The sequence below is a fragment of the Methanomassiliicoccales archaeon genome, assembly GCA_026394395.1.
Taxonomy (GTDB): domain Archaea; phylum Thermoplasmatota; class Thermoplasmata; order Methanomassiliicoccales; family UBA472; genus UBA472.
This window is the reverse complement of the sequence record JAPKYK010000005.1, coordinates 57,434-114,195: the sequence shown is the minus strand read 5'-3', so window position 1 is coordinate 114,195 and position 56,762 is coordinate 57,434. Positions and strand designations below refer to the sequence as shown.

Sequence of the window (56,762 nt, the reverse complement as noted above, 5' to 3'; positions counted from 1 at the left end):
TTACTGCCGAAGGAGGCTCCACCATTAGCTTCAGCCTCATCGACCTGGACATACCCCCGACGGTGCAGAACCGTTTCGACGGGACGCTCATGAACCGCGGTGAGCTGATTGTGCACGTCATCGTTCACGGCATGTGGGACCCGCAGGTACGAGCGGCGTCACTGGACGTGACCAAGATCTTCATGTCAGAGCGCAAGATCGACTACGAGATCATCAACGACTTCTACGAGAAGGAAAAGAGGATCAAGGACTGAGGCTCAGAAAACAATATGAGTGGCTCCAGTGTATCAAGGCCCCCCATGACCCCCAGGGAGAGGTTCGAAGAAGCGCTGGCATTGAGACCGGTCGACCGCCCGCCCATTATGTACCAGCATCTGGGGGCGGCCCGCACCGTGCTCAACGCCGCCGGGCTGACCATGCGCCAGGGCTTTCACGACCCTGAGACCTTCGCTCGCATCGCCATAATGGCCCAGAGGATTACCGGCTTCGACAACGTCATGGCCGGCTGGGGCGACATACTGGTGGAGGCCAGGGCCCATGGCACGCAATGGGTGTGGCCGGAGCGGGACTTCTACCCTCGGGTGGAACGATACGCGGTGCAGTCACCGACGGACATCGACCGCATCCAACCTGTGGACCCCATGAAGGACGAGTTCTGGTCCGTGTCCCTCAGGGCGGCGGGGCTCATGAACGAAAGGGTGGGAAACGAGGTGGCGGTGCTCGGTTGCCTCGATTCGCCCATGGTCATCGCCAGCGAGGTGATGGGGTTGGAGAACCTGCTAATGGCCACCGTCACCGACGCAGGCATGGTCGAGCAGCTGCTGAACGTCCTAGTGGAATCGTCCAAAGCCTACGTCGAGCACCTTTCAGGGATGGGTATAGAGATGGCCTTCATGGAGAACGGGACCTCGGGGCTGGAGATGAGCTCGCTCGAGTGTATCGAGCGCTTCGACCTCAAGAACATGAAGAAGGTAGTGGACTGCTTCCATTCCCATGGTTTGAAGGTGATAGCGCACAACTGCGCTGCCATTCCTTACCTCGACGGATACCCGGATATAGGCGCGGACGCCGTGCATTTCCATCTAACGGCGGTGGACCGCGAGGCGACCTTCACCAAATTGAAGGGAAGAACGGCCGTCATGGTCGGTATAGACCACATGTTCCTGCTGTTCAAGGGGACGCCGGAGGAGGTTGACAAGGAAGTGCAAGGGATCATCGGTTCTTGGGGAAAGGGACCCGGCCTGATGATAGGACCGGGCTGCGAGATGCCGTTTAAGACGCCGATGGAGAACATCATTGCTCTTAGGGAGGCCGTCGCCCGTTACGGTTCGTCAGGGAACGTATAAGTCGATTGGTTGAACACTTGTTAAATTATTTACAATTGTTTCGATAGGGCCTCACCGAGCCAGATGGAAAATATTAACCAATGTTAAAGGATGGTTTGAATACATAAAGCCCCGATAGCTTAATGTACGGTAAACTAGATACTTAAACTAGGTTAGATTCCTACTGGATAATAGGGGGAATAAATTTGTCTAAAAACATAACTCCAAGGGAGAGAGTACTGGATGCATTGAAGGGCAAGCAGCATGAAAGGCCGCCGGTCGCGGTTTTCACACAGAGCGCCACTATGGGACAGATGGACGCATTAGGTGTCAGCTGGCCCGACGCCCACTACAACGCCGACCTGATGGTCAAGCTGGGTGCCGGACAGGCCAAGGTCTTCGGGTTCGAGGCCGTCAGGTGCCCGTTCTGCCTGACCGTTGAGATTGACAGCTTGGGAGTGACCAAGGTGGATCCAGGCCGCAAGGACAGGACCCCCATGGTTAAGGGGCATCCCTACCAGATGGAGGACACGCCCAATCTGATGGACGTTACCACGTTCCTCAAGAGCGGCCGCGCCGCCATCTGCCAGGAAGCCGTAAAGAAGATGAAGGCCCAGTATGGCCACGAGTACCCGATCATCGCCGGTAACACCGGACCGTTCACCTTGGCCGGTCATCTGGTCAGCACCGAGAACCTCGTGCTGTACATCATGGTGGACCCACCCCTGGTGCACAATTGGGTCAAGGCCGCTAACGTCATCTGCAAGGGATACAGCCAAGCCCTGGCCGATGCCGGTGCCGATGTCGTGCAGATGTCCGAGCCGTCCGCCAGCACCGACCTACTGTCCCCGGACATGTTCAACGAGTACGCGGGCATTTACATGGCCGATAGCCTGGCCCCGGTCAAGGGAGCCACTGGTTGCCTGCACATATGCGGCAATACAACCGACATCCTGAACAACATGATCAACACCGGATGCAAGGCCCTGTCCATCGAGGAGAAGGTCGTTCCGGAAGACGCGGTCAAGATCGTCAACCACCGCGCCGCCCTGATCGGTAACGTCGGTGTCGTCAACCCGCTGCTGCAGGGAACCCCTGCGGACGTCCTGGCCCACGGAAAGCGCTGCGCTGCCGCCGGCTTCGATGTGGTCTCTCCGGGATGCGGGCTTTCCGCCCTGATCTCGAACGACAATCTGGCCGCACTGGTCAAGTCCGTAAAGGGCTAAACGCCCTCAAATCCCTTTTTTTCCTTTTTCTTTATTTTTCTTAAATTCGTGAAATTGTAATTCTGCATTCATGGCCTTAGTTTGACCGAATCGATACAAATGGATCGAGGTATCGGAGCTGGGCGTGTAGACAGTCTAGTTCGGAAAATAGGATATGGGGAAGAAACTGAACTGATCCCCGTGTAAGAACGAGCGGTCACTCGATTTGCGTTATGTCATTTTTTCGGGGTTTAAGGCGGTCGAAGGCCTCGCTGATCGCACTAACCTCATCTCCCTTCCATCGTTGCCCCATGACCTTGGTCAGACCCAGATCGGTAGCTACGATATGGATCATGGGAACGACGTCATTGTGCTCAAGAACCTTTCTGGCACATTGTACCGCACACCCATCTAACGTGATGACCTGATCGGCGCTCCGCGCGGACATGACCATGTTCGGCACGTGCCCTCCCACCCCGGCCAGGCATCCCATCCTGGCCCTTCCTTGCTCCACCAGCCTCAAGGCCATCTCGTTGCAGGCCTGTCCCAGGTTGGCCGCGCCGGCGCAGGCGTAGACGATGGTCGTCCCGCCGCACGAACACTTGGCTTTCTCCAAGACCATCACCCCTTGATCAACCTGACCAGTTCCTCTACGGATGGGACCTTTCCCATCAGTTTGACGTCACCGTCGATGGCCAGGGCAGGGGTCACCATGATGCCCTGCTCCATTATGGCGTCAATGTCCTCGATCTTGACCACCTGGGCGTCGATTCCAGCGGTAGCGACCGCCTCGTGCACGTTCTTCTCCAGTCTCTTGCATTTGGCGCAACCCGTACCGAATATTTCTATCTTCATCGATCTCACCTCCAACGCGAATTCCTTGATGACGGTTTGGTCTTCATTGTTGTATCTGACATCAGCCCACCAGCGCTCCGAAAATTAGGCCGGCCATTGTCGACATTAATATCACCAGCAGAGCATAGGCCAGGGTCTTCTTCCACCCCATGATCCCTCCTAATACGAATAGGGATGGGGCGCTCACGGTAGGACCGGACATCAGGAGCGCCAGCGCCGGACCGGCCCCGATGACCCCAGTCGTGTAACCGAAGGTGGTCCCGATGATCGGAACCTCCAGCAGCGTGGGCATGTACAAGATGGCTCCGAGGAGCGAGGCCAGCAGGTTGGCGAGCACGGAGTTGCCTCCGAGATAGGGTCGGAACGTCTCCGGGGGCAGGAAGTACGCCAGCACGCCGACGAAGAAAGTGCCTATCAGCAGGATGGGAAATATCTTCTTGGTCAAGTCCCAGGTCTCCATTCCCCAATCGGTCACCTCGTCCCTTTCGAAGTGGTAGATGAGCAGGTAGGCGACCAATAATGTCAGCACGTATACGACGGCCAGCCTTATGGTCCAGTCCAGCTGCGAAGCCCCGGTCACTAATATAAGTATCAGCAGGACGAAGAAGCTGAAAGTTACCCATCTTGGCTTGTCCTTACCACTGGAGATGATCTTCAGCTCCCCCTTGGGCTGCTCCTTCCTGAATATCCAGGCCATGATGGCGCCGACTATAACTGACATCCCGATAGCCGCCACAGCCCTGGCCAGACCGATGTCGTATCCGAGCACCTGGGCGGTATAGATTATCGCCAGCACGTTGATGCCCGGCCCGGCGAACAGAAATGTTATTGCTGGGCCTAGTCCGCTTCCTTTCTTGTATATGCCGGTGAAGAGCGGTAATATTGTACAGCTGCAGACGGCCAGGACCAGGCCGGAGATCGAGGCTATCGGATAGGAGATGTATTTCTTGGTCTGAGGTCCGAAATATTTCAGTATAGCCTCTTTCTTGACGAACGCAGCAATGGCCCCGGCGATGAAGAAGGCCGGGACCAGGCAGGTCAAGGTATGTTGGGAAATGTATTCGATAAGACCGTCTAAGCCGCTCTGCAGCGCCACGAACAATATGTCCGCCGTTAGTTCACCTTCTATTTCAACTATTATTGAAACAGATATCATGGACGATTATAAGAAAGTATCCGTCAGCCCCTTGCTTTCACAGATGTGTTCTTAGAGATAATATATAGTATTTAAAATATACTAATAATAGTCGCGCCAACTGCCTGGTGCCTTCAGGCATTCTAAGCGCCGCTTGGGTGGGGGCTGGGCTTATTGCACGATCCCGCGCCCTGAGCCTGGGGTCCGACGAAGTACGGTCCTTAGAGTGAGCTCTTCTTCTTTTCCGGGGGCTTGGGGTCACCAGTGGCCCGGGCCACGACGTCCACCCAGGCAGTCTGCTCCCCTTCCACGTTGTCCCCACCGAAGAACTTGTTCGCGTTTACGTCGCTGCGGACCCGGATGTTCTCAGCCCCGGCCTCGTAGACACGGTTCCTCACGAACTCCTCGGCCTGACAGCGGGCGCTGCTGATGGCCTGTTCCAAGTGGCTGTAGGTGACCGGAGAACCGAACGGCCCGAGCACGAAGAAGACGTTGTCCATGTTCGGGTACACCTGAACGGTAACGGTCTCAGATATCTGGCTGCAGACCGCTCCCACGGCGTTGCCGACGTCGTGTTCTTTGGGTATTATCACCTTGACGTCCATGCGCTTCTCCAGGGGCGGCATGTAGATGTGCGCCGGGGCTCCGATGCCTACCAGAGGACGTCCGATATTGGTCCTCATCACCAAGTTACTCCCCCTGTTCCCGTTGACCGACGCTCTCAGAAGGTAGTTGAAACCGGGGGAATCGGGCATCTCGCTCGATCCGTCCAGTACGACCTTCCTCATGATCTCCTCGCCCATCCGGGTGATCATTTCTTGGTGGAAGGACTCGACGTACTCGTCGAAGTTCATCTTGGCCCAGTTGGCCATGAACTGCACGCCCATCCTGGCCGCCTCGATGTCGAAACGGTCAAAGAAACCCTGGACGTGCATAAAGTCCGTGGGCGTCAGCCCACACATCTGCAGGAACCCGCGGTTCTTGAGCCGCTTCACCACGTCTCGGTACGTGTACACCTCTGGCGCTCCCACCCTGATCTCCTCCAAGGTGCATATCGGATGGGTTTTGACGAACTCGTAGACCTCTTTTTCCTTGGAGCTTAGTTTTTCGGTGCTCCGTTCCACATGAATGAAGTAATTGGTCTCACTGGTGGCCTTCATCTTTTCCTTTATTTCTGGAAATTCGGATGCGGCGATGGCCAACGGCACCACCCTCTCTGGACCGATCTTGAACTCTCCCTTCTGGTCGGAGATCACGTGCGAATCTCCCCCCAGCCCCACGGTCCAGATGTCGATGGCCTTGACCCGGGTGCGCCAGTTGCCCACGGTGGCCCCTTCTTTGGATATGCGGGGGAAACCGTCGTCCAGATAGGCGATATCGGTGGACGTCCCTCCGATGTCCACCATGATAAAGTCCTTCTCGTCGCAGAGGACCTTACCCCCCATGAGACTGGCCGCCGGACCAGAGAGTATGGTCTCCACCGGTCGCTCCTTAGCCGTTTCGATGTTCATCAGGGTGCCGTCCCCCTTAAAGACCAGTATGGCCGCGGTTATTCCACGTTCGTGTAGGGAACGCTCTACGCCGTCCAGGAATTCGGACAACACCGGTAGCAGCCGGGCGTTCAGTATAGCGGTCACGCTCCTTTCCGGCACACCCAGCTCGGAGGCTAGTTGGTGCCCCATCACCACGGGCATCCCGGTCATTTCCTTGATCATGCGGGCGGCTTCCTTCTCATGGTCGGGATTGTAGACGCTGAAATGGGCTGATACTACGAATGAATCAACGTTCGGTTGCATTTCCGTGATGGCCTTCTTGAGCGCCTCGGTATCCAGGGGTTCCTGCTGCTGGGCCCATACACCATGGCCACCTTTTATGTAAGCGTCCATGTCCGCTCCGGACCTGTATTCCTGCATTGGGGTCCACCCGATGGCGATGTGACCGACCCTGCCCCCCTTACCAGTCAAAATGGAGTTCGTGGCCAAGGTTGTGGAAAGGCCAACGAACATTATGTCGGCTGGATCGAAGCTGCCTGATTTCAGGACGCCGTCGATCGCTCCCAGGACCCCAATGGACAGGTCGTGGTAGGTGGTGGGTGACTTCGCTTTGGCCAGCACCTCAAAGGTGGACATGTCCACAACTGCCGCGTCCGTGTACGTGCCGCCCGTGTCTAGACCCAACCCAAGTTTCCTTTCGGCCATGGTTATCGCTCAATGAAAAAAAATACAGAATATAAAAGTTTCCTTTGATTGTTCATATCAGAATGGCTATGGGAAGCATCAGGACCACGAAGGCCGCCGCCCCTGTGGCGGTGGCCTTGAACTTAAAGGTCATCCCTTCGGAACGAGCCCAGGATGCCAGGGCTATCACGGAGATTATAGCCATTTGTAATCCGACAAGCAGGACGTACTGCTCCCTCACGCTGCTGAAGTCCGTGATCCACATTTGTGCAGCTAAAACGGTCGCTGCGATCCCCTCTAACCCTACGATGCCTAAGGATATTATCGGTAAAGATATCACTATGCGCCTGGACCTTTTTCTTAGAATAGAGCTGTCCTTCAATAGGAATGCTAATAGGCCGATTAGTGACAATATCAATAGCTGCTCTCCGGCGAGGAAGAATGTGCTCTCCTTGATACCGCCAATACCATCGATCCGAGTGCTGGCGGCTAGTCCCATGGCGACAACCCCCTCGGTAGCCAATACCACCATGGCCAATGGACTGAATAGTTCTGGCAAGAAGTTCAAATTCAGCTTGCGTAATCGGAGCTTCCACAGAAGAGGTGTAAGTGCGCCTAATGCAAAGAGCTGGGCACATCCGGCAACGATGAACATCTTGCGTATGCCCCCGACGTCCTCGATGGTTATATCCCCTGACCATGTCGAGGCTAAGACCCCTTCGATGGCAATAATACAGCTAAGTACAACAACTATAAGGAAAACCTTCCTTTCGGCTAGTATTTTACTTATCCTCTGACCGAACCATGGGTCTTGAACAATGATCCAAAGAATGAATATGAGCGCACCGATCAAGAAAAGCTGGACCCCAGCATTATAGACCGTTTGCTCGAGCACCCCTCCCAATCCTTTGATTTTCGTGTACGCGGCCATGCCAATAATGATCAAACCCTCGGCCATGAGCAATGAGGCAACGAACGAGCCCAGGGAATCCATCAGCCAGTTGGTTGGTTGGACGTTTCGCAGCCGCCACAGCCGTAGGGAGAGTCCGCCCAAGGCGAATAGCTGCGCCCCAGTTAGCACGATGTATATCTTGGAGACTTTCCCGAAATTGGTTACTACCACATCCCCGGCATTGAATACGATAATCAAACCTTCGAGGATTATTAGGGCCATCCCCAGGTAGGTGAGGAGGCTCAATAGCTTTCCCCATATCCTTTTGTCGATTTCGGGAAGTGCCGCCTTAATAACCCAGACGATGGAGATGAACGCACCCAACAAGACGAGCTGGGTGGCGGCCAATGAGAACGTCGAGGCTTTGATGCCACCAATGCCTTCTATGGTGGCCGAATTGGCGATAGAAAGGGCGAAGAACCCTTCGAAGGCCAGGGCCCATCCCAACAACATCCCAAGGATCGCCCGGCTGGAAAAGACCTTCGTCGCCCTCACCCTATTGCCGATGATGACCATTTTCCTGATAAATAGAATTTGCGCAGGCTGGAAGGCCTTTCGTCCATAATATCGGGGTTTTCCATCGTCGCAGTTCTGATAGGATGCCTCTGAAGGGCATACTTACGGTCGGTTCATTCTCCTTTGGTCCCGTTACCGGACGTCGTGGTCCGCTGGTAAAGGTCGTTCACCATCTCTAACGCCCTCATCCCCTTTTCCGAGAGGGCGTATTCACCGCGCCCACTTCTCTGAGATATCAGCTCCGAGGCTGTCAGACGCTGCAGATGGAACAACAAGTTACCTCCGCGAAGATGGGTCAGCGAGGATAGCTCCGTGAAGGAGCGTGGTGTCTTGAGCAGGGATTTGAGTATTATTAGCCTCTGGACGTTGGACAATGGTTCGAGAAGGTCTTTGACCACCTCAGCCTCCGGCAGGATGTCGATGCTGTTACGCACGTCCTCTTGGCTCTGGTACAGTTTCAGGGCACGCATGAGCTGCATCTGCTGTTGAAAGAGAGCGCCCACCTCGTTGAAGCATCCGTCGCATCTCCCGGGTACCGCATTTTCCTTCAAAGATTCCAAGGCCTCCGTCCTATTATGTATGTCTGCCTCGGAGATCCGGGGGCGGTCCAGGAGTTCCAGGTTCTCGTCCAGGAAACCGGCGAACTTCCCCCGGCACTCCTTACGCATGTCGCAACGCTTGGCCATGCCGGCGTCGAGCCGGGTCAGGGCCTTTTCCCGCGCTTCCTCGCGCAACAGATCGAATAGTTCGTTATTGGCCGAAAGGGAACCTTGAGAGGATTGTAATAGAGCAACAACGTGCCTGAGCTCCAAGCTCATCTCCTCGACCCTTTTCTTAAGATGGACGATCTCGTTCTCTATGGAAACGGTCTCGTTGGATATGTTTCCGGTCATGATATACCGATGACCTTATGGTATAATAAAATGCACTTACTATTTTTATAATTAAATATTAATAATTATAAAATAAAATAAAAAAAATTGGGGGGCGTTAGCCCCGTTTACTTCGCGAGCAGCTTGATGGCGACTTGGACCGCCTCGTTGGCGTCGTAGCCCCATCCGTCTGCGCCGATGCTCTTGGCAAAGTCCGAGGAGGTAGCGCCGCCACCAACCATGGTCTTTATCTTGCCCTTCAGGCCGGCTTCCTTAAGCATCTTCTCGATCTCCTTCATGCCCGCCAGGGTGGGGGTCATGAGGGTTGAGGTGGCGATGATCTGGGCGCTCTCGTCCTTAGCCTTCTGCACGATGTCCTTCAGGGGCACGTCGCGTCCCAGGTCGAACATGGTGTTGCCGGCGCCGGTCAGCAGGGCCTTGCAGATGTTCTTACCGATGTCGTGCACATCTCCCTCGACCACGCAGATGACTATCTTTCCGGCGGCTGCAGCGGAGGTAGCATCGAGCTTAGGCAGGGCCACGTTCAATCCCTGGTACAGGGTCTGAGCGGACAGAAGAACCTGCGGCAGGAAGTACTCCTTCTTCTCGTACTTGTCACCGACGATCTTCATGGCCTCGCTCAAGCCCTTGAAAATGATCTCTTTAGCGGTCACTCCTTGGTCCAAGAGCGCCTGGGTGGCTCCCTTGGCCTCTTTAATCTTCCCCTTGACAACAATCTCGATCAATGCATCCATGTTTGCCATTTTTAATTTCCTCCTAAATAGTTTGCTGCCTCCAAATTTCAATTTAGACTAATAAACCCTTGGATGGATGGATGAGATATCCATACCGGTTTCATTGGATGGATTATATATCCATATGGGGGAGGCCATGCACTATCGTTAAGGCCGTTTATTTTGCTTTTATTCATTCCGTCCGGTAAATAATTTCCCCGCACTCGGGGCACGCCCCTCTTTTTGTTCGGTCGATTATCTCGGAATATGATGGACAGAACTTGCTGACCCGCCCATGGTCACACACGACCTTTTCCGATTCGGCCTTGGCCGCCCGGTCGATCACCAAGTGACCGCATCTCGGGCACAGGGTCCGGTGCTCATCGCCTTCTACCATCCCACTAAGATAGACGAAATCGAGCCCGGCCCTTTCGGCCATTTCCTTGGCCGACCTCATGACCGACATGTCCGTCGGAGGCAGATGGGACAATCGATGCGCGGGCATGAAACGATATAGGTGCACCGGCACCCGGCGCCCCAGGACGTTCCTGGCCCAATCGAAGAACCCGGTCAGCTCCGTTTTTCTGTCGTTCAGTCCGGGGATGATCAGATAGGCTATCTCGAGATGGTTCCCGTTCCTTTGTATCATCTCACAGCTCTTCAGCACCGGGGACAGCGATCCGCCACAATGCCGTCGGTAGAACCCCTCGCTGAACCCCTTGACGTCGACCTTGAAGACGTCCACAGCAGATGCCAGTTCGGCCAGCGGTTCGCTTTCCACGAACCCATTGCTGTTCATCATGGTGAACAGCCCGGCCCCTCTCGACAATTTCGCAACGTCAATAACGAACTCGGACCAGACCAGGGGCTCGTTGAAGGTGAAGGCGATCCCCTGCGCCCCTTTTTCCAGGGCGGTGCCGACCAGCGCATCCGCGGATACCTCAGGGCATTCGACGTCTGCGGCTCCGGACGAGGCCAGAGCGGCGTTCTGGCAGCAGTCGCAATCGAGGTTGCAGCCGAAGGTGCCCACCGACAGCAGCTTGGAACCCGGGCGATAATGGTAGATGGGCTTCTTCTCTATCTGGTCCACCGCCTGGACGCATACCCTTCCGTAATTGAAGAGCGTCATCCGCCCGTTCAGCACGCCCCGGGTGCGGCAAATACCGATCTCTCCCTCCTTCAAGCAACAGTGATGTGGGCAAAGGTGGCATTCGAGGTGTGCAACGTCATAACTGCTCCATCTCGCCAGACGGACGACGTTGGTTGCTTCCATAGGATCAATAATCGTCATCTTCCGACTGAGAGGCACCGCAAACGGGGCATTTGTCCTGGTTCTTCTTCAAAATACATCCGCAGACGATGCATTCAACCAAAATAACCCTCTAAAAAGATATATTGGCCTGAAAAGTAATTAAGCTTCCCCTTCCGGTCAGATCCGGAGCGACGGCGGATGGACATTTACGTGCTATGTGTTGGATGGACCGAACCTGTATCAGTTCATGCTTCGTGCGGTCAGCGATATCCCTTCGGCCATGCTGTACTGCGGACGGTAACCTAGTTCCCTCTTGGCCTTGCTAATGTCCGCCAGCGAGCTCCTGACGTCCCCTTTCCTCACCGGCAGGTGCTCCACGTGGCCCTCGATACCCATACCGAAGTTGCCGAGGACCATGGCGGACAGGTCGTTAACCGTCACGCCCTCCTGGCGCCCCACGTTGAAGACCTCCCCGTCGTGCCTCTGGTCCAAAGCGGCCAAAATATTGGCCTGCACCACGTCGGCGACGTAGACGAAGTCCCGGGTCTGCCCCCCATCCCCGAATATCCGCAGCTTCTCGCCGCCCTTCACCGCCTGGATGAACTTTGGTACCACCGCGGCGTACTCCGAAGAAGGGTCCTGGCGGGGGCCGTACACGTTGAAGTATCTCAGGCTGCAGGTCGCCAGTCCGTAGTTCAGCCAGAAGTTCCGGCAATAGCCTTCCCCGGTCAGCTTGGTGACCGCATAGGGGGATATGGGATCGGGATTGTCGGATTCCCGCTTGATCTCCGTGGTCGCGTTACCGTAAACGGCGGAGGAGGAGGCGAAGACCACCTTGCGCACCTTGGCCTGTCGTGCCTCGGTGAGCACGCGCAGCGTGCCGCAGACGTTCACCTGATTGCTGGCGATAGGGTCGTCGACGCTCCGGGGGACGGAGGCGATGGCCGCGTGATGGAAGACGTAATCGACCCCCTCCATGGCATTCTTCACCAGGTCGGCGTCCCTTATGCTGCCCACCAGCAGTTCGGCCTTGATCCCCTTCAGGTTGTCACGGTTCCCAGCAGAAAGGTCGTCCAGCACTAGGACCTCGTTCTCTTTGGAGAGAGCCTCGGCGATATGTGAACCGATGAACCCCGCCCCGCCAGTGACCAGCACCCGATTGCCCTTTATGCTCCCTGCTTTCATGTTCGTGCCCCCTCAACATCCCACATTGGTCTAATGAAATTATCCTCAAGCGTATCGCTCCCGGCGAAGGTCCGTGGTCCTACCGGTTCGTAACAGGCCGATGTCGCTGCATCCGTAGACCTCGGTCTCGTCCAATCTGACGCCCCGAAGGCCGGGGGAGAGCATGCTGTCCGAGGTCATGTTGTTCACGTCGTTCCCGGCAGATAGTGGGCTGTAAGCGGGCAGTATCAGTATACGCTCCTGTGGAAAATGAAGGAAGGCTGGCAATTTCAAGTAGCCTCCCACGCCATCGAAAAGCCGGACCGAAGGGTGCTCGTGTCCCTGAATCAACGGTCTTCCCTCATCGGTCTGATGACCGTGGGACAGATGGTAGCCGTCCACTTCAAGCTGCTCTACCAGGTCCAATCCCAGGCGCGAGGTGATGTTGGCCAGGTAGTTGTCATGGTTGCCCCGGACCACCGTCACCTCGGCCAGCGAGAGAAGGTGCTCCAGCATGCCCCGCACCTCCTGCCATTCCTGGTCCAGGTTGCGCGAGAACTCGTGTTTCAGGTCACCAAGGACCACTATATGCTTGGGACCATAGGCCTGCACTGCGGAGGATATCGCCCGCTTCATGGTGAGGCTCTGCGCCCGGGGAAGCTGCAGCCCTTCCATCTCCAGGCTGGCCTCTATTCCCAGGTGGAGGTCGCCTATCACCAAGGTCTGCGATGGCGTCAATATGGCGCAACGCTCGTTGCAGATTGTCAGGCCAGGGGCGATTTCGACATGGCGCATGCATCAGGCCTAAGGCCGAGGGGGAATATCAACCCACCTCCACTTTCAGCAAATGAGGCGAAAAAATATAATATGGATGGTCCGCTGAACGGGTGATGATCAGGCGCACCTTCCTCCTTCTTCCAGGCATCGGTCAGATCAAGGAGCGGAGGCTTTGGGAGCGCGGGGTGCTGTCATGGGAGGAGTTCACCGAACGGGACCGCCTGGACGGCATATCATCTAGCCGGAAAGCTATCATGGACGCCGAGCTGGAGACGGCCATGGAGAGCTGGGAGCGCGGGCGGACGGAGTTCTTCAGCCGCATGCTGCCCAGCGGGCAGCACTGGCGCATGTACCGGCGCCTGAGGGACGATACCGCCTACCTGGACATCGAGACCGACGGGCTGGGCCCCGGGGCGGTCATCACCATGGTCTCGGTCCATCGCCAAGGCCACACGGTCACCCTGACCCGCAGTCAGGACCTGAGCTCGGAGAACCTGAGGCGGTCGCTGGAAGGCAGCAAGATGCTGGTCACCTTCAACGGAAGCAGCTTTGACCTGCCCATGATAGAGCGGGAGTTCCCCTTCACCGTGCCCAAGGTGCCCCATTACGACCTGCGGCACGCCTGCCCCAAGGTGGGGCTGCACGGGGGGCTGAAGCAGGTGGAGCTGCTTCTCGGTTATCGTCGCCCCCAGGAGGTAGCATACGTCACCGGCGAGGAGGCTGTTTACCTTTGGCACCTGTGGGAGCGCAAGGGTAGCGAGAACGCCCTGAAACTGCTGCGCCGCTACAACCAGGAGGACACCAGGAACTTAGAGCTATTGGCCGACGAGGTCTATGCCCGCTTGGCGGACGTACTATTGCGGGGGTGCCCGGAGTGAGCGAGGACGTCCCGGGATTCTTGGACCGGGCCAAGCACCTGGCCGAGACCATCAGGACGGCGGGATCCGTGGCCATCGTCTCGCACATCGATGCCGACGGAATATCATCCGCGGCCATAGCCAAGCGCGCCCTGGACCGGCTGAAGGTCCCTCACCGGTTACAATTCGTCAAGTCCCTCGGCGAAGAGGAGAAGACGGCCATATCGAAGATACCCGAAGAGGTCATCTGGCTCTGCGACCTGGGCGGCGGATCGTGCGAACGCATGCGCGGGCTCCGATGCGTCATCACCGACCATCACCAAATAATCAGCGGAGGGCAGTCGCGCTTGGACCTGTTCGGGGACATGGATCACATGCTCAATCCCCTGCTCTTCGGCATGAACGGAGCCACCCATCTTAGCGGCGCGGGGAACACCTACTTCGTGGCCCGGGAGCTGGACCGCCAGAACCAGGACCTGGCCTATCTGGCCATCGTGGGGGCGGTGGGGGACATGCAGGACCGCAGCTCCCGGAAGCTGGCCGGGCCGCTGCATTCCATGGTGATCGACGATGCCAAGTCGACAGGGACGCTCCAGGTGGTCACCGACGACCTGCCCTTCTTCGGCTGGGTGACCCGTTCGGCCGCGGCCATGCTGGCCTTCTCCAATGATCTGAAGGCCATCGGCTACGATGACAGCATCAAGGAGGTCTCCTCCCTGTTCTATCGGGCCGGAGTTCCCCTCAAAAGGACCGGGGCGTCCCCGACCAGACGCGAGGGGGACCCCCGGGCCATCTGGCGCAGCTGGTCCGAGCTCGACCAGCCCGAACGGAACATCATGAAGGCCACCCTGAGGGACCGCCTGGCGGAGAAGGGCTTGGACCAACAGGCCCTGGACAAGATGTTGGGGGAGACCTACCTGTTCGTGGAACATCCCGCCCTCTCGCCCACCCGGGAGGCCAAAGAGTTCGCCACGCTGTTGAACGCCTCCGGACGCTACATCCTGACCCTGGACGGGCAGGGGGACGAGGAGCGGGGGGACCTCATCATCAACGTCTGCCTCAACCCCAAGGTGTACTCCGAGTCGGCCCTGGCCAACGTGGACAGCCACAAGGTGAATATACGGGAGGGGGTGAAGGAGGTGCACAAGGTCGAGCAGATGGTCAACATCCAATACCTCCTGCCCAACCGGAAGAACAGCTATTGCCTGAAGGTCAGTGACACCATCCTGGGCATAATCACCGGCATGGTCCTGGACCAGAAGAAGGGGGATATAGACCTCAGCGTGGACCCGGAAAAGCCGCTGGTGGCCCTGACGGAGGTGGAGGAATCGGCCGAGTCGGGAAAGGACCCGGTGGTCAAAGTGTCCACCAGGATGAACCGCGAGCTGACCAAGAAGGGCATCAACCTGGGAAAGGCGGTGAACCAGGCCGCCCTGCGCGCCCACGGTGACGGCGGCGGCCATGACGTGGCCGCCGGGGCCAACATCCCCAAGAAACAGATAAAGAAGTTCCTCGCCGCCCTGGACGAGGAGGTCGGAGCGCAGCTCTCCCGCCTCAACCCATCAAATAGACCATGATGGCCTTCTGGGCGTGCAGGCGGTTCTCCGCCTGGTCGAACACCACCGCGCGCTCGCTGTCGAACACCTCTGCGGTTATCTCCATGCCCCGGTGCGCCGGCAGGCAGTGCATCACGATGGCGTCCTTGGCCGTCACGGATAAGAGCGCGTCGTTGACCTGGTAGGGCTTGAATATCTTGAGGCGTTCTTTGGCCTCATCCTCCTCCCCCATGGAGACCCAGACGTCGGTGTAGACCACGTTGGCGCCCTTGGCCGCCTCCAGGGCCGATTCCACGATCCTGAGCTTGCAGCCATTCTTCTTGGCGATCTCCTTGGCCTTTTTGGTTACGCCGACGTCGGGCTCGTACCCTTTGGGGCAGCCGCAGGTCAGGTCCATCCCCACCATGGCGCATCCCAGCATGAGGGAGTTGCAGACATTGTTGCCGTCGCCCACATAGGCCATCTTGACCCCTTTCAGGCGGCCGATGTGCTCCTTGACCGTGAGCAGGTCGGCCATTATCTGACAGGGGTGCTCGAAGTTGTCGAGGCCGTTTATCACCGGCACCGAGGCGGACTTGGCCAGCTCCAGGACCATGGAGTGCTCATAGGCGCGATACATGATGCCGTCGACGTAGCGGGAGAGCACGCGGGCGGTGTCCGCCACGGTCTCCCCCCGGCCCATCTGCATGTCCTTGGAGGACAGGGTGACGGCGAACCCTCCCAGCTCTAGCATCCCCACCTCGAACGATACCCTAGTGCGGGTGGAGGACTTTTCAAATATCATGGCCAGGGTCTTGCCCTTGAGAGGGGTTACGTCCAGGTCCCTCTCCTTCTTCATCTCCTCGGCCATTTCCAGTATGTCCAGAATGTCGTCCTGGACGTCAAGCATCGTGACGAAGTCCCGCTTCATTTGTCGCACCGTTCTGAGATCCGTTCCGGCGCCAAAACAGCCTTTGCCGCCAGGATGCGTAGGATAAAGCGCGCATTATTAAATGAAATGATGAGAAATTGACAAAACCTGTCCGATTTGTCCGGGCATGGTCTTGGATAGGCGCGTTATTAAACGTTCCATGGTCAGAACAGGATACCTGATGGGCTATGGCACGATGTTATAGCCGAAGGGGATGAAGGAGAAGAGGAAGAAGTTGAGCATGCCGTGCATGAGAGCCACCAGTCCCACGCTCCCGGTGCGGTCGTAGGAGTATCCCAGGGACAGCCCGATGAAGAAGACGAACCCCATGTAAAGAAGGCTGTGATAGCCGGAGTGCATTATGGCGAAGAGCATGGCGGAGATCACGATGGCCGCCACCCGTCCGTACTCCGGGGTGATGGCGCTCTGCAATAGACCGCGGAAGACCATTTCCTCGCCCAGACCGACGAAGACGACCATGACCAACAGGAGAAGCGACAGGTCCCTGAACCCAAGGTCCTTGACCAGCGCCTCGTTGTTCAGCACTAGGAATTCGACGTTGGAGATCAGGAAGCCGAAGATTATGGCGAACAGAATGTATTCCCAGCGCCATTGCACCTTCTCTCGCAGCCCGTGACCGTTGAGGAAGCGCACTAGGTTGCGCCAGTGCAGCTCCCTGGCGTCCATCACCGTCTGCCTCCAGATTATGTAGCTGGCTATGATGATGGGTCCGTAGATGAAAGGAAGCCAGTAGAGCGTGAACTCGAAGAATATGGGCATGCCGATGTTCAGCACCCTGAGCAGGGAGATTAGGGCGAAGGACTGGTAGAGGAGCATGCGCTTCTCCGAAAATACCGGCAGGAGTATGCACAGGAAGATGTTGAGGGCGTGGATGCTGAGACTGGCCTCGGTGTACGAGGAGAAGAGGAAGGCCTCCGCTAGCGTGATAAGGAAAATGGGTATTAGCAGTCCGACCTTCTCCCGCATTCGGCCAGAAATATTACTGGATGTTAATGAACTATCGCCTAAGCCAAAAGTAAAAAAATAAAAAAAGGAGGATTGATCATTGTGAACGGGCTGTTTAGGCCCGGATGAAAAAGATGTTACCGTTCACTATGACGAAGTTCGGTACGAAATTCTTCTTCTGCATTTATCTCACCTCTATCAACGACTTCTTAGCGTTATAATCGCATTTGAACGATGATTGAAATAATATTTAATCATTATCTTTCTACTAAAGCGTTAAAAAATGATTTTAGTGGTGAAACATGACCGAAATAGGTGTCGAACAGATCAAGGTGCTCTCAGACCCTAACCGTCTGGCCATCCTCTCCCTGCTGGCAATGCGTGAAATGACCACCACCGCCATATCCCACCTGCTGGGATTGAGCGTGCAGAACGCCCAATACCACGTCAAGAAGCTGCTGGAGGCTGAGCTGATCGTTCCGACCCGGACCGAACTGGTGGGCAACCTGGTGGAAAAGTACTACCGCTCGTCCTTCGAACCGGGCATCATCAGCGATGTGACCGATATCAAGGGGGTGGACATATCCGAGAGGCTGAACATCGTCTTCGCCGCCCTCGGGGCCATAAAAGGCATCCTCAACCGGGGCATCAAGGTCATGGACGAGCGCAAGAGCTACTTCGAGGACGTGGCCGACCGTCCCAACTATCCCTTCGGGGCCAATTACGTCATACTTCCGGTTAACGAATCCACTTCCCAGGAGGCGGAGCGGTTGATAAATGAGCTGGACGATCGGCTCAAGGCGCTTTCGGACAACAATCCCAAGGATTCCAAGGAAAAGATCGCCATATTGTATTCGGTCTTTCCGTTTGAATGATGAGGGAATGTTTATTAATCCGGAAGCGTTGCAGAATTCCCATCATGGCCGGGATGGGGTAGCCTGGTTATCCTGTGGGACTGTGGATCCCTAGACCCGCGTTCAAATCGCGGTCTCGGCCCCTTCTTCTTCAACTACTGACTCTAATTCCCTTTCTAGGATGGCCCGCTGCCGGTCCGTCAAAGTACGCGGGTCCACCGTCACCAAGAGTATGCACCCTTCCACGATGATGTTGTCCCGCAGCTGGCCCAGGAACATCAGCACCTTGTTCAGCTCGTTGTTCACTATCAGATATTCCAGCCCCTCGATGGCCACTAGCGATGGTCCTTTCTTGATGTATTCCAATGCCATGTGCGAGAGCAGCTGGAGATTGCTCGGGTCGACCCTGTCCGGTCCCGGGTTCTGCGCCAGCCATATGATCGGCGTCTTCGTCAGGCGGTATTGCGCTCGAAGATGATCTGGATGGGTACGGCAGATGATGAGGGCAGACATCCCTTCGCTCATCTCATAGACCACCGAATCGAACATGCGTTCCGGATTGGGGGACTCGAACAGGTAGGAACGGCCTTTGTCGAGCGAGGGGACGTGGCGGAAGGGCGAGAACGCCGGCTCGGTGACCCTGGTCGGGATCAGGATATGGTAGCGGAGGATGCCATAGGCCACCACCACCTCGGAGATCAGTTCTCCGAACCCGTAGAAGCGCGGGATGGTCGCACCTAATCTTCCCAAAGCGATTATGAGGACCACGACCACCGCAGGGAAGGACAGGGCGAAGGTGAACAGGATGGCCTGCCTCCGTTTCTCCCCGACCAGGTTTGGTAGTTTCTTATGGAGGGAGATGGCCATGAGCGCCACGTATATCGATAGGACAATCACAAGCAAAGCGAACGGAACATCGCTCTTTGGTTCCCATCCGGACTCGTTCCTGACGATGTCGCCTACGGTCAGGCTGACAAGCCCGGCCACGATGAGGACGGCGGACTGATAGACCAGGGAATTGTGCCTTAACATGACCATTCCAGTATCATGGGGCACCAGGGAGTTCAGGCGGTAGGCCACCCCCATCTCGCATATGAGCAGGAAGACCAGCAGCCGGAGGGCCCAGCCCCCCAAGTATTCCGAGGTCAGGCTGGCCACCATAAGGTCCAGCAGGCTACCGATGGCAGCCAGCATGGTCAGCCAGAGGAACACACGGTTGACCTTGGAGAAATGACCTTTGACGAAGACGTAGATGCCCAGGGCCATCTCGGAGATGGCGAGAAAAAGTATCACGGGCGTCAACGGTCCAAGCTCGAGCATGGCGGTTGCCCGAACTATGCGCGCAACGTGTATTAATGATGCTCAAATGATTATCATTAATGGTAATCGCGTTTGGGTTTCCTATAAATCCAGGAAGCTGCATGGGTCGAAGGCAGGAGTGAAGAACATGGCTTGGAACGGACCACTGGAAAAGGTAGACGATTTCCGCTGGAAGATCCCCCGCACCTACAAAGAATGCATGAAGGGGGACGCCATAATTTTCGCTGACGAGCGGATGATCAGGACCATAATCTCCGACAACTCGCCGGAGCAGGCGGCCAATGTGGCCTGCCTTCCGGGGCTGGTCGGCAGGTCCATGGCCATGCCCGACATCCATTGGGGCTACGGTTTCCCCATCGGCGGCGTGGCGGCCATGGACGCCGAGGAGGGAGTCATCTCTCCAGGGGGCATTGGCTTCGACATCAACTGCGGCGTCCGGCTGATAGCCACCGACCTGCGGACGGAGGACGTCAAGCCGCACATCAAGGAGCTGGTCAACACCATGTTCCATAACGTTCCGGCCGGAGTAGGTTCCAAGGGCGTGGTCAACGTGGCCGCCAGCAAGATAGACCGCATCCTGGAGGAAGGGGCGGAGTGGGCGGTGGCCGAAGGGTACGGTTGGACGGATGACCTGGTACGCACGGAGGAGAACGGGCGCATGAAGAACGCCGACCCTTCCAAGGTCTCGGTGAAGGCCAAGCAGCGCGGCGTGCCCCAGGTAGGTTCGCTGGGCTCCGGCAACCACTTCCTGGAGGTGGACCGGGTGGAGAAGATATTCGACCCTGTGGCGGCCAAGGCCTTCGGGCTGGTGGAGGAGGGGCAGGTCACGGTCTCCATCCACTGTGGCTCCCGCGGCTGCGGGCACCAGATTGCCACCGATTACCTCCAGGTCATGGAGAGATCGGTGAAGGAGAGGGAACTGCGTTTACCGGACCGGCAGCTGGCCTGCGCCCCGGTGAACTCCAAGGAGGGACAGGATTACTACGCCGCCATGGCCTGCGGGGCCAATTACGCCTGGGCCAACCGGCAGATGATCATGCACTGGGTCCGCCAATCCTTCGAGAAGGTGTTCGCCCGCAGCGCCGAGGACCTGGGAATGAACTTGGTCTACGATGTGGCGCACAACATCGCCAAGGTGGAGGAGCACACCTTCGAGGGCAAAAGACGTAAGGTCTACGTGCACCGCAAGGGCGCCACCAGAGCATTCCCCAAGGACCACCCGGAGGTGCCCTCGATCTACCGTTCGGTGGGCCAGCCAGTACTGATACCCGGGGACATGGGCGCCGGCTCGTACGTGCTGGTGGGAACGGAGGGGGCCATGGCGGAATCGTTCGGCTCCACCTGCCACGGCGCCGGCCGGGTGATGTCGCGCGAGTCGGCCATACGCAACTTTTCCGTGCAATCCGTCACTCAGGAGCTGGAGGGCAAGGGCATCTACCTCAAGGGCAGTACCCTGGACGGCATCCAAGAGGAGGCCCCGGGGGCCTACAAGGACATCGATGACGTCATAAGGGTGGTCGTGGGCGCCGGCCTGTCGCGACCGGTGGCCAAGCTGGCTCCGCTGGGCGTCATGAAGGGCTAGAGGTCGCCGATGGTGCGCGCCGCCGCCCTCTCCACCTCGGCCAGGTGACGCTCGGGGCAGGAGACCATTACCGCCCAGTCGTGCACCCCGCGGGACTGCAGGGCCTTGCTGATAGGGCTCAGGCGCGTAAGCGGCCTTATCTTATCCCCGTTCAGTATCGGCACCTCCGTCTTTCCCAGCCGGGCCTCGCCCGTGATCAGTTCATTGTGCGGCACGTCTAGGATGATCTCGGACGGGTCGACGGCGGCGCGGTCGGCGATCATGTCCTCCACCGATTTCCGCTTGCGGTAATCCGTCAGCCGGACCAGCCGCTCCGCCTCCTCGTCGGTCATGTCCGGCACGTAGACGGAATAGGCCTTCTTGTAGAGCTGGCGGTACTTTAGCATGGTCATTATCTTCTGCGGCTGGCCTCCCTGCCGCATCAACCTCTCGGTCAGGGAGGCGTCGTTCTCCATCTGCAGCTGGTCGGCAATGCTGTCATCGGCCAGCTCCACCGCCTTGCACAGCATCATCTCGGCTATGCGCACGGTCTTGTGAAAGTAGACGGAGGTGTACATCAGCGCCCGGGCCACCATGAGCCCCTCCGCCGCGACCATGCCGCCCTTGCGCACCACGATGTCGCCGTGATGCAGCTCGATGGTCTGGATGAGGCGGTCTATGTCGATGGTGCCGTGGGCCACTCCGGTGTAGTGCGCGTCCCGCAGCAGGTAGTCCATCTGGTCCGCGTCTACCGGACCGTGTATCATCTGGTGAAGGTACTTGGGGGAATTGAAATGCGACTGGCTGTCCTCGAGCAGCAGGCTCTGCCCGTCGGGGCGTCGTCCGCTGGGGAAGGCGATTATGTCCTTGACCGCCTCCGCGGAGACCCCGGCCTTCTCCAGCGTCTCGGAGATGGTGGGCATCTTCTGCAGGTGCTTCATCTCGGCCGGGGAGCAGACGGCGCGCTCTCCGTCGATGATGGAGGCGCCCATCTCCATGTGGTTCAGGGAGAAGCGGTTCTCCAGCACTTCTTCCAGGGTATGGGAGAAGGGCGCGTGCCCCAGGTCGTGGAGCAGCGCCGCGGCCATAGCCTGGTCCCGGTCCTGGCTCTCCAGGCCCAGCGCCTGGCACATCAGGTCGGCCACATGGTAGGTGCCGAGGGAATGCTCGAACCGCGTGTGGTTGGCCCCGGGGAAGACCAGGTAGGCCATCCCCAGCTGCTTGACCCCGTGCAGCCTCTGCAGCTCTGGGCGGTGCAGAAGTTCAAGGATCACTCCTTTGACCTTGATGCTGCCATGCACGCTGTCATGGATGATCTTCTGTTCAGGCAGGTACATGGAAGTTAAAAATGAAGACCCCCGCAGAGGTCGCGGGGGAGAGAGGCTTACTGGTAGCCGCCCTTTATCTTCTTCCGGTCTATCCGGATGCCGTTGGGCGCCACCACGATGAAGTTGTTGCCAATGGCGGCCACGTCACCGTTGGTGTCGCGGGCCACCGACTTCAGCTCGTTGGTGATGCGCTTGAGGGTGTTCTGGTCGTTGGCTATTGGGGAATAATCTATCATCATGATGTTACCCTGGTACACCGGTTGGGTGATGGGACCCACGTCCTCGTAGCGTTGGATCTCGGCGATCTTGATGCCTCCAGCGGAGATGCTGCTCTCCTCCTGGAAGTACAGCGCTCCGAGATCGATGTACTGGTCGGTCTCCACGCTCTTTATCTCTTCCTTCCCCTTACCCAGCGGTTTCTTGAGAATTGGCATTGCATCCCTCTCGAATGTTCATGTTATGGCGTGTTATTAATATTAATGTATCGCACCCCAGAGGGTGCGTGGCCGGGCTTTTACCTTTCATCGTACTTCCAAATCTTGTCTCCCACGAAGTGCAGGTTCTTTATGGCCTTCCCCGGCGACTTGGCGGCCATGACCTCGGCGCTCACCAGCGCCTTGCCCACGGCCAGCGGTCGCTTGTGCGTGACGTCCCTGATCCATACCAGGTCCCCCTCCTTCACCTCTGGGTCCACTTCCACTATGCCCGGAGCCATGATGTCCGCGCCGTTGGTGACGTACGGTACGGCGCCCATGTCCACGGTCACGTAGCTCCGGGTGGCCTTGAGCCGCAGAAGTCCGCGGATGGTAAGGAACGGTCGTCCCTCGACGATCATGCCTTCTATGACGTTGTTGATGAAGATGAGCTCGCATTCCGGCCCCTCGGCCACGTCCACGGTGTCCTTGGGCGACAGCACCTGGACGCCCGCCGAGGAGGTCAGCCCGTCAGAAAGGGCCTTGAGCTCCTTCTCCCGCAGCCTCCTGCGCTTTCTAACCCTTATCTCGCTCACGCATTCGATAACGATGGGGTGGCCAATTAACTTTGCCCCTTCCGTCCGCCTCCGCCAGGCCATCAGGTAAATTCATTATTCCGCAATATTATCATGGGGCATGAAGCTACCATTGGTGGCCACTCGCATCGGGATACTTTCGTTCAAGCTGCTGGTGGCGGTCATTGTCGCGCTCAGCATATTGCCCCTGATCATGGGTGGGATAAATGTGGACTTCGGGACGGACAATGAGACCGATTGGCAGCTCAATGGCGATACGCTAGAGCTCAATTCACCGTTGACGGTGTCCAATAATGGGGTGTTCGCGATCAACGACCTGACCGTGGGCTTTACCTTCCTCGATAAGCAAGGTAACGTCCTCTCGCAGAGCGAGAGCGAGCGGATGGACATACCCGCGGGAGGCGATACGGAGCTGCCGATCATCATGTCCCTGGACCTCGGCGACATGGACCAGGAGGAGCGTTCCGACTTCATCTTCAACGGCACGAACACGAAGTTCCTGATCGACGTGGACGCCAAATACACCCTGGGCCTGGTCTCTATTAGTTTCAAGGGAGGCGACGAGATGAATTGGGAGCCGCTCATCAGTGGGCTTGATGTCATGTCGGAGTCCGCTTACCTGCGCGAGGAGGGAGGCGAGTACTTCATGGTCATCCCCTACACCCTCAACGCCCAGGACATGGTGCAAGGTCAGATGGTGGTGGTGACCACCCAGTTCCGCGACGCCCAGGGCTTCGTGGGGAATGTCACCCAGACCGTCGAGCTCGGACCGTATATGTGGGAGGAGCCGTCCGTTCCCATCCCCTTCGAGACCTATGATCGCCTGATGCTCAATTCCGAGGAGGTCAGCGCCTCGGTGACGCTCACCTTCCTGGACTGCTCCAATAGCGCCAACGATACCTGGGGGTGGGGATACTGAACCTCGGCGAGTTCGACTGGAAGTACGCCAAACCAGGCAAGGGGGCCGTGTCCGCGGTGGTGCACGGGCTGAAGTACCTGGTGCTGCCGCTGGCCGTGGTGTTGATATGGATCTTCGTCACATCTCGCGAAGAGGGTGCGGAGGCCTTCCGCCCCCTACTACAGGACATGGAGATCCTGGTCCTGGTGTTCGGCATCGTCCTGACCGCCTTAGGATTCTTCCGGGGAGCCTATCCCAAGGGCAGCTACTCCCGCTTGACCTTCGCTCTCGTTGTGGCCGTACTGGCCATCGTCTTCGCCTTCAGCCTCCTGCTGGGAGGGAGGGTGCAGAAGGTCCTCTCCGACGAGGTGTTCGAGCTGGATCTGGAGATACTTTTCGTCCTGTACCTCGTGGGCGCGGCCTTCAAGGTGGTCATGCAGCTGGGGGAGTTCGTCGATCATCGGCCGGCCTTCCTCCAAGGTGGCGGGCAGGCCGTCGTTCACGCGTCCGAGGACCCCAATGAGCACCGTTGGAACCACGATTTCCGTCTGCGTTACGGGAGCCTGTATCAAGGCCTCAAACTGGCCAGGAGCACCCTGATCGGATTCGTGGTCCTGCCCCTCGCCCTCATCATCATCCTCAAGGCGGGCCTCTCCACCCTCAACGCCCAGGAGGTCGGTGAGCTGCTGACGAGGCTGGACGACCTGTTCGGATACATGCTGGTCCTGGGACTGCCCATGACCTGCCTGGCCTTCTTCAAGGGATTCTATCCCCGGGGATCGTTCTCCCGCCTCATCCCGGCCCTGATCATGGTGCTGATCAGCCTATACTGGATATGGACGCTGGGAATGGAAGGGAAGATGGCCCTCGATACCATCGAGGACATCTCTATCAGCGTGGATTATACTGGCATATTGCTGCTGATACTCTGCGGATCGGCCCTATGGCTGGTGTATTACGCCCTGGAGCTGTTGGTCTACCGTCGGGAATGGAAGGAGGGCGGGTTCCAGAAGGACCTGCGTGAGCGTAAGAAGAAGGACAAGAAGGTCGAGAAGGAAACGACCGCCCCGCCTCAGGAGAACAGTTCGCCGTAGAAATCGATTATCTGGGCCATGACCGTGTCCGGGTGGTAGCGCTGCAGCACCTCCGCCCCGGCCTCCACGGTCCTCTGGCGCAGACCTTCGTCGTCGAGCAGGGTCTGCAGCTTGAGGCTCAGGTCCCTGTCGTCACCGCTGGCAAAGGACAGGCCGGCCGGGCCGAGAATACTGGCCGAGGAACCGCTGTCGGACACTATCAGCGGCAGGCGGTGGGCCAGCGCTTCCAGGATAGTGCGGGGGAAGGGCTCCGGCCATAGAGCTGGATGCACGAAGACGTCGGCCATGTCGTAATATCGACCGATCTCCTCCTTTTCCATGAACCCGGTGAATATGACCTTGCCTTCCAGCCCCAGGTCGTCGGCCAGCTTCTTTAGCTGCGGACCGAAGTCCCCCTTCCCCACGATGTAGAGGATGCTGCCCTCGGAGAGAGTGGCGAAGGCCTTGATGAGCACCTGCAGGCCTTTCTCCGCCTCCAGCCTTCCCGCGTACAGGATGATTTTGTTGCGACCGTCTCGGGAGGGCGGTTCGGTACTGGCGGTCATCCCTGGGTCGACCATGTTGGGAATGAGCGTTATCCGTTCCGGATCGTAGCCCGCGTCCAGATAGCATCTTCGCGTGGCCTCGGACAGCGCAATGTAACCGGAGGCGTGGCGCGAACGGCGATGCAGGATGATGAACTCCAGCCAGTGGACCGGCATGAAGGCCCTCATCTTCCAGGAACCTAGCCGTTTCATGGAGCAGGTCAATGAATCGATCGACCGGCAACCGGCGCATTCGCCTTCCACGTATTCGCTGGGATTGGTGCACACCGCGGCCAGGTTGTTAAGGGTGGCCGCCACCTTGATCTCCCGGCCTCGGGCGTAGCGTACTGCCGCCGGAAGCTGCTGGGTGTTGTAGACGTGGATGATGTCGCAATCAGGGTGGAGTCTCTTCAGCTCGCGATAGGCCAGGCGGTTCAGGCCGAACAGGGTGCGGGAACCGGGATAATATACGGTCTGGCCCATGCCGTTCTCCTGGGGCGGGGCCTCATCACCGTTGAAGGCCCAGACATCGGTATGCACGCCCCTGGCCCTCAGCCCTTCCACAAGAAGCTGACAGCTGAACGCACATCCGCCAGTGTATCGGGGCGGATAGTCGGGGGTTATCACCAGTACCTTGTACGATCGCGGCGAGCCTTCCAGCAGATCACCTTGCAGAGGATGCTATCATCAAGCCATTTAGTAATGTTTTGCCTTCTCCTCTCGTCGATGGGGGCGCTGACTGGGCGGACCTTAAATAATCCGTGACCCTTTTACGGCCTGGGTCGCTTCGATGAAAGTCTCGATCATCGGCACGGGTTACGTTGGACTGGTGTCTGGAGCATGCTTTGCTGAGCTGGGACATGATGTCGTGTGCCTGGACACGGTCAGGGAGAAGGTGGAGAACATCAATGCCGGCGTGCCTCCCATATACGAGGATGGGTTGGAAGAGCTGTTGAAGAAGCATTTGGCCTCCGGCACCTTCCGGGCGACCATGGACCTTTCGGCCGTCCTGAGCACAGATATGACCTTTGTTTGCGTGGGCACGCCATCCCGGGACGATGGCTCCATAGACCTGCAGTACGTCCTGCGAGCGGCGGAAGACCTCGGCATGATGCTGGCGCAGAAGAAGGGAAGACATGTGGTCGTGGTGAAGAGCACCGTGCTGCCCAACACCACCCGGGACCTGGTGGCGCCCATCCTGGTCGAACGTTCCGGAAAGGTTCTGGGCGACGACCTCGGAGTGGCCATGAACCCGGAGTTCCTCAAGGAGGGCGTGGCGGTGGCCGACTTCCTTAGGCCGGACCGCGTGGTGATCGGGGCCTCGGACGATCGGACGTTCCAGGAGGTCGCCTCCCTTTATCGCGGCGTGGACGCGCCGATATTGCGCACCGACCTCTCTACCGCGGAGATGACCAAGATGGCCTCCAACGCCTTCTTGGCCGCGCGCATCTCCCTGGTCAACGAACTGGGGAACATTTCCAAGGCCTTGGGCCTGGACTTCCGCGAGGTGGCCAAGGGAGTTGGTATGGACCCGCGCATCGGTCCCTTGTTCCTGCGGGCCGGCTGCGGTTTCGGCGGCTCCTGCTTCCCCAAGGACGTGAAGTCCATCCGGGCCAAGGCCCGGGAGAAGGGCGTCAGGACGGACCTGCTGGACGCCATCCTCTCGGTCAACGGGAGACAGCCCCTGCACATGGTGGAGCTGCTGAACGGCCGCATCCGCATAGAAGGCAGCACGGTGGCGGTGCTGGGATTGGCCTTCAAGCCCGGGACCGACGACATCCGGGAGGCCAGCTCGCTAACGGTGGTGGCCGAGCTCCTGCGCAAGGGAGCTAAAGTTAGGGCTTACGACCCCCAGGCCATGGAGAACTTCCGGCGGACCTTCCCCTACATAACCTACTGTCAATCGGTCAAGGAGTGCCTCCAGGGGGCGGACGCCGCGCTCATCCTGACCGAATGGAAGGAGTTCGCCGACCCCTCGCTCTATGGCCCCATGCCGGTCGTGGACGGGCGTGGAGTCACCAAGACTATTAACTACGAAGGAATATGCTGGTAGGTATGAAAGCGGTCATCCCAGCGGCTGGATGGGGAGTGCGCTTTCTCCCCCTCACCAAGGAGCAGCCAAAGGAGATGCTGCCGGTCATCGACAAGCCCGTCATCCAATACGTGGTGGAGGAGGCCGTGGCCGCCGGTATCGAGGACATCATCATCGTCACCGGAAGGCACAAGCGCACCATCGAGGACCATTTCGACCGTTCCTTCGAGCTGGAGGCCATACTCCAGAACAGTCACAAGCAAGAGCACTTGAAGAAGATCAGGGACCTGTGCAATATGGCCAACCTGCACTACATCCGTCAGAAGGAGCCCAAGGGGTTGGCGGACGCGGTCTACCAGGCCAGGCATCACGTGGGGGACGAGCCCTTCGCGGTCATGCTCGGCGACACCATTCACGTGGCGGACGTACCGGTGGTCAAGCAGCTGATGGACATCCACGCCCGTACCGGCAAATCGGTCATCGCCGCGGAGCGCGTGCCAGGGGACAAGGTGAAGGACTACGGGGTCCTGGACGCCACCAAGGTCGAGGACCGGCTCTATGTCATCAACGACCTGGTGGAGAAGCCCCGGCCGGAGGAGGCCCCCTCCGACCTGTGCATCGCCGGCACCTACGTGCTCACCCCGGCCATCTTCGAGTGCATTGAGAACATCAAACCGGGCTACAACGGCGAACTTCAGCTCACCGACGCCCTGAAGCTGCTGCGGGAGAAGGAGGGGATGATGGCCTGGGAGTTCGAGGGCAAGCGCTACGATATCGGCGACATTCCCGGATGGATAAAGTCCCAGTTCGAGCTATCTCTCAAGCACCCAGTGTACGGGAAAGAGCTGCGCGCCTACCTAAAGGATCTGAACCAGCGCGAGAAGCTGTTCTGATCAGCTCGGTATGAGCAGCATGGGACGGGTGGAGCCTTTGATGACCTCTTCGGAGGTCGATCCGAGCGTTGCCCCCCTCAGATAGCCCCTCCCGGTGGTCCCCAGCACGATTAGGGTGGCGTCCATCTCCCTGGACACCTCCAGTATGTTGTAGGTGGTCGTCCCGAAATGGATGTGTACGTCCACCTTGCAGTTCTTGACCTCCAGCCGGTCCCGGTATTCCTCCAACTTCACCTTGACCTCCTTGAAGCGGTCGTCGTCGCTCATCTTGTACTTGTGGGCCTGGACCACGTGGAACAGGGTGATGTTCTTGGCGCCGGCGTCGATGATGCTCTGAACATAGGGTTGAATGTGATTGGAAACTTTGGATAGGTCCAACGATACGAGCACTCGCTCCAGTAGCTTGGGGCAGTTCCTGCAGTAACCTTCAGGGTCGTTGTCCGCGGAGAACGAGAACTTGTCCAGCAGCACGGGAACCTTCGATCCCCTGATGACCTCCAGGGAGGTGCTGCCGACGAAGAACTCCTTCATCCGGCCCTTGCCGGAGGCGGCCATGGCGATCATGGCGATCCCTCTGGACCCCGATACCTTAAGAATGGACTTAGCAGGGTTGGTGCTGGTCTGGACCACCAGCTCGTGCTTCATCCCGACCTTGTCCAGCTTCTTTCCTACGTCCTCAAGTATCGTGTCGTCGGGTGGGCTGTCCGGCACGGCGGAATATACCACCAGGTCCAAGACGCCATACTCCTTCATGCGGAGGGCGGTGTACACCATCATCAGCGATTGGGGCGAGAGGTCGACCGGGATCAACAATTTTCGGAACATCTGAACGTAATGGTTTAACATTTATTGAGCACATAATGATTTTCACCGCAGCCCCGGGGAACCGCATGAGAGATCGATTACGCACGTACCGTTGGACGGTAGCCCTCCTGAACGACGATCCCCATTTTCGCCGCCTCCTCCATAAGGTTGATGTTCGATGAACCGTTCACCAATGGCTGTCGGTTCTATCACTGGGATACATCATGAGCGCCAACACCTCGCCGAAGACCGCCGCCGTTCTCAGCACCTTGCTGTCCAGCTTTATGCTTGGCACGTCCTACGTGGCGGTCAAGTTGGCCGTGGGCGAGACCAATCCTTTCCTGCTCGGGGCAGCCACGGCGGCGGTGGGCTCGGCACTGGTCATCGCCATCATGCTGTGGAGGGGGACGTTCACCAAGGACATGTTCCGGCACTGGGAATTCTGGGCGGGGTCGCTAATCAACACTTGGGTGGTCGGACTTTCATATGTAGGGTTGACCATGACCGCCGCCTCGGCGGCTGGGCTGATAATTGGCAGCAACGTCATCTTCGTGGCCTTCTTCAGCTGGATAGCGTTCCGGGAAAGGATGAGCCACCGCAGGCTGCTGGGTGTCGCCATCGCCCTGCTGGGCCTGGTCACCTTGACCACCCGCTGGAACCTATCGGTCTTCCATGGGTCCCAAATGGTCGGCAACCTGTTGATGCTGCTGGCGGCCGCGGGCATCGGGGTCACGGTCGTGTTTTCTCGGTTCGCCCTGAGAAAGCTCCGTTCAGACCAGTGGGCCCTCGGCATGCATCTGCTTTTACCATTGACGCTTTTTTTACTGTCGGTGCTGGTCCCGCTGGAGGGCGGGCTCGACCGTTCGGCCATCCCGGCCGTTCTCTTCATCGGGGCGGTGTGCACCACCATACCGACGATCCTCTGGACCGGGGCTTTGAGGCATATCAGCGTGGTGACCTCGGCCACGGTGCTCATGGTGGAATCGGCCTTCGCCGTGTTCCTGAGCTGGCTTGTGCTCGGTGAGAACATGGACGGTTATGTCATCGCCGGGGCGCTGATGATATTCACCGCCATCTTGCTCCTTGCCCGGAGCGAATGATATTTCAAGATTAGAATAAGAAAAAGGTTTGAATTGAAAGGACAAGAGGAAGCTTACTTCTTCTTCTTGTCATCCTTCTTCTTCTCACCCTTTCCGCACTTGCCGCAGGACATAGTTGACCTCCTATGAGTCCAACCCACGACCACTCATTGGATAGATGCATATTTAATCTTATCTTGCGCGTAGAATAAATTAACAGAAGGTATCCTCTTAATAACACGATGCATGCAATTGTGCTATCCTTCAGAGACCGGAAAGATTTGATTACCCCTTAAGATAAACGACCGGGTAAGTATCAGTTCAAAATGTAATACTGAACGCATCATATTATCAAAAATCAAAAGTGATTCTCAAAAGATTTCGATTATATATCCCGGTCATCGCTGTTGTGCACAGGTGTGTACAATGCAAGTACTGCAGACGTCACGATTGCTCACCGAGGAATACACCGCCAAGATCTTGATGGCCACTATGGGCCGCTCCAAGAGCGCTTTCGAACTGAGCGACGCCCTGGGCATCCCTATCGCCGCCTGTTACCGGAAGATCCGGGTGCTGGAGGATGCCGGGCTGATCTGCTGTTGCGAAAGGCGCCTGACCCAGTCCGGAAAGCGCATGAGCATGTACAAGTCCATGGTCCGCAACGCCAACATAACCTTCGAGAAGAACCGCATCCGCGCCCGCATCGAGATGGAGGACGGCAGTAGCACCGATGACTGCCTGAACATGGAGCCCGGTATCATCATGAAGGAAGGCCACGCCTGAGCGTGTCGGCCGTACTTTTTTTCTTAGCTTTTTTTCATTTTTGATTCCTGTAGAGAATTCTATTTGCCGCATCGGAATCGAATGCTGCAGGAACATCGACAATACCAGTAAGACCTGTCAGAAAAATATAATTAATTCCGCTCATGCTATTCGTTTTCCGTAATCCTTATTACCCATGCCACGGACATGGACCCGGCGATAGGCCTAGTTCCGGCGGACGTCCGCCCAGAGGAGGAAGCGGAAGATGAGTGACGGAAAGACCATCGAGAGCGTAATGGATGAGGTGCGACGGTTCCCACCGGCCAAGGAGTTCAGCGAGAAGGCCCATATAAAGAGCCTTGAACAATACCAGAAGATGTATAAGGAGTCCGTCGAGGACCCCGAGAAGTTCTGGGCCAAGATGGCCACCGAGGAACTTCATTGGTTCTCCAAGTGGAACCGGGTGCACAGCTGGGATGTGGACAACACCGTGATCAAGTGGTTCGAGGGCGGAAAGCTGAACGTTTCCTATAACTGCCTGGACCGCCACCTGGAGAACGGTCGCAAGAACAAGGCGGCCATCATCTGGCAGGGCGAGGGCGAGGATGACGTCAAGACGTACACCTACCAGCAGCTGCACACCGAGGTCTGCCGCTTCGCCAACGTGCTGAAGTCCCACGGGGTCCAGAAGGGGGACCGCGTGTCCATGTACATGCCCATGATCCCTGAGCTGGCCATAGCCATGCTGGCCTGCACCAGGATAGGGGCGGTCCATAGCATCGTCTTCGGAGGTTTCAGCTCCGAATCGCTCAAGGACCGCATCGCCGACTGCGATTCCAAGATACTGATCACCGCCGACGGCAACCACCGCGGCAGCAAGTTCGTGCCCCTGAAGACCAACGTGGACATAACTTTGGAGAAGGGGACGTCCATCGAGAAGGTCATCGTGGTCAAGCGCGCCGGCACGGAGTGCCCCATGGAGCCCGGCCGGGACGTATGGTGGCACGAGGAGATGGCCAAGGCCGACCGCATCTGCGAACCCGTCTGGTGCGACGCCGAGGACCCGCTGTTCATCCTTTACACTTCCGGCTCCACCGGAAAGCCGAAAGGTGTCGTCCACACCACCGCCGGATACCTGCTGGGGACCTCGGTCTCCTTCAAGTACATCTTCGACTACCATGAGGACGATACCTACTGGTGCACCGCGGACATCGGTTGGATCACCGGGCACAGCTACATCGTCGATGGGCCGTTATGCGCTGGAGCGACGACGCTCATGTTCGAGGGCATCCCGACCTATCCGCATGCGGACCGCTTCTGGAACATCGTGGAGAAGTTCAAGGTGAACATATTCTACACCGCCCCCACGGCCATCCGCTCCCTGATGAGGGAGGGCGAGAAGTGGCCGCAGGGAAGGGACCTGTCCTCCCTGCGCGTCCTCGGTTCCGTAGGAGAGCCGATCAACCCGGAGGCCTGGATGTGGTACTACAAGTACGTGGGGAACGAGAAGTGCCCCATCATGGACACCTGGTGGCAGACCGAGACCGGCTCCATACTGATCACCCCGCTGCCGGGGGCCATAACCACCAAGCCCGGTTCGGCCACCCTGCCCTTCTTCGGAGTGGTGCCGGAAGTGGTTAAGGACGATGGCACCCAGGCCGGGGTGAACGAGGGCGGGTACCTTACCATAAACAAACCTTGGCCTTCCATCATGCGCACCGTCTGGGGCCAGCACGACCGCTTCAAGGAGATCTACTGGACCCGGTTCCCGGGCAAGTACTTCACTGGGGACTCGGCGCGAAAGGACGAGGAGGGCTATTACTGGATCATGGGCCGGGTGGACGATGTCATCAAGGTCTCCGGCCACCGCATCGGGGCGGCGGAGGTCGAATCGGCGCTGGTCTCGCACCACTCCGTGGCCGAGGCGGCCATCGTGCCCGTGCCGCACAGCATCAAAGGGGAAGCCATATACGCCTTCGTAACCCTGAAGAACGGGGTGGAGGAGAACGACCAGCTGCGCAAGGAGCTGATAGCGCACGTGCGCCGCGAGGTCGGTCCCATCGCCACCCCGGAGGTCATACAGTTCTGCCCCGGGATGCCCAAGACCCGCAGTGGCAAGATCATGCGTCGCATCCTACGCAAGGTGGCCACCGGCAGCGCCGAGGGATTGGGGGACACATCGACCCTGGCGGACCCGAGCATACTCGAAATCCTCATCCAGGGCAGCCGGGACCTTTCTAAGAAGTAAGGGCTATTAAAAAACGGCCGTGCGGCCGTCCTTTCCCTTTTTTCATTTTATCAATATGCTCATCTTATTTGCCTCTCAGCTCCTCACTTATGTAAGAGAACATTTTCTTCAGATTGATCAGTTCCAAGAAGTAATTAACGTCTTCCCGCGTGAATTCCTTCAGGACGGCGAGCACTACCAGATAGATCCCGAAAGCGGCTAGGCCGAATATCACCAATATGTACCAACTGCTTATGCTCATGAACATCCCCATGGCGTACAAAAGCGCCCCCGTGGCAGCTCCGGCCAAGAGCTGCAATGATAGGCGGACGTTCGTGGAAGTACCGGTCAGCCTCCAGACCACGTAGCGAATGATGATGAAACTCGCAATGTTCCCCATCATGAGGGCCAGTGCCGCCCCTACATAGTTCAGGCCTAAACCAAAGCCGCCGGGTATGAACAACAATAATAGACTTACGTTCATAACGACGGTGAATATACTTATACGAGCGGAAATGTCGGGGCGGCCCACGGCCACGATTTGAGAACTATGCACTGCGTTGACCATTATCAGCAGGTTGCTCACCGCCAAAATTCCGATGACCTTACCAGAATCTTTAAAAAGGGGACCGAGCAGGACCAGGCAGACCTCGGCGGGGAACATTATAATGAGAATTGTTATGGGCAGCCCGATCATCATGATGTACCGCTCCGCCTGCTTGGACATCGACCTTATCTCCGCTAGGTTTCCTTCTGAATGAAGCTTGGAGAAGGAGGGGAAGGTGAGCGTGGATACCGCTGTACTGATGGTAGCGAACACCCCCAGGAATACCGCTGGTGCAGAGTAAAGCCCTACATCGGTGGATGTCCAGAAAAAGCCGATCAGCAACTTGTCCAGATTGGCGCTTCCTGCGCTGATTATCGTTACGACCAAAAGGGGAAGGGCGAATTTGTAGTAGGATCGGAGAAGCACCGGCCGTTTCCATTTCACTTTGTCACGGAAAAGCAAATAAATGGCCATCAGGACCACGGCCAGGGCGGCGATGACATAGGTGTAGGCGAGCTCCATAACCCCCATGTAGTTGAGGGACACGAAGATGACCAGAGGCACCCTGACCAGAGGGTCGATCAAGGTCACCAGGGGCATCTTGGCCATCTCCATCTTGGCCTGGAACGTGTTGGTGGCTATGGATGATAGGTCGTAGAGGACCTGGTAAAGGATGAAGAGCAGGATGAGATCGATGCTGGTATCCTCCAGCGTTCTCCCCATTAACGAGGTCCATACGAACACCGAGGATAGAGTGAGCAGCACCATGATACCGGTCAAGACCAATTTGATGACCGCGTAGGTGCTGATGCATTCGTCGGGGTCGTTCCCCTCGGACATACGCTTGATATGGGCGCTGCCGAACCCCAGATCGGCCACGGCATTGAACGTGGCCACGAAGGCCATGGTCCAGATCACTGTACCATAGACCTCGGTCCCCAGGTACCTGGTCATGAAGTATAGCCCAACGTAGGCCAGGGCTGCGGTGAGCATCTTCGAAATGAACAGTATGAAGGACCTTCTTCCTAGCACGTGATCGACTGGAAAGACGTACTGGGATATTTAATCCTGTGCTGATGCCAGCCTTCAGTCCTCCTCCCATTTGGTTATCAGCACTGCCACTACCACGAACACGATGGCGATCACTCCGACCACCAGCAGGTTCCAGTAGGCCCCGTTCAGATTGTCGTAGGCCATGGCGTCCCGGAGACCTTGGCTCAGGTAGGTGAGGGGGAGCACCGAGGCGATGGTCTGCATATAGTCGGGCATCATCTCCATCTGGAAGAAGGTGCCGGACAGGAACATCATGGGGAAGGTGATGGCGTTAGCGGCGACGCTGGCCGTCTCCTCGTTCTTGACGAAGCGGGCGATGATCATGCCCAGGGCCGAGAACATGGCGCTGCCGGCCACGACCAGCAGTAGGGCGGCGAGGTTCAGGGTCATGCTCATCCCGAACAGCAGGATGCCGAAGACCATGATGACCGCCAAGGTGAGGAAGGAGATGAACAGGTACCAGATCATACGCGAGAGCAGCCATTCGAACGGCGTCATCGGGGTCGTCGCCAGCTTGCGGAATATGCCCGCGGCGCGGAAGCGGGAGATGGTGCCCTGCATGCTGAAGATGCAGGTGGTCATGACCGTCAGACCTATTACGCCAGGAACGAAGAAGTCCAGGTAGGTGAACCTCTTCTGGACGATGTTCTTCACCTCGACGGTGATGTACTCGTGCCCTCCGGACATCTGTATGTTGGTGGCATCGACCACCGCGGTGACGGTGTTGAACACCGTACCAGAGGTGGAAACCGTTTCGTCCATCCGCAGCTCCACCGTGGCCGTAGTGTTGGTGCTGAGATTGGCGGAGTAATTGGCCGGTATCACCATGACAAAAGCCAGGGAATTGTCTTTGATGTACTGCTCCAGGTCCGCCGAGGGATCGATGAACTTCAGCTCCACCATCCCGGTATGGTTCAGGCCGTCCAGGAGCATGGCCGAACCTGGCCCTTCGTCCAGGTTCTGCACGTATAGCCTCACTGGCTCCGACCCCAGGTTGGAAAATATCGCCCCGAAGATTATGATAAGAAGGAGGGGAAAGGCGAACACCCAGAACATGTTGCTCTTGATACGGAAGAAGGCCTTGGACTGGGCCCTGAGGTCCACCAGGACGTGCTTGAACTTCATTGCTCCACCTCCACCAGCTTGCGTCCGGTGAGCTTGAGGAAGACGTCCTCGAGAGTGCTCCCCTTGATCAGTATCTCGTCGTAGGTGACCTCGGCGGAGGAGAGCAGACCTACTAGCTTGGCCAGGCTGCCCTTGTTGTCCAGCTTGACCCACAGGTCACCGTTCTTGGCCTCCGAGGCCATGCCCGCCACCTTCACAGCCTCCTTGGCGGCCTCGTTGGCCGATCTGACCACGCAGGTGCTCCCCGCGCCGTACTGGTCGATTATCTGCCGCGGCGTGCCCATGGCTATGAAGTTGCCGTCGTTCATGATGGCCACTCGGTCCGAGAGCACCTCGGCCTCCTCCATGTAGTGGGTGGTGAGGATGACCGTCTTGTTCTGAGACTTGAGCTTACGGATCACTTCCCACACCTCCCTACGGGCCTTAGGGTCCAGGCCGGTGGTGGGTTCGTCCAGGAATATCAGCTCGGGGTCGTTGACCATGGATATGGCCACCCCCACCCTCTGTTTCAGACCGCCGGACAGGTTGAGGAACCAGACGTCCCGCTTGTCCTGCAATTGTACGGCCTCGATGAGCCCCTCCGCGTCTAGCCGCTTGTCGAATAGGTCGCCGAAGTAATCGATGTTCTCTTTGACCGTGAGGTAGTCGAAGGCGTTGAAGGACTGCGGCAGCACCCCGATGCATTTGCGTATCTCTTTCTGTTGCTTGTCGATGTCGTGCCCGAGGATGCGCACCTGGCCCGAGGTCTTGATCCTCAGGCACTCCATGATCTCCACCGAGGTGGTCTTCCCAGCGCCGTTGGGGCCCAGGATGGAGTAGACCTCGCCGGCCTTCACCTCCAGGTCGATCCCATTGACCGCCGTGAGATCCCCGTACTTCTTCACTAGCTGATTGACCTCGATGACCGTTTCCGCCATGGTCTTCCCCCGGACATTAATCGTCAGCCTTCTATTATACATTTCACGAGAATGGGTTCGCGGAGCGACGATGCCCGGGGAAACCTGTTATATGCGTTCAATGTCATTGACTGGCGATCTCATGAGGGACCGCTACGCGCGTCAGATTTCCATGGAGGGTTTCGGACAGAAGGCCCAGGACGCCTTGGCCGGCTCGTCCGTGGCCGTGGTGGGCATCGGCGGACTGGGGTCCCCAGTATGTCAATATTTAGCGGCGGCGGGGGTGGGAAAGCTCATCCTCATCGACGACCAGAAGGTCGAGGGGTCCAACCTCAACCGCCAGATATTGCACTACGAGGAGGACGCCGGACTTTCCCGCTACAAGGTGGAGTCGGCGCGGATGAAGCTGAAGGCCCTGAACTCAGAGGTTATGATAGAGGCGTTGCCCCTGAGGCTGGAGGAGGACAACGTTTACGTCCTGGAGAACGCCGACGTGGTCGTGGACTGCCTGGACAACTCCAAGGCCCGCTACGTGCTCAACAAGCATTGCCTGTTCCGCCGGGTCCCCTTGGTGCACGGGGCGGTGGAGGGCGCCGGAGGGCATGTGCTCACCATCGTGCCGGGAGGTCCCTGCCTGCGCTGCGCCTTCCCCAAGCTGACCCCGAGGTACAAACCGGTCCCGGTGCTGGGGGCGGCCGCCGGGGTGATAGGTTCCCTGCAGGCCATGGAGGTCATCAAGCTGATCGTTGGAATGGGCGACCCTCCGGACGGACGGGGGCTATTCTTCGACCTGCAGGGCAACCAGGTCAGCGAGGTGCAGTTCGTCAGGGACCCCAGCTGCCCGGACTGCGGCTCACTTTGACCATAGGTCGATCGTGACCAGATAAGTGTCCTCGACCAGCCTGGTCTCCACCTTGAGCCCGGTGCGGTAGAAGAGGTCTAGCATGCGCATGTTCTCCGACAACAGTTCGGCGGTGAAGGCCTTAATCTTGCGCTCGCGGGCGATGTCGATCATTATGCTCATGAGCAGCGTGCCGATGCGCCGGTTCTGCCAGCTGTCCCTCACGGCGAAGGATATCTCGGCAGTGTTGCTCTTCTTGTCCAGGTCGTACATGGCGAAGGCCACCATGGACCACACTCCCTCGTCGTTGTCGAAGCTGCACACGGTCATGCGCGTGTCGTAATCGATGTTGACGATGCGCTGTAGCTCGCGGTGGGGCATGCTGCGCTTCAGCCCCATGAACCGGTTATACACCGAGGCCTGGGTCAATGAGTAGAACATGTCCTTGAGCATGCCCTCGTCGGTAGGCTTGGCCGGCCGTATGTACAGCTCGTTGTCGGCCACTAGCTTGACCTGCTCGTACTGCTCCGGATATACGCCCACGTAGCCGGCGTCCAGCTGGTCCTGGTAGACGTAATGGAGCGATTTGGCGTGCATGAGCAGCTCACCGCGGAAGCGGGGGTGGGAGATGCCGATGAGGGCCAAGGCCCGGTCCATTATGCTCTTGCCCCGCAGGTCGGCCACCCCGTACTCGGTGACCACGAACTGCACGTCGCCCCTGGTGGTGGTGACCCCGCCCCCGGTGGTGAGCGTGGGGACGATGCGCGATATGGTGTGGTGCTGCGCGGTGGACGGCAGGGCGATGATGGCCTTGCCTCCCTTGGAACGGGCGGCGCCGCGCATGAAGTCGGCCTGCCCGCCGATGCCGGAGAAGAAGAGGTGGCCGATCTGGTCGGTGCACACCTGTCCGGTGAGGTCGATCTCCAGCGCGGAGTTGATGGCCATCATGTCGTCATTGCGGGAGATGATGCAGGGATCGTTGGTGTACGACGACGGGTACATCTCGAACATCTCGTTGCCGTCGATGAAGTCGTAGAGGCGCTTGGTGCCCATGCAGAACGAGGCCACCACCTTCCCGGGGTGCAGCGTCTTCTTCTTGCCGGTGATGACGCCCTTCTGCACCAGGTCGATGATGCCGTCCGAGAACATCTCGGTGTGGACCCCCAGGTCCTTCTTGTTCCTTAGATACGCCAATATGGCGTCAGGGATGGTGCCGTAGCCCACCTGGATGGTCGCTCCGTCCGGGATCAGCTCGGCCACGTTCATGCCTATGCGGGGAGCTACCCTGGAGACCTCGGTCTCCCCGATGAACTCCATCAGCGGGCCATCGTTCTCCACCAGGTAGTCTATCTCCTTTAGATGTATGCGGCTATCCCCGCCCAGGTGGGGCATGTGCGGGTTGACCTCCGCTATCACCACGTCGGCGTGCATGGCCGCGGACTTGGTGATGTCCACGGACACGCCCAGGTTACAGTAGCCGTCCTGGTCCGGGGGAGCCACTTGGATGAGTGCCACGTCCACCGGCTTGAGGCCGCTGGCGAACAACATTTCGATGTCCGACAGGTTCACCGGCGTGTAGTCCGCCTTCCCCTCGTTGACCGCGTTGCGCACATTGGGGCCGATGAAGAAGGCGTTGAGGCGGAACTGGTCCATGAACTTCTCCTCGGTGTAGAGCGTCAGCCCCAAGGAGAGCGTCTGGATGATCTCGCTGTCGATCATGGCGTAGGACTTCTCCATGAGCGCTTTCACTAAGGCTTGCGGTTCCCCGCAGGCCGTCCCCAGGAACACCGTCCTTCCGGGGCCGATCTTCAGCACCGCCTCCTCGGCGCTGAGGAGCTTGGAACGGTACAGCTTCTCCGTGGCCTTGTCCATCGAAGGAGCTAATTCACAATCACGCCATTAAATCCTTCTGCGTCGTTCCAGGGGTACGACAGAAAAGGACTTAGCGCAGTGCGCTCACTTACATTCCGATGGTATTGGGTCTTATCGCTCTGCTGCTGTTCCTCCTCTTTCTGGGGATAGGCATATTCATCATCATACTGGTGGTCGGGAGCCTGATAATGTTCCTACCGGCCACCATCGTGGCGGTCATCGTTCTGCTGCTCACCGGTTCTTGGCCCCTGGCCGGGCTGGCCTTCCTGATCGTCGCCCTGCTCATGATCCTCATCAAATGAGCAAACGCTTATCTCCGCCCTGGACCATGCTGTTCGGGGTTATGCAAAATGGAACTGTCCAGCGAGGATAGGAAGAGGATCATCAGCAAGGAAGGACGCGAGCTTGGCTTTTTGGCAGGCAGCACCGTCGACACGGTCAAGTGGACCGTGGTCAACATCTTGGTAGACGTTCCCAAGGAGCAGGCCAAGGAGCTGGGCATCAAGAAGAAGCTCTTCAAGCCGGTCATCATCAAGGTGTCCACCGACCTCATCGGAGTGGTAGGCGACGTGATACAACTGCGCCTGGACATGAAGGAGCTGGCCGAGAAGTTCTGATCCTAATCCTTTTCCGGGAGGCGCAGCCTCCCGCATTTCCAGCATTTCGCGTCGCGTGAGATGTTGACGGCATCGCACTCGCAGGTCCAAGTGCCTTTGAGCCCGTAAGAATCGCAGACGGTGCACTTGCCCTTGTGCTTCCCTTGATCGACCTCGACCATGATCTCGTTATTTTCTTGGTGCAGGAACTAAATAAGAATTGTCCTCGCCCCCCGGCAGGCATTGGGTCGGGCGGCATGTCTGCGCATCAACGGTCCACTCCCTTCCTGGACAGCACCCCTCTCTCGTAGGGATGCCTGAGGGACCTCATCTCCGTGACGTAATCGGCCAGGTCCAGAAGTTCCGCCGGGGCGCAGCGGCCGGTGAGCACAACCTCCACATTAGAAGCGCGGGCCCGCACCGCCTCCGCTACGGCGTCAGCGTCCAGCAGACCGAACTTGATGGCCACGTTCACCTCATCCAGCACGACCACGTCATGACGGCCGTCGACCATCGCCGCTCGGGCGAGCGACAGGCCTTCCACCGCCTTGTCACGGTCCTCCTGGGTGACCTCCTTGGAAAAGACCAGGCAATCCCGGCCTGAAGGGATTACGGTCAGTCCAGGCAGGCTGAGGAAGTTCTCGCCGTACGTGCCTGCGGTCTTCATGAACTGCACCACCAGGGCGGTGCGCCCATGGCCGATGGCCCGGAGGCAAAGACCGAGGGCGGCGGTGGTCTTGCCCTTGCCATCGCCGGTGTAGACGTGCACCAGGCCGTTCGAGCTCATTTTCCCAGCTTCTTCAGCAACCAGGCCATGTTCTGCCCCAGGACCTGGAGCGTGCGCACGCCTTCCTCGTCCTGAACGATATCCCCGGGCTTGAGAGCCACGCCTACGTTCCAGTAGCTGCTGCCCGGGACGATCATCTGGCTGATGAGGAATAGCTTGTTGATCTGGTCGAAGGTGTCCAAGGCTCCGGCGCGGCGGTTGATGGCGATGGCCGCCCCGACCTTCCTCCGGAACATATCGCCGTTGGCCCTAGCTACGTAGCCGAGGCGCTCCACCAAGGCCTTGGTCTGTGAGGTCATGCTGCCGAAGTAGACCGGGGAGCCGATGAGCACACCGTCCGCCGCCTTGATCTTCTGGATATATTCGTTGAGGCGGTCGTCCTCCATCACGCACCTTTCGTTCTTGTTACGACCGCAGGTCCCGCAGGCCCGGCAGGGCTTGAGCTCTTCTCGGCAGATGTCCACGAGCTCGGTCTCTAGGCCTTCCTTGCGCAGTTCCGCCAGCACCAGTTCCAATGCCTGGTGGGTGTTGCCGTTGACCCGGGGACTGCCGTTGAACGCGATGACCTTCATTTTGCGCCTCCTCCCTTTATGCCCGTCCTCCATCTAAACCTTGTCTGCGGATGGAACGTTGGAGGCGTTCGCTCATCCTTCCAGCTCCATGACCACCGATCGGAGCAGAGCGGCGGAGCTGGACTTCTCCGGGACTATCTTAACGAGGATCCCGTGCTCCTCCAGCTTCTTCTTGGTCTCTCTTCCCATGGCGGCCACGGTCATCCCTTCCAACAGCTTGGCCACGTCATCGGGTCCGCAGCGTTCGTGAAGCTGCAGGAGGAAGGCTTCTACGTGAGCGGGCGTGGGGAACACTATCACGTCCACCTCCCCATCCTCCAGCCGGTCCAGGAGCGCCTGCATCTCCTCCGACTCGTCCAGGATCAGGGAGTAGACCTGCACCTCCTCCACCTTCCAGCCGGCCGCCTCGAGCCCTTTGATCATCTGCGGCGAGCCATGGTCCGAACGCAACAACGCCAGCGTCACCCGGCGCGCCTTTACGTTCACGTGCTCGATCAGGGCCTCGGTGGTGGCCTCTGGAGCCTCGGAGGAGACCTTGAGGCCGTGGTGCGTGGCGCATAAGGTGGTCTTCTCGCCGATGGTTATGAGCTCGCTGCGGTTCACCGCCTCCCTGAACCGGTCCAGCATCTTGCGGCCGCGGGCCATGCCCACCATGGCCTCGACCGCGGTCTGGCATGTGGTCACCAGCACGTCGTACCGGCCGGAGAACAGGTCCACCATGAACAATGAGAAATCAACGTCGTCCTTGGGGGCGGCGCGCAGCGGCGACACGCAGACGAACTCCGCCAGTCGGCAGTGCTCCCGGCACAGGGGCGCCCAGACCTCCGGTGGGCCGATGATCGCCGCAAGCTTCCTCATGGCGCGGCAATGCGTAACTTGGATTATCTAGTTTCCCGGTCCTCCGCGGTTACGATTAAATATTCAGGCCACGATGGAACGGGCATGCCTATCGGCGACCCCATGGGCGACAATGAGCCATTGCATCAGAAGGGCCGGCTGACCAAGGTATGGATGGCGGCCGTCCCGGTCTCGGACATGGACGCCGCGCTGGACTTTTACATGGAAGCCCTGGGTCTGGAACTGCGTCGCCGGGACGGGAACTGGGCCGAGCTGGGCCCGTCCGAACCGTTGGGGAAGGTCGCCTTGTACGTCCCGGGGAAGGAGGAGAAACGCCAGCCAGGAGGCCCCACCGGAGTGGTCTTCTCCTGTGACAGCATGTACGATCTGCACCGGGAGCTGGTGGATCAAGGCGTGGAGTTCAAGCTCAAGCCCACGAAGCAGGAGTGGGGCGGACTGTTGGCGGTCTTCCTGGACGAGGACGGCAACGAGCTGACGGTGATGGAACACCCCGACCGTTACCGCCGATGATTCGGCAACCATTAATATGGGATAGTAACAATCGCTATGCAGGTTGATCACATGCTGGAGATAAAGAACCTGACCGTGGAGGTTGGCGGAAAGGAGATCTTACATGACCTTTCGCTGAACGTCATGACCGGTTACACGACCGTACTCTTCGGCCCCAACGGCTCAGGCAAGTCCACCTTGCTCATGACCATCATGGGCTTTTCCGGTTACAAGGTAAAGAGCGGGAGCATCTTGCTCAACGGCGAAGACATCACCCATTTGCCGGTGAACGAGAGGGCCAAGCGCGGCATCGGCATGATGATGCAGCGCCCTCCTAACCTTACCGGGGTCAGACTGAAGGACCTGATAAAGGTCACCAACAAAGGTAACCTGGACTCGAACGTCCTGGCGGAGGAGCTGGACATGACCAGGTTCCTGGAGAGGGACGTGAACGTGGGCTTCTCCGGCGGGGAGATCAAGCGCTCCGAGATATTGCAGCTTACGACCCAGAGCCCCTGCCTCATCCTGTTGGACGAGCCGGAGAGCGGAGTGGACATGGTCTCCATAGAGAAGCTGGGGGCCAAGGTGCACGATCTGTTGCTAGGACCGTCGCACTGCGCCGGATGGCGGGAGAAGAGCGGCAAGGCGGCGTTGATAATTACCCACACTGGTCAGATATTGGACTACGTGGAGGCGGACCGCGGCTACGTCATGTGCGACGGTACGGTGGCCTGTTCCGGCAATCCCCGCGAGCTGTTGGCGGAGATCCGCAAGATGGGATATAACGAATGCATCCGCTGCAAGCTCAAGCGGCCCAATGTCACGGAGAACCTCTGAGGGATTCCTATGACCACTGACCAAGAGAAGAGGGCCAAGGAAGCCCTTCATAAAGCGGCGAAGTTCGGTGAGGATATCAACCTGGAGGAGTACGAGGAAGGCAGCAAGGACCTGGCCACGTCGGATTCGTTCGAGGACCTCTCCAAGGATATCAAGCAGACCATGTTGGACACCGGTATCGTGCCCACGAAGCAAGGCCGCTCTGGCAACTTTCTGCTGATGGACAACACCGTGGTCCACTCGACCACCATGGGAGCGGGCGTAGAGCTGATGCCCCTGTCCCAGGCCCTGAAGGTGCACGATTGGCTCAAGGACTACATATGGAAGGCCGTGCCGCCGGACACCGACAAATACACCGCGGAGACGTACCTGGCGAACGCTGATGGGTACTTCATCCGGGCGCTTCCGGGTTCCAAGGTCCAGCTGCCAGTGCAGACCTGCCTCCTGCTCAAAAACCGCAATACGAAACAGTACGTGCACAATATAATCATCGCTGAGGAAGGGTCGGAGTTCGAGGTCATCACCGGCTGCGCCACCTCCAAAGCCGTGGAAAAAGGGCTCCATATGGGCATCTCCGAGTTCTTCCTGAAGAAGAACTGCAAGCTGACGTTCACCATGATCCACAACTGGTCGGAGTTCGTCGGCGTGCGCCCGCGCACCATCGTACAAATGGACGAAGGGGCGACGTATATCAACAACTATGTAGCGCTCAAACCAGTTAAATCAATCCAGATGTACCCGACGGCCAACATGAACGGGAAGAACGGTGTCTGCCGTTTCAACTCCGTCGGAGTGGCTCATCCGGGCAGCACCTTGGACCTGGGCTCGAGGGCCATACTGAACGCCTCCGGGTGCAAGGCCGAGCTCATCTCCCGCACCATAACGACCGGCGGCACGGTCATCGCCCGCGGGCAGTTGATAGGGAACGCCCCGGGCATCAAGGCCCACCTGGAGTGCAAGGGCCTGATCCTCAACGACAAGGGAGTACAGATCGCCATACCCGAGCTGGAGGCCCGGGTCCCGGACGTGGAGATGACCCATGAGGCCGCGGTCGGCAAGATCGCCCAGGACCAGGTGGAGTACCTCATGTCCCGGGGATTGAGCGAGGAGGAGGCGGTGGGCATGATCGTCCGCGGCTTCCTGGACGTGGGTATAAGGGGCATACCGGAGCACCTGAAGGCGGAGATCGACAAGACGCTGCAGGAGACCAACGTCCGGGGCATGTGATCCAAAAAAAACACTTTCCTGTCATTACTTTTTATTAACGATTGAACTGATATCGGGCCATCTGGTAAAAGTATTAACATACTTCATGGCCATTTGCCCCCGGGGAGTAAGAAGTGGGTAAGAGTTCGTTAGAGATCGAGGCGGCGGTGTACGACGCCTTGGACCGGATGAGGAGGGTGGACCGCAAGGAGATCGCCACCTTCATGATCGATCCGGTCGTCCTTTACATCCTGGGGGCGACCTCCAAGCGCTGCCTCATGGTGTCGGAGATGGTCCCGGTGGTGAACCTGCCGGCGGCCACCTGCTACAAGATAGTCTATCAGATGGAGAGCCTGGGGCTCATCGCCTGCTGCGGCTCGGGCCGCACCACCGGCCGGGGGCGGGCGGCGGTCTACACCTCGGTGATGAAGGAGTTGGTGCTGGACATGAAGAACAGCATCATGCATATCTCTATAACCTGGAAGAACGGGGTGACCGAGGAGTTCCGTCGGGACCTCCTGCCTCCGACCGAGCTTGCCGTCCGAGAGCAGGGCTTCAAGATCATCGAACCGCTCATGGCCGAGGACGAGGCGCTTTCCTTCGATTAGGAAGGTTGATTAATCGCTAAGCACCATGACCTTAGCCATGCACGTGGTCAAAAGGTCCGGGAAGGTCGAGGAGTTCGATTCCCGTAAGGCCATCAACGCCATCCTCCGCGTCGGCACCTCGCAGGCGGAGGCGGAGAAGATCCTGGAATCCATCCAGCCCCATTTGTATGACGGCATTACCACCGAGGAGCTGTACCGTAAGATCAGGGCGCAGCTCCCCCCATGCCAGGCGACACGGTTCTCCCTTAAGAAGGCCATCATGCTCCTGGGACCGGACGGTCACCCCTTCGAGACCTTCGTGGCCCGGGTGTTCCGCGAGCTAGGATACACGGTTGAGGTGCGCCAGATACTGAAGGGACGCTGCGTCACCCACGAGGTGGACCTGGTCATCTACAAGGACGGGGTCAAGGGCATGGTGGAGTGCAAGTTCCATAACACCTTGGGCACCAAGTCCACAATACAGGATGCCTTGTACACATGGGGGCGTTTCCAGGACCTCAAGGATGTCAATGGCATCACCGTCCCCTGGTTGGTGACCAACACCAAGTTCTCTAGCGAGGTAGTCTGCTACGCCAAGTGCGTGGGCATGAGGACGATCTGTTGGAAGTGCTCTGAGACCAAGGGGTTGGAGAAGCTGGTGGAGGGGATCATGATCTATCCCATAACCATACTGGACATCAAGAGGGGAGAGCAGCGGACCTTGCTGAGCCACGATTTCATCATCTGCCGGGACATCCTGGAGAGAAAGGCGGAGGTGCTGGCGCTGTTCCCCCGGGAGACCGGGGAGCGCATAATAAGGAAGACTGAGGAGTTCCGGAGATGCGTGGAGCGATGAGGTTCTGCGTGGTCCTGGGGACCAGACCGGAGATCGTAAAGATGTCTCCCATTATCCGGGAGCTGCAGCGCACCGGGGACGAGTTCGATCTGGTGCACACCGGCCAGCATTATTCTTACGACATGGACCGGGTCTTCTTCCGCGACCTGAAGCTGCCGGAGCCGACCGTTAACCTCGAGGTGGGGTCCGGAGCCCATGGGGCGCAGACCGGCAAGATGCTCATGGGCTTGGAGAAGCATTACCTGGAACATCGCCCGGACATGGTGCTGGTCCAGGGAGACACCAACACTGTCCTGGCCGGGGCCTTGGCCGCGGTCAAGCTGGACATCCCGGTGGGCCATGTGGAGGCCGGGCTGCGCTCATTCAACCGCACCATGCCCGAGGAGGTCAATCGGGTCATGACCGACCACGTGTCCACCTTGCTCTTCGCCCCCACCGCCGTCTCGGCCCAGAACCTGAGGGCCGAGGGGCTTCCGGAGGAAAGGGTCCACATCACCGGGAACACCATCGTGGACGCGGTACGCGAGAACCTCAGGCTGGCCGTGAAGAAGGACGACGCCCTTAAGGCCCTCGGACTAGGCCGGGGCAGGTTCATGTTGACCACCCTGCACCGTCAGGAGAACGTGGATTCCGCCCTGCGCATGGAGAACATCCTGAAAGGCCTGGGGGCGGTGGCCCGGGAGACGAATATGGAGATCGTCTGGCCCATGCACCCCCGCACCAAAAAGAGCCTGCAGGCCTTCGCGCTCAAGCTCCCTCCCGGAGTGCGGGAGGTGAACCCCCTGGGCTTTCTGGAGTTCCTGCAGGTGGAAGGCAGCGCCGCCCTGGCCTTGACGGATTCGGGAGGGGTGCAGGAAGAATGCTGCATCTTAGGGGTTCCCTGTGTCACCTTGCGTGACAACACCGAGCGGCCGGAAACAGTGCAGGTAGGGGCCAACATCGTGGTCGGCAGCGATCCCGAAAAGATACTTGAAGGCACCCGTAGGATGATGGGCGCGGAACGCGGCTGGCCGTGTCCCCTCGGTGAGGAAGGGGCGGGGGCCCGTATCGTGCGGATATGTCGGGAGTTCAGAAGGACGGAAGCGTAACCTTTTCTATACCTGGCGCTTTTGGCGGTCCGAGGCTAGAACATGATCGAGGCGGTGCTGGAAGTGGACATCCCTGACGGATGGGTCCATGATATATCGGCTAACTTCGATGTCCCGGTCCGCATCCTTGACTGCATACCCTTCGGGGACAAGGGCGCCCGTTCCTTCGTGGAGCTGGAGTGCGATGACCCGGAGATGCAGCAGATAGTCTCCCGGGCCATCGAGAAACATCCGGACGTGTGCAAGTGGGAGGCGTCGGTGACCGAGGACGGAAAGGTCCGCGGCGTGGCGCTGCTCACCAAATGCCGGGCCTGCAAGGCCATCCTGCGCTCCGACTGCTACCTCCGCAGCGCCAAGACCAAGGGCGGTGGGCTGGTCGAATGGCGTGTCATCGCCACCCGCGAGGAGGCCCTCGGTCAGCTCATAAAAGAGCTGGCGGACGCCGGCTGCACCACCAAGCTCCTCTCCAAGAAGAAGGTGGACGACAGCAGCTTCGTGACCAAGAGGCAGGAGCTGGCCGTGCGAAGCGCCCTGGAGAGGGGCTATTACGATTATCCCCGGAATGTAACCTTACAGGAAATGGCTAGCAGCTTCGGGGTTACCGCTTCCACCATGGGCGAGATACTGCAACGTGGGGAGCGCAACATCATCCGGGAGTACTTCCGGACCAAGATGTGAGGACGATAAAAATGGAAGATTCAGACCAGATAGAAGTCAAGACCATGGACGAAAAGGACTACCGACTAAAGAAATCCCTGGCCAAGATAAAGCATAAGATAATTGTCATGTCCGGCAAGGGTGGCGTAGGGAAGAGCACCGTGGCGGTGAACATCGCTACTGCTCTCGCTATGCGCGGTTACGAGGTCGGCATCCTCGACGCGGACATCCACGGGCCGAACATCCCCAAGATGCTGCACATCGAGGACGGGGAGGTCATGTCCGACGAGAACGGGCTGATGCCGGTGTTGGTCCCCCCGCACATGAAGGTCATGTCCATGGCCTTCCTGCTGCAGGACCGCGACACTCCGGTCGTGTGGCGCGGCCCGATCAAGATGGGCGCGCTGCGGCAGTTCATCGCCGAGGTGAAGTGGGGCAACCTGGACTTCCTGATCGTTGACCTGCCCCCGGGAACCGGGGACGAGCCGTTGACTATAGCCCAGCTTATAGAGGACGCCGATGGCGCCATCATCGTCACCACGCCGCAGGACGTAGCCTTGCTTGACTCCCGCAAAACGGTCACCTTCGCCCAGGCGCTGAAGATGCCCGTGCTGGGCGTGGTAGAGAACATGAGCGGGCTGATCTGCCCGCACTGCCACCAGAACATCGACCTGTTCAAGAGGGGCGGTGGGGAGAAGGCGGCGGCGGAGATGGGAGTGCCGTTCCTGGGACGCGTGCCTCTGGACCCTGACGTGGTGCTGGGCGGGGACGATGGGACGCCCATTGTGCTGAAGGGGGAGAACCCGGCCGCCAAGGCCTTCCACGACATGGTGGACCGGCTGCTGGACAAGGTGAACGGGGGAAGTTGAGATGGTCCGTCTCTGCGTGACCGCGGAGGGGCCGACCCTCGACGACCTGGTGGAGGAGGATTTCGGCCACGCCCATTACCTGCTCATCATCGATCCGGAGACCTGGGAGGTGGAGGTGCACGACAACCCCAAGAAGTACACCGACGTCGGCCACGGGATCATGACCGCGGAGAACGTGGGGAAGCTCAAGCCCGACGCCGTCCTCACCGGCTACGCTGGAGAGCACGGCAAGCGAAAGATGGAGAGCCTGGGCATCAAGATGATAATGGACGAGGAAGGCACTGTGCGGGACGCCGTGGAAGGATACATCCGCCGTCACATGAAGAAATGAGCAGGGCCGTTTCCACCGGCAACCTTGGTGCTTAACGGAATCAATCTTCTACGGCGGACGACGATTTTTTTCTATTATTCGATTCGTAGTTCTACGAAGGAGAATCGAGATTATTATATACTGGTCGCGGTACATTGCTATTCAATAGCACGGTCAGAAAATCGACAAGTCACGATTTTCATATATTTTGTAAGACTATTATTGATGATTATCGTAATATTACTGCAAATTTTACATTTTATTAACTTATTATCTTAGATATTCGTAGAATTTTCACATAATATTAAATATTGATCTGAAAGTAGATTCCGTCCATGGATGTCAGATCCCATCCACGCGAGGACGTTCGGCGCCATCCCGCGGGCGCCGCCCCCGGACAGTCAGAAGGACGGGGGAGGGAAGGGGAGCTTCCGCCCATCTATCAGGGCGCGAGGTCGTTTGTGAACGATCACATGGACACCGAGGTGTTCTGGTGAACCACCGCATCCTGTTGCCCACCAACGGCTCCTTGCCGGCACTGGTGGCCACGCGAACGGCGGTGCGCATCGCCAAGGACCGGGGAGCCACGCTCATAATCCTCCGGGTCATCGAGCAGGACGCATCCTTGTATATCGAGCATGTCAGCGAGGACGTCGGCACGCGCGGCGGCACCGGGGTCGACGGCGTGGCCTTCGCCCTGAGGCTGGCCGAGGAGGCCGGTCTGAAGACCGAGGTCCTGGAAAAGGAGGGAGCGGTCACCGGCGAGATCCTAAAGGCCTCCGAGGAGGCCGAGGTCAGCATGATCGTCATGGGCAGCTCCAACCCCCATGGACTATCCGGTCTGTACCTGGGGAACGTGGCCGAGGCCGTGACCAGGAAGGCCAAGGTCTCGGTGTACATCGTAAAACCCACCGAAGAGGAGATGGAGGAGGCCCTGGCGCTTACCAAGCCTGCCCTAGTGGTGGAGGAGAAGGATGCCCTGTCATTGATCATCCACTCCCGCAAGTTCATGGTGGGGCTGGTGCTGTTCAGCATCTACACCATATTCTACGCCGCGTTCACCATCCTAGGCACGTTCGGTCGGGACATCCTCAAGGAGCGCATGCTGGGCCTCAACCTCGGCATCATCATGGGATTGGTCGTGATCGTCATGGCCATCGTCATGGCCGTGACCTTCAACTACTACGCGGTGAAGGTAGAGAAGGAGGGGCAGTAGATGGCCGCCGTACTGGACAACAGCTTCAAGCCCATCGCTTTCGCCCTGTTCCTGCTCATAACCGCCGCCACCCTGACCATATCCATATACTTCTCTCGCCGAGTCAGGACCGCCGGCCATTACTACGTGGCCGGGGGAGGGGTGAAGTGGTTCGTGAACGGTATCGCGTTCGCCGGCGACTATCTCAGCGCCGCCTCCTTCCTGGGGGTGGCCGGCATGATCGCCTTCAGCGGATTCGACGGCTTCATGTACGGCATAGGGTTCCTGGCCGGCTGGATCGTCGCCCTGTTCCTGATCGCTGAACCGTTACGGGTGATGGGCAAGTACACCTTCGCCGACGCCCTGGTGCACAAGTTCAAGAGCAAGCGCGTTCGGCTTGCCGCGGCCATCTCCACCCTGGTCGTGAGCGTGTTCTACCTCATACCGCAGATGGTAGGGGCTGGCACGATCGTCCAGCCGCTGATCGGACTTCCGTACGCCTGGGGCGTGGTCATTGTAGGCGGTATAGTGATACTCATCACCGCTACCGCCGGCATGGTCTCGACCACCTGGGTGCAGTTCATCAAAGGCACGCTGCTGCTGGTCGCCGCGCTGGGCCTCGTGATAGCGGTGCTCATAATAGCGGGAATGGGTCCCCTGGAACTGATCCAGAACTTCCTGAACAATGGAGCGGCCAATCCCTCGACGGGCGTCTATCCGGCCTACTCCGGGGACGTGTTCATGTCCCCCGGGCTGAAGTTCAAGAATCCCCTGGACTACGCCTCGTTAGCGTTAGCGTTAATATTAGGGACGGCCGCGCTGCCGCACATCCTCATCCGTTACTACACCGTGCCCAAGCCGTCCGACGCCCGCAAGTCGACCGTGGTGGCCATCATCGCCATCGGGGTGTTCTACATCCTGACCCTGTTCCTGGGCCTCGGAGCGAACTACTTCGCCGGGCAGGGGAAGTTCCTGATAAATGACAGCAACCTGTCCGCGCCGACCCTGGCCAACTTCGCCGGAGGGGAGATATTCTTCGCCATCATCGCCTCGATAGCGTTCGCCACAATCCTGGGGACGGTGTCCGGGCTGATCATGGCCGCCGCCGGCGCCATAGCCCACGACCTGTACACCGAGATACTGGGCAAGAAGAGCACAGAGAAGTCGGCGCTGCGCGTCTCCAAGCTCACCGCGGTGGGCGTGGGAATCATAGCCATCGTCCTGGGCATACTGTCCGAGGGATGGAACGTGGCCTTCCTGGTGGGACTGGCGTTTGCCATTGCCGCTTCGGCCAACATCCCGGCGCTGATCTGCACCCTGTTTTGGAAAGGAGCGACGGAACGGGGCATCGTGGCCGGCATATTCGTCGGCCTGGGGCTGTCAATACTGCTGATCTTGCTCAGCCCCACGGTGATGAGCGACCCCATATTCACCCTGAACAACCCGGGCATTGTGAGCATCCCGGTGGGCTTCGCCACCACCATAGGGGTGTCGCTGCTGGACAAGAAGAAGCAGGAGGTGAAGGCACCGAACCCGGTGTGAGCTGGCGCCCCGTGAAACCTTTTCCTTCGGTTTTTTTTATGATTAGAATTAAAGGGTTTAGAGCTTCAGCCCCTCATCCCATCTCTTCTCCGGCTTTATGTCCAGCCAGGGCATCTCGAGGCGCTTGGGCGATATGCGGGTGTGGGGGTCGATGGGGTTGGGCCCCAGCGACCTGACCTTGCCCACGTAGTCGTTGATCGCCTTCACGTACCCCTCTATCTCTTCCGAATCCACGTAATCGATGCGGAAGCGGTCGGGGTCAAAGCCCATCTGGTCGAGATAGTTGTGCAGCAGGGTCATCCTCTTCCTGGTGCGCAGGTTACCAATCTCGTAGTGACAGCGGCCGGGGTGCCCGGCCAGCACCAGGACTCCGTCCGCGCCCTTGGATAGGGCCTTCAGTATCCATTCCGGGTCCACCCGGGCCGAGCACATCGTGCGCACCACGCAGAAGTGGGGGTCCATGGCCAGGCGCTTCAGTCCGGCGGTGTCCGCCGCGGTGTAGGAGCACCAATGGCAGGAGAAGACCACTACCTTGGGGAAGCCCATCTTGGTGTCCTTGAGGAAGGTCTCGATCTGGGACACCACCTGGGCGTTGGAGAAGCAGGTCTGGTCCAGGGCGGCGGTGGGGCAGGCGGCCACGCAGGCCCCGCAACCCTCGCAGGCGTTGACGTTCACGAAGGCCTTGCGCGATCCCCCGTACTCCTTGTCCGGGGACACGTGCACGGCGTTGAAGTTACATACCGATTCACAGATGCCGCAACCGGTGCAGCGCATCTTGTTGACCTGGGAGACGTTCGCTTTCTCGGTGTCCGCCTGCAGCATGAGACGGGCGTGGGACATCTTCAGCATGTCCTCGGCCTTGGCCGTGGCCGCCTCCCGGTCGTTGAAATGTATCCAGGCGCACTGCTCGCGCAGATTGCACATCTCCAGCATGCAGCCCTTGCGGTCCGCGGCCTCCAGGACCTCCTGGAACTCCTTGAGGTAGAGCTTGGGGGAACAGGCGGCGATCAGGACCCGGTCCAGATTGTGGGCTTGGACGTCCTCGGCCATCTTCTTCCTGGTCTCGGGGGAGCAGGCGAAGTTGACGCTGGAGACGTACACAACCTTCTCCAGATGGCTCGCCACTGCCTGGAGCCTCTGGGTGTCCAGGCTGTTCTCGATGTTCCCACCACAATTACAAATGTACACGCCCATCTTTTGTGAACCCTTGGCCATCGGTGAATCCTCCTCTGCGGTGCGCTCTTGGAGGTACAAAAGCCAAGGTCCATTATTATTAAGATTTCCCCGAAGGCACCATAATAATGAAGGGATTTGCGGGTCGCCCCGCCTCAATAGGTTTCGCAGCGCCTCTTGAAGCAGGAGCGGGAGTGGTCGCAGGGGGCACTTCTCCGGCGGTTCAGTACCCACGTGCTCGTAGCCTTCGGCCATGTTATAGAAGGAATATCGGTTACAGGCTTGGCTCTCGTCTACAAAGGCCTTGGCCAGGTTCTCGAATGTCATGTTCGTGGTTGCGCTCGGCCTTGAACGGTAATAATCACTGATATTTGGGTTGCACCCGGGGAAACGTTCAATTGCCGAAAGAGATATGGTGGTCGGGCAATTCAGCTTTGATAACGGGGGGAATGTGGTTGATCAAGAAGGAGGACTTCGACGGCATGGAGGTGGAAGAGCAGGCGCTCTTCATCATCGACGACTATGCCGACATCTTCCTGGATAACCTGGGACTGGGATTGAACCGGCGGCGCATCCTGAACACCATGTATGAGGCGCGCAAGCGCCTTATGCGCCAGTGGAAGTTCGCCGAGCTGGTGAAGATAATGAACTTCCTCCAGGAGACCTTCCGGCATGACGTGGAGGTGGAGCAGGGCATCTTCAACTTCCTGCGCCCCATGTCCCGGGAGGAGGCCGAGAGCGTTGCCGCCCTCAAGGCCGAACAGCACTTCGAGATGGGCAATTACCGCCTGGCGCTGGTCTACTATCAATTATTGGAGGACGAGTCCGGCGAAGGCCCCATGTCGGACAAGGTCCAGCAATGCCTGGAGCGCATTGGCAGTGAGTAGAAGACCCTTCAGGGGGCGTTCTTTCTCATATCGATGAGCCCTTCGTTGATCCCAACCATGGGCCGGTCGAGCAGGGCCTCGGCCTTGTCCACGGACAGGCACGAACGGGGCGGTCGGACGGCCAGTAGTGGCATCTCCGCGGTGCTGACCGGGAAAATGAGACCTTGATCGAGGTCGAAGGCCTCGGCCACCTTCAGGCCGATGTCGTAGCGGCTCAGGCAGTCCGGACCGCTGGTGTGATAGACGCCTACGGCGTTCTTACCAGCCAGTTCTATAATGTCCCGGGCCGCCGCCGGGGCGTAGGTGGGGGAGACGAACTGGTCGTGATAGAGGCGTATGGGCTTCCCCTCCCGGATGGAGCTGATGATCCAGGTGACGAAATTGCCCTTGGACCCCAGACGGTTCCAGCCGTAGACCACCGAGACCCGGCAAATCAGATTTTCCGGGTTGGCGTCAAGGGTCACCCTTTCCCCTTCCAGCTTGCTGCGGGCGTAAACGCTCGATGGGTCCGGGGCTTCGTGCTCGTGGTACCGTCCTTTCTTCAGGCCGTTGAAGACATAGTCGGTGGATATGTAGATCATCCTAACACCAGCGGCCTGACATTCGGCGGCGACGTTGAACGTCCCCTCCATGTTCACCGCGTAGGCCTTGGACGGCTCCCTCTCGCACTGGTCCACGTTGGTCATGGCCGCGGAGATTACCACCGCGTCCGGAGCGGTCGCTCGAAGTCCCTGGACCACCGAACCGCGGTCGGTCATGTCCATGTGGATAAGGTTTCTAGTGTCTTGGGGGACCGTCTCGTTGTAAGTGCCTGACATCTGCAGGCCTGCCTCTCTCCCTGAGGACATGAGATATTGCCCCAGGAGACCGGCGGCGCCCACGACCAACACCTTGCGCATGCCACCTATATTCCGATGCGCTAAAAAAGAGTTAGCGATGACAGATCGGATATCGGTCCGTTAGCTACAAAAAAACTCCATAGATACCATGAAAAGATTGAGAGAAGAGGTCAATGTGCGCAAGCTGAGCTTCATATATAATTATTTTTCATAATTTAATTTATTTAATATTTTTTAAATGCACAGGCCAGTTGGTCCATGGATTCTAATAGGAATTATTGTTGTGAGATAATGATTCCTGTTGGACTCTGACCAACGGTCTATATTTATATATTCTATTTCATGCCAGATGGTTCTTCGCTCCGGCGGCCGTTGTCTGGTCCAAGCGCTACGGCGCGGACCGGGTGCTGGCCTTGGGCATGGCTCTTTTCACCATCGGCATAGCTATGCTCATACTCTGGCACAGCAAGGATTGGATGATCTGGATCTCCATGGGCGTCCAGGGCATGGGCTTGGCCATGGTCTCCTTCATCAACGTTGTGGGCATGGTCGCCCCTCAGAAGGACTTCGGCGTGGTCTCGGGCATGAACTCCCTGTTCCGCATCATTGTCGGGTCCATCGGCCCGGTGATGGCCGCGGCGGTCATGTCCGGGTACACGGTGCTGGTCGTAATCAATCCGTTCTACATCGCGGAGAACACAAACGAGGAAGGCTACATCATGAGCTGGATCGTAAGTGCGGCGTTCTGCTTCGTTGGATTGATGCTATCCTTGATCATCCGCCCGGGCAAGGGCATCAGCTACGAGGACTGAGGTAAGGATTATGTTCAACATCCGCTATCCCCACCGGAGGGTAGCATGAGGATAGTATTGGTCAATGGAAGTCCCCGGCCGGAGGGGAACACCGGAACCATGCTCAAGGAACTGGCCAAGAAGGCCAGGGACCGGGGGGCAGAGGTCACCTACTACGAGCTTCTGGACAAGGAGATCCAGGATTGCGATGGATGCTACCGCTGCGACGCGGGCGGGGAGTGCGTCAAGGACGACGACATGAAGGAGGCGTACGCCCTGATCCAGAACGCCGACGTGCTGATTATTGGCTCGCCCATTTACATGGGCGTGGAGACGGGCCTAACCAAATGCTTCGTGGACCGCCTTTATTATCTTATGTCGAAGAAGAGCGAAAAGCCAGGTCGGAGGGCCGCCGCCCTGTTCACCTGCGGGCTAATCGACGGGCATGTGATCTACGGCTACATGCACAACCGTTACCACAAGCTCTTGAACATAGACCTCGGGTTCGAGGAGGTCAAGACCTTCGTGGTGCCAGGCATGAAGACCCTGGTGAACCTCAAGGACAACTTCTACGCGCAGGAGACGCTCAAGGAGCTGGAACAGTTCATCTTCCCCGATGATTGAGATGACCGAGAATATCGTTGCCTGCCA

At 58.5% G+C, this 56,762-nt stretch carries 61 protein-coding genes and 1 tRNA gene (2 of these 62 running past the window's edge); 34 read left to right on the top strand and 28 right to left on the bottom strand.

Annotation, left to right across the window (positions count from 1 at the left end; translation table 11 throughout):
* From NT131_07610 to NT131_07600, 3 genes are all read left to right on the top strand, one after another.
* On the top strand, positions 1-254 hold the 3' portion of the coding sequence (locus NT131_07610; protein ID MCX6651503.1) for a hypothetical protein. Its footprint begins 199 nt before the window's first position; 254 of the gene's 453 nt are visible here — the last part of the coding sequence; its start codon lies beyond the left edge, outside the window; it ends in the stop codon at positions 252-254.
* Between the two features lie 45 nt (positions 255-299).
* Positions 300-1,346, top strand: coding sequence for a hypothetical protein (locus NT131_07605; GenBank protein MCX6651502.1), 1,047 nt, complete (start codon positions 300-302; stop codon positions 1,344-1,346).
* A gap of 185 nt (positions 1,347-1,531) precedes the next feature.
* Complete coding sequence (locus NT131_07600; GenBank protein MCX6651501.1) at positions 1,532-2,551, top strand: MtaA/CmuA family methyltransferase; 1,020 nt, start codon at positions 1,532-1,534, stop codon at positions 2,549-2,551.
* Between the two features lie 196 nt (positions 2,552-2,747).
* Here NT131_07600 and NT131_07595 read toward each other — a convergent pair whose 3' ends face one another.
* The 10 genes from NT131_07595 to NT131_07550 form a co-directional block, all read right to left on the bottom strand.
* Positions 2,748-3,146 carry a putative zinc-binding protein gene (locus NT131_07595; GenBank protein ID MCX6651500.1) on the bottom strand — a complete coding sequence of 133 codons (399 nt, stop codon included), beginning with the start codon at positions 3,144-3,146 and terminating at the stop codon, positions 2,748-2,750.
* Positions 3,147-3,151: 5 nt separating this feature from the next.
* Positions 3,152-3,385: a thioredoxin family protein gene (locus NT131_07590; GenBank protein MCX6651499.1), complete on the bottom strand. Its 234-nt coding sequence runs from the start codon at positions 3,383-3,385 to the stop codon at positions 3,152-3,154.
* A gap of 61 nt (positions 3,386-3,446) precedes the next feature.
* Positions 3,447-4,541, bottom strand: a complete 1,095-nt coding sequence (locus NT131_07585; protein MCX6651498.1) for a permease — start codon at positions 4,539-4,541, stop codon at positions 3,447-3,449.
* A 200-nt stretch (positions 4,542-4,741) separates the two neighbouring features.
* Positions 4,742-6,718 (bottom strand): hydantoinase/oxoprolinase family protein, encoded by a 1,977-nt coding sequence (locus NT131_07580; protein MCX6651497.1) that lies wholly within the window; start codon positions 6,716-6,718, stop codon positions 4,742-4,744.
* 52 nt (positions 6,719-6,770) lie between these two features.
* Positions 6,771-8,165, bottom strand: a complete 1,395-nt coding sequence (locus NT131_07575; protein MCX6651496.1) for a hypothetical protein — start codon at positions 8,163-8,165, stop codon at positions 6,771-6,773.
* 113 nt (positions 8,166-8,278) lie between these two features.
* Positions 8,279-9,058, bottom strand: coding sequence for a winged helix-turn-helix domain-containing protein (locus NT131_07570; protein ID MCX6651495.1), 780 nt, complete (start codon positions 9,056-9,058; stop codon positions 8,279-8,281).
* A gap of 107 nt (positions 9,059-9,165) precedes the next feature.
* Positions 9,166-9,801: a corrinoid protein gene (locus tag NT131_07565; GenBank protein MCX6651494.1), complete on the bottom strand. Its 636-nt coding sequence runs from the start codon at positions 9,799-9,801 to the stop codon at positions 9,166-9,168.
* Positions 9,802-9,964: 163 nt separating this feature from the next.
* A complete protein-coding gene (gene amrS / locus NT131_07560) occupies positions 9,965-11,044 on the bottom strand; it encodes an AmmeMemoRadiSam system radical SAM enzyme (GenBank protein MCX6651493.1) in 1,080 nt (359 codons plus the stop codon).
* Positions 11,045-11,263: 219 nt separating this feature from the next.
* Positions 11,264-12,208 (bottom strand): NAD-dependent epimerase/dehydratase family protein, encoded by a 945-nt coding sequence (locus NT131_07555; protein ID MCX6651492.1) that lies wholly within the window; start codon positions 12,206-12,208, stop codon positions 11,264-11,266.
* Between the two features lie 45 nt (positions 12,209-12,253).
* Positions 12,254-12,982, bottom strand: coding sequence for a metallophosphoesterase (locus tag NT131_07550; GenBank protein MCX6651491.1), 729 nt, complete (start codon positions 12,980-12,982; stop codon positions 12,254-12,256).
* Positions 12,983-13,077: 95 nt separating this feature from the next.
* On the opposite strand from NT131_07550, the gene NT131_07545 reads away from it, so the two are divergent.
* Positions 13,078-13,842 carry a ribonuclease H-like domain-containing protein gene (locus NT131_07545; protein ID MCX6651490.1) on the top strand — a complete coding sequence of 255 codons (765 nt, stop codon included), beginning with the start codon at positions 13,078-13,080 and terminating at the stop codon, positions 13,840-13,842.
* Positions 13,839-15,398 (top strand): DHH family phosphoesterase, encoded by a 1,560-nt coding sequence (locus tag NT131_07540; protein MCX6651489.1) that lies wholly within the window; start codon positions 13,839-13,841, stop codon positions 15,396-15,398. The genes NT131_07545 and NT131_07540 overlap by 4 nt, the downstream gene beginning before the upstream one ends.
* Here the strand turns inward: NT131_07540 and argF are convergent.
* Both argF and NT131_07530 read right to left on the bottom strand, forming a co-directional pair.
* A complete protein-coding gene (gene argF, locus NT131_07535) occupies positions 15,376-16,287 on the bottom strand; it encodes an ornithine carbamoyltransferase (protein MCX6651488.1) in 912 nt (303 codons plus the stop codon). The genes NT131_07540 and argF overlap by 23 nt on opposite strands.
* A gap of 186 nt (positions 16,288-16,473) precedes the next feature.
* Positions 16,474-17,274 carry a type II CAAX endopeptidase family protein gene (locus NT131_07530; GenBank protein ID MCX6651487.1) on the bottom strand — a complete coding sequence of 267 codons (801 nt, stop codon included), beginning with the start codon at positions 17,272-17,274 and terminating at the stop codon, positions 16,474-16,476.
* A 281-nt stretch (positions 17,275-17,555) separates the two neighbouring features.
* On the opposite strand from NT131_07530, the gene NT131_07525 reads away from it, so the two are divergent.
* A complete protein-coding gene (locus NT131_07525; GenBank protein MCX6651486.1) occupies positions 17,556-18,128 on the top strand; it encodes a winged helix-turn-helix domain-containing protein in 573 nt (190 codons plus the stop codon).
* A gap of 47 nt (positions 18,129-18,175) precedes the next feature.
* Positions 18,176-18,249, top strand: a tRNA-His gene (locus NT131_07520).
* Here the strand turns inward: NT131_07520 and NT131_07515 are convergent.
* On the bottom strand, positions 18,231-19,427 hold the full coding sequence (locus NT131_07515; protein MCX6651485.1) for a DUF835 domain-containing protein: 1,197 nt from the start codon (positions 19,425-19,427) through the stop codon (positions 18,231-18,233). The two genes, NT131_07520 and NT131_07515, sit on opposite strands and share 19 nt — an antisense overlap.
* A 127-nt stretch (positions 19,428-19,554) precedes the next feature.
* On the opposite strand from NT131_07515, the gene NT131_07510 reads away from it, so the two are divergent.
* Positions 19,555-21,009, top strand: a complete 1,455-nt coding sequence (locus NT131_07510; protein ID MCX6651484.1) for an RtcB family protein — start codon at positions 19,555-19,557, stop codon at positions 21,007-21,009.
* On the opposite strand, the gene NT131_07505 is transcribed toward NT131_07510, so the two are convergent.
* From NT131_07505 to NT131_07495, 3 genes are all read right to left on the bottom strand, one after another.
* The gene (locus tag NT131_07505) at positions 21,006-22,325 is read right to left on the bottom strand and encodes an HD domain-containing protein (GenBank protein ID MCX6651483.1); all 1,320 of its coding nucleotides are present in this window, start codon (positions 22,323-22,325) and stop codon (positions 21,006-21,008) included. The genes NT131_07510 and NT131_07505 overlap by 4 nt on opposite strands.
* 47 nt (positions 22,326-22,372) lie before the next feature.
* Positions 22,373-22,750 carry a cell division protein SepF gene (gene sepF / locus NT131_07500; GenBank protein MCX6651482.1) on the bottom strand — a complete coding sequence of 126 codons (378 nt, stop codon included), beginning with the start codon at positions 22,748-22,750 and terminating at the stop codon, positions 22,373-22,375.
* A gap of 80 nt (positions 22,751-22,830) precedes the next feature.
* Positions 22,831-23,325: an RNA-binding protein gene (locus tag NT131_07495; GenBank protein MCX6651481.1), complete on the bottom strand. Its 495-nt coding sequence runs from the start codon at positions 23,323-23,325 to the stop codon at positions 22,831-22,833.
* Between the two features lie 100 nt (positions 23,326-23,425).
* Here NT131_07495 and NT131_07490 point away from each other — a divergent pair, with 100 nt between their 5' ends.
* Both NT131_07490 and NT131_07485 read left to right on the top strand, forming a co-directional pair.
* Positions 23,426-24,244, top strand: a complete 819-nt coding sequence (locus NT131_07490) for a hypothetical protein (protein MCX6651480.1) — start codon at positions 23,426-23,428, stop codon at positions 24,242-24,244.
* Positions 24,232-25,317, top strand: coding sequence for a hypothetical protein (locus tag NT131_07485; GenBank protein MCX6651479.1), 1,086 nt, complete (start codon positions 24,232-24,234; stop codon positions 25,315-25,317). Before NT131_07490 ends, NT131_07485 begins: the two co-directional genes overlap by 13 nt.
* Here NT131_07485 and NT131_07480 read toward each other — a convergent pair.
* Positions 25,296-26,468 carry a glycosyltransferase family 4 protein gene (locus NT131_07480; GenBank protein ID MCX6651478.1) on the bottom strand — a complete coding sequence of 391 codons (1,173 nt, stop codon included), beginning with the start codon at positions 26,466-26,468 and terminating at the stop codon, positions 25,296-25,298. The genes NT131_07485 and NT131_07480 overlap by 22 nt on opposite strands.
* A 163-nt stretch (positions 26,469-26,631) precedes the next feature.
* Here NT131_07480 and NT131_07475 point away from each other — a divergent pair, with 163 nt between their 5' ends.
* Together NT131_07475 and galU are read left to right on the top strand one after the other, a co-directional pair.
* Positions 26,632-27,894, top strand: a complete 1,263-nt coding sequence (locus NT131_07475) for a UDP-glucose/GDP-mannose dehydrogenase family protein (GenBank protein ID MCX6651477.1) — start codon at positions 26,632-26,634, stop codon at positions 27,892-27,894.
* A 2-nt stretch (positions 27,895-27,896) separates the two neighbouring features.
* Positions 27,897-28,766, top strand: a complete 870-nt coding sequence (gene galU, locus NT131_07470) for a UTP--glucose-1-phosphate uridylyltransferase GalU (GenBank protein ID MCX6651476.1) — start codon at positions 27,897-27,899, stop codon at positions 28,764-28,766.
* Here galU and NT131_07465 read toward each other — a convergent pair whose 3' ends face one another.
* Positions 28,767-29,591, bottom strand: coding sequence for a universal stress protein (locus NT131_07465; GenBank protein MCX6651475.1), 825 nt, complete (start codon positions 29,589-29,591; stop codon positions 28,767-28,769).
* A gap of 203 nt (positions 29,592-29,794) precedes the next feature.
* Between NT131_07465 and NT131_07460 the strand changes: the two genes are divergently transcribed.
* From NT131_07460 to acs, 3 genes are all read left to right on the top strand, one after another.
* Positions 29,795-30,670: a DMT family transporter gene (locus NT131_07460; protein ID MCX6651474.1), complete on the top strand. Its 876-nt coding sequence runs from the start codon at positions 29,795-29,797 to the stop codon at positions 30,668-30,670.
* A 405-nt stretch (positions 30,671-31,075) separates the two neighbouring features.
* Complete coding sequence (locus tag NT131_07455; protein MCX6651473.1) at positions 31,076-31,432, top strand: helix-turn-helix domain-containing protein; 357 nt, start codon at positions 31,076-31,078, stop codon at positions 31,430-31,432.
* 244 nt (positions 31,433-31,676) lie between these two features.
* On the top strand, positions 31,677-33,659 hold the full coding sequence (gene acs, locus NT131_07450) for an acetate--CoA ligase (GenBank protein MCX6651472.1): 1,983 nt from the start codon (positions 31,677-31,679) through the stop codon (positions 33,657-33,659).
* Positions 33,660-33,723: 64 nt separating this feature from the next.
* Here acs and NT131_07445 read toward each other — a convergent pair whose 3' ends face one another.
* The 3 genes from NT131_07445 to NT131_07435 are packed head-to-tail and all read right to left on the bottom strand — an operon-like array spanning position 33,724 to position 37,280.
* Positions 33,724-35,217: a flippase gene (locus tag NT131_07445; GenBank protein MCX6651471.1), complete on the bottom strand. Its 1,494-nt coding sequence runs from the start codon at positions 35,215-35,217 to the stop codon at positions 33,724-33,726.
* Positions 35,218-35,271: 54 nt separating this feature from the next.
* Positions 35,272-36,363 carry an ABC transporter permease gene (locus NT131_07440; protein MCX6651470.1) on the bottom strand — a complete coding sequence of 364 codons (1,092 nt, stop codon included), beginning with the start codon at positions 36,361-36,363 and terminating at the stop codon, positions 35,272-35,274.
* A complete protein-coding gene (locus NT131_07435) occupies positions 36,360-37,280 on the bottom strand; it encodes an ABC transporter ATP-binding protein (GenBank protein ID MCX6651469.1) in 921 nt (306 codons plus the stop codon). Before NT131_07435 ends, NT131_07440 begins: the two co-directional genes overlap by 4 nt.
* Before the next feature lie 121 nt (positions 37,281-37,401).
* Between NT131_07435 and NT131_07430 the strand changes: the two genes are divergently transcribed.
* On the top strand, positions 37,402-38,121 hold the full coding sequence (locus tag NT131_07430; protein MCX6651468.1) for a HesA/MoeB/ThiF family protein: 720 nt from the start codon (positions 37,402-37,404) through the stop codon (positions 38,119-38,121).
* Here the strand turns inward: NT131_07430 and NT131_07425 are convergent.
* Positions 38,113-39,972, bottom strand: coding sequence for a GNAT family N-acetyltransferase (locus NT131_07425; protein MCX6651467.1), 1,860 nt, complete (start codon positions 39,970-39,972; stop codon positions 38,113-38,115). The genes NT131_07430 and NT131_07425 overlap by 9 nt on opposite strands.
* 98 nt (positions 39,973-40,070) lie before the next feature.
* On the opposite strand from NT131_07425, the gene NT131_07420 reads away from it, so the two are divergent.
* On the top strand, positions 40,071-40,274 hold the full coding sequence (locus NT131_07420) for a hypothetical protein (protein MCX6651466.1): 204 nt from the start codon (positions 40,071-40,073) through the stop codon (positions 40,272-40,274).
* A gap of 48 nt (positions 40,275-40,322) precedes the next feature.
* Positions 40,323-40,589: a hypothetical protein gene (locus NT131_07415; GenBank protein ID MCX6651465.1), complete on the top strand. Its 267-nt coding sequence runs from the start codon at positions 40,323-40,325 to the stop codon at positions 40,587-40,589.
* Positions 40,590-40,591: 2 nt separating this feature from the next.
* Here the strand turns inward: NT131_07415 and NT131_07410 are convergent, their stop codons facing one another.
* From NT131_07410 to NT131_07395, 4 genes are all read right to left on the bottom strand, one after another.
* Positions 40,592-40,750 carry a hypothetical protein gene (locus NT131_07410; protein ID MCX6651464.1) on the bottom strand — a complete coding sequence of 53 codons (159 nt, stop codon included), beginning with the start codon at positions 40,748-40,750 and terminating at the stop codon, positions 40,592-40,594.
* Positions 40,751-40,836: 86 nt separating this feature from the next.
* The gene (cobO, locus tag NT131_07405; GenBank protein ID MCX6651463.1) at positions 40,837-41,355 is read right to left on the bottom strand and encodes a cob(I)yrinic acid a,c-diamide adenosyltransferase; all 519 of its coding nucleotides are present in this window, start codon (positions 41,353-41,355) and stop codon (positions 40,837-40,839) included.
* Positions 41,352-41,927, bottom strand: coding sequence for a flavodoxin family protein (locus NT131_07400; GenBank protein ID MCX6651462.1), 576 nt, complete (start codon positions 41,925-41,927; stop codon positions 41,352-41,354). The genes cobO and NT131_07400 overlap by 4 nt, the downstream gene beginning before the upstream one ends.
* Positions 41,928-41,999: 72 nt before the next feature.
* Complete coding sequence (locus tag NT131_07395) at positions 42,000-42,785, bottom strand: uroporphyrinogen-III synthase (protein MCX6651461.1); 786 nt, start codon at positions 42,783-42,785, stop codon at positions 42,000-42,002.
* Positions 42,786-42,869: 84 nt separating this feature from the next.
* On the opposite strand from NT131_07395, the gene NT131_07390 reads away from it, so the two are divergent.
* The 12 genes from NT131_07390 (at position 42,870) to NT131_07335 (ending at position 52,421) form a co-directional block, all read left to right on the top strand.
* A complete protein-coding gene (locus NT131_07390) occupies positions 42,870-43,295 on the top strand; it encodes a VOC family protein (protein MCX6651460.1) in 426 nt (141 codons plus the stop codon).
* A 51-nt stretch (positions 43,296-43,346) separates the two neighbouring features.
* Entirely contained in the window at positions 43,347-44,111 is a 765-nt protein-coding gene (locus tag NT131_07385) for an ABC transporter ATP-binding protein (GenBank protein MCX6651459.1), read from the top strand.
* A gap of 9 nt (positions 44,112-44,120) precedes the next feature.
* Entirely contained in the window at positions 44,121-45,338 is a 1,218-nt protein-coding gene (locus NT131_07380; protein ID MCX6651458.1) for a SufD family Fe-S cluster assembly protein, read from the top strand.
* A 113-nt stretch (positions 45,339-45,451) separates the two neighbouring features.
* Entirely contained in the window at positions 45,452-45,925 is a 474-nt protein-coding gene (locus NT131_07375) for a hypothetical protein (GenBank protein MCX6651457.1), read from the top strand.
* A gap of 25 nt (positions 45,926-45,950) precedes the next feature.
* Positions 45,951-46,760: an ATP cone domain-containing protein gene (locus NT131_07370; protein ID MCX6651456.1), complete on the top strand. Its 810-nt coding sequence runs from the start codon at positions 45,951-45,953 to the stop codon at positions 46,758-46,760.
* Positions 46,745-47,848, top strand: coding sequence for a UDP-N-acetylglucosamine 2-epimerase (non-hydrolyzing) (gene wecB / locus NT131_07365; GenBank protein MCX6651455.1), 1,104 nt, complete (start codon positions 46,745-46,747; stop codon positions 47,846-47,848). Before NT131_07370 ends, wecB begins: the two co-directional genes overlap by 16 nt.
* Before the next feature lie 42 nt (positions 47,849-47,890).
* Complete coding sequence (locus NT131_07360) at positions 47,891-48,526, top strand: helix-turn-helix domain-containing protein (GenBank protein MCX6651454.1); 636 nt, start codon at positions 47,891-47,893, stop codon at positions 48,524-48,526.
* Positions 48,527-48,537: 11 nt separating this feature from the next.
* Positions 48,538-49,374 carry an Mrp/NBP35 family ATP-binding protein gene (locus tag NT131_07355; GenBank protein MCX6651453.1) on the top strand — a complete coding sequence of 279 codons (837 nt, stop codon included), beginning with the start codon at positions 48,538-48,540 and terminating at the stop codon, positions 49,372-49,374.
* 1 nt (position 49,375) lies between these two features.
* A complete protein-coding gene (locus NT131_07350; GenBank protein ID MCX6651452.1) occupies positions 49,376-49,705 on the top strand; it encodes a hypothetical protein in 330 nt (109 codons plus the stop codon).
* Positions 49,706-50,019: 314 nt separating this feature from the next.
* Complete coding sequence (locus NT131_07345; protein MCX6651451.1) at positions 50,020-50,181, top strand: hypothetical protein; 162 nt, start codon at positions 50,020-50,022, stop codon at positions 50,179-50,181.
* Complete coding sequence (locus tag NT131_07340; protein ID MCX6651450.1) at positions 50,178-50,900, top strand: universal stress protein; 723 nt, start codon at positions 50,178-50,180, stop codon at positions 50,898-50,900. Before NT131_07345 ends, NT131_07340 begins: the two co-directional genes overlap by 4 nt.
* Entirely contained in the window at positions 50,901-52,421 is a 1,521-nt protein-coding gene (locus NT131_07335) for a cation acetate symporter (GenBank protein MCX6651449.1), read from the top strand. It begins immediately after the preceding gene.
* Positions 52,422-52,478: 57 nt separating this feature from the next.
* Here the strand turns inward: NT131_07335 and NT131_07330 are convergent, their stop codons facing one another.
* Complete coding sequence (locus NT131_07330; protein ID MCX6651448.1) at positions 52,479-53,921, bottom strand: hydrogenase iron-sulfur subunit; 1,443 nt, start codon at positions 53,919-53,921, stop codon at positions 52,479-52,481.
* 128 nt (positions 53,922-54,049) lie between these two features.
* Between NT131_07330 and NT131_07325 the strand changes: the two genes are divergently transcribed.
* Positions 54,050-54,481: a hypothetical protein gene (locus NT131_07325; protein MCX6651447.1), complete on the top strand. Its 432-nt coding sequence runs from the start codon at positions 54,050-54,052 to the stop codon at positions 54,479-54,481.
* 8 nt (positions 54,482-54,489) lie between these two features.
* Here the strand turns inward: NT131_07325 and rfbD are convergent, their stop codons facing one another.
* The gene (gene rfbD, locus NT131_07320; GenBank protein MCX6651446.1) at positions 54,490-55,380 is read right to left on the bottom strand and encodes a dTDP-4-dehydrorhamnose reductase; all 891 of its coding nucleotides are present in this window, start codon (positions 55,378-55,380) and stop codon (positions 54,490-54,492) included.
* Between the two features lie 353 nt (positions 55,381-55,733).
* Between rfbD and NT131_07315 the strand changes: the two genes are divergently transcribed.
* The 3 genes in view from NT131_07315 to NT131_07305 are tightly spaced (at most 45 nt apart) and all read left to right on the top strand, a layout consistent with a single transcriptional unit that may run on beyond the window.
* Entirely contained in the window at positions 55,734-56,132 is a 399-nt protein-coding gene (locus tag NT131_07315; protein ID MCX6651445.1) for a hypothetical protein, read from the top strand.
* Positions 56,133-56,177: 45 nt separating this feature from the next.
* Positions 56,178-56,735 (top strand): flavodoxin family protein, encoded by a 558-nt coding sequence (locus NT131_07310; protein MCX6651444.1) that lies wholly within the window; start codon positions 56,178-56,180, stop codon positions 56,733-56,735.
* 1 nt (position 56,736) lies between these two features.
* Positions 56,737-56,762, top strand: the 5' portion of a protein-coding gene (locus NT131_07305; GenBank protein MCX6651443.1) for a HisA/HisF-related TIM barrel protein. 985 nt of this gene lie beyond the right edge of the window; 26 of the gene's 1,011 nt are visible here — the first part of the coding sequence; it begins with the start codon at positions 56,737-56,739; its stop codon lies off the right edge, out of view.

Bases quoted from the DNA above. Each gene is read 5' to 3' on its own strand.
- NT131_07430 (MCX6651468.1), top strand. From the start codon at position 37,402: ATGAGGGACCGCTACGCGCGTCAGATTTCCATGGAGGGTTTCGGACAG.
- cobO (MCX6651463.1), bottom strand. From the start codon at position 41,355: ATGAGCTCGAACGGCCTGGTGCACGTCTACACCGGCGATGGCAAGGGC.
- sepF (MCX6651482.1), bottom strand. From the start codon at position 22,750: ATGCCAATTCTCAAGAAACCGCTGGGTAAGGGGAAGGAAGAGATAAAG.
- NT131_07370 (MCX6651456.1), top strand. From the start codon at position 45,951: ATGACCTTAGCCATGCACGTGGTCAAAAGGTCCGGGAAGGTCGAGGAG.
- NT131_07460 (MCX6651474.1), top strand. From the start codon at position 29,795: ATGAGCGCCAACACCTCGCCGAAGACCGCCGCCGTTCTCAGCACCTTG.
- NT131_07440 (MCX6651470.1), bottom strand. From the start codon at position 36,363: ATGAAGTTCAAGCACGTCCTGGTGGACCTCAGGGCCCAGTCCAAGGCC.
- NT131_07415 (MCX6651465.1), top strand. From the start codon at position 40,323: ATGGAACTGTCCAGCGAGGATAGGAAGAGGATCATCAGCAAGGAAGGA.
- NT131_07345 (MCX6651451.1), top strand. From the start codon at position 50,020: ATGGATGTCAGATCCCATCCACGCGAGGACGTTCGGCGCCATCCCGCG.
- NT131_07505 (MCX6651483.1), bottom strand. From the start codon at position 22,325: ATGTACCTGCCTGAACAGAAGATCATCCATGACAGCGTGCATGGCAGC.
- rfbD (MCX6651446.1), bottom strand. From the start codon at position 55,380: ATGCGCAAGGTGTTGGTCGTGGGCGCCGCCGGTCTCCTGGGGCAATAT.
- NT131_07425 (MCX6651467.1), bottom strand. From the start codon at position 39,972: ATGGACAAGGCCACGGAGAAGCTGTACCGTTCCAAGCTCCTCAGCGCC.
- NT131_07400 (MCX6651462.1), bottom strand. From the start codon at position 41,927: ATGAAGGTCATCGCGTTCAACGGCAGTCCCCGGGTCAACGGCAACACC.
- NT131_07525 (MCX6651486.1), top strand. From the start codon at position 17,556: ATGACCGAAATAGGTGTCGAACAGATCAAGGTGCTCTCAGACCCTAAC.
- acs (MCX6651472.1), top strand. From the start codon at position 31,677: ATGAGTGACGGAAAGACCATCGAGAGCGTAATGGATGAGGTGCGACGG.
- NT131_07310 (MCX6651444.1), top strand. From the start codon at position 56,178: ATGAGGATAGTATTGGTCAATGGAAGTCCCCGGCCGGAGGGGAACACC.
- NT131_07605 (MCX6651502.1), top strand. From the start codon at position 300: ATGACCCCCAGGGAGAGGTTCGAAGAAGCGCTGGCATTGAGACCGGTC.
- NT131_07510 (MCX6651484.1), top strand. From the start codon at position 19,555: ATGGCTTGGAACGGACCACTGGAAAAGGTAGACGATTTCCGCTGGAAG.
- NT131_07355 (MCX6651453.1), top strand. From the start codon at position 48,538: ATGGAAGATTCAGACCAGATAGAAGTCAAGACCATGGACGAAAAGGAC.
- NT131_07350 (MCX6651452.1), top strand. From the start codon at position 49,376: ATGGTCCGTCTCTGCGTGACCGCGGAGGGGCCGACCCTCGACGACCTG.
- galU (MCX6651476.1), top strand. From the start codon at position 27,897: ATGAAAGCGGTCATCCCAGCGGCTGGATGGGGAGTGCGCTTTCTCCCC.
- NT131_07465 (MCX6651475.1), bottom strand. From the start codon at position 29,591: ATGTTCCGAAAATTGTTGATCCCGGTCGACCTCTCGCCCCAATCGCTG.
- wecB (MCX6651455.1), top strand. From the start codon at position 46,745: ATGCGTGGAGCGATGAGGTTCTGCGTGGTCCTGGGGACCAGACCGGAG.
- NT131_07555 (MCX6651492.1), bottom strand. From the start codon at position 12,208: ATGAAAGCAGGGAGCATAAAGGGCAATCGGGTGCTGGTCACTGGCGGG.
- NT131_07515 (MCX6651485.1), bottom strand. From the start codon at position 19,427: ATGCTCGAGCTTGGACCGTTGACGCCCGTGATACTTTTTCTCGCCATC.
- NT131_07530 (MCX6651487.1), bottom strand. From the start codon at position 17,274: ATGCGGGAGAAGGTCGGACTGCTAATACCCATTTTCCTTATCACGCTA.
- NT131_07575 (MCX6651496.1), bottom strand. From the start codon at position 8,165: ATGGTCATCATCGGCAATAGGGTGAGGGCGACGAAGGTCTTTTCCAGC.
- amrS (MCX6651493.1), bottom strand. From the start codon at position 11,044: ATGGAAGCAACCAACGTCGTCCGTCTGGCGAGATGGAGCAGTTATGAC.
- NT131_07565 (MCX6651494.1), bottom strand. From the start codon at position 9,801: ATGGCAAACATGGATGCATTGATCGAGATTGTTGTCAAGGGGAAGATT.
- NT131_07435 (MCX6651469.1), bottom strand. From the start codon at position 37,280: ATGGCGGAAACGGTCATCGAGGTCAATCAGCTAGTGAAGAAGTACGGG.
- NT131_07410 (MCX6651464.1), bottom strand. From the start codon at position 40,750: ATGGTCGAGGTCGATCAAGGGAAGCACAAGGGCAAGTGCACCGTCTGC.
- NT131_07455 (MCX6651473.1), top strand. From the start codon at position 31,076: ATGCAAGTACTGCAGACGTCACGATTGCTCACCGAGGAATACACCGCC.
- NT131_07570 (MCX6651495.1), bottom strand. From the start codon at position 9,058: ATGACCGGAAACATATCCAACGAGACCGTTTCCATAGAGAACGAGATC.
- NT131_07360 (MCX6651454.1), top strand. From the start codon at position 47,891: ATGATCGAGGCGGTGCTGGAAGTGGACATCCCTGACGGATGGGTCCAT.
- argF (MCX6651488.1), bottom strand. From the start codon at position 16,287: ATGAAGCGGGACTTCGTCACGATGCTTGACGTCCAGGACGACATTCTG.
- NT131_07490 (MCX6651480.1), top strand. From the start codon at position 23,426: ATGAAGCTACCATTGGTGGCCACTCGCATCGGGATACTTTCGTTCAAG.
- NT131_07550 (MCX6651491.1), bottom strand. From the start codon at position 12,982: ATGCGCCATGTCGAAATCGCCCCTGGCCTGACAATCTGCAACGAGCGT.
- NT131_07380 (MCX6651458.1), top strand. From the start codon at position 44,121: ATGACCACTGACCAAGAGAAGAGGGCCAAGGAAGCCCTTCATAAAGCG.
- NT131_07385 (MCX6651459.1), top strand. From the start codon at position 43,347: ATGCTGGAGATAAAGAACCTGACCGTGGAGGTTGGCGGAAAGGAGATC.
- NT131_07330 (MCX6651448.1), bottom strand. From the start codon at position 53,921: ATGACATTCGAGAACCTGGCCAAGGCCTTTGTAGACGAGAGCCAAGCC.
- NT131_07590 (MCX6651499.1), bottom strand. From the start codon at position 3,385: ATGAAGATAGAAATATTCGGTACGGGTTGCGCCAAATGCAAGAGACTG.
- NT131_07390 (MCX6651460.1), top strand. From the start codon at position 42,870: ATGCCTATCGGCGACCCCATGGGCGACAATGAGCCATTGCATCAGAAG.
- NT131_07580 (MCX6651497.1), bottom strand. From the start codon at position 6,718: ATGGCCGAAAGGAAACTTGGGTTGGGTCTAGACACGGGCGGCACGTAC.
- NT131_07585 (MCX6651498.1), bottom strand. From the start codon at position 4,541: ATGATATCTGTTTCAATAATAGTTGAAATAGAAGGTGAACTAACGGCG.
- NT131_07395 (MCX6651461.1), bottom strand. From the start codon at position 42,785: ATGAGGAAGCTTGCGGCGATCATCGGCCCACCGGAGGTCTGGGCGCCC.
- NT131_07335 (MCX6651449.1), top strand. From the start codon at position 50,901: ATGGCCGCCGTACTGGACAACAGCTTCAAGCCCATCGCTTTCGCCCTG.
- NT131_07475 (MCX6651477.1), top strand. From the start codon at position 26,632: ATGAAAGTCTCGATCATCGGCACGGGTTACGTTGGACTGGTGTCTGGA.
- NT131_07545 (MCX6651490.1), top strand. From the start codon at position 13,078: ATGATCAGGCGCACCTTCCTCCTTCTTCCAGGCATCGGTCAGATCAAG.
- NT131_07420 (MCX6651466.1), top strand. From the start codon at position 40,071: ATGGTATTGGGTCTTATCGCTCTGCTGCTGTTCCTCCTCTTTCTGGGG.